The sequence below is a fragment of the Rhizobium sp. WYCCWR 11128 genome, assembly GCF_013416305.1.
GTDB classification, from domain to species: Bacteria; Pseudomonadota; Alphaproteobacteria; order Rhizobiales; family Rhizobiaceae; genus Rhizobium; species Rhizobium indicum.
Window position 1 is genome coordinate 113,107 of the sequence record NZ_JACCEZ010000010.1, and the last position, 56,178, is coordinate 169,284.

Genomic DNA, 56,178 nt, shown 5'->3' on the forward strand with positions numbered 1-56,178 from the left:
CTGTAACCATCTGCACTGCAATGTCTTCCAGTCGTTCGCTCATTTCGTTCTCTCCACAACAATAAACATCGGCACTTCAGGAATATAGAACGCGGATAACAGAAGTTTATAGGAAGGAAAATGGAAGGCTAAGTCATTGAAACGATTGAATTCAATTCAATCGTTTGAAAGTTGGGATTTTTTTCATCCTCTGAGCAAAAGACCGCGGAAGCTGTTTTTCTTCCACGGTCTATCCACATGTAAAATCTGCGAAATTCAGTCTTGCGGATTACCTTGCAGTGTTGAGGACCGCGACGCCGGGAAGCTCTTTGCCTTCCATCCATTCGAGGAAGGCGCCGCCGGCGGTCGAAACATAGGTGAAATCGTCGGCAACGCCGGCATGGTTGAGCGCCGAGACGGTGTCGCCACCGCCGGCAACGGAGGTGAGCTTGCTGGCTGCCGTGCGCCCAGCGGCGTATTTCGCAGCAGCGACCGTTGCGGCATCGAAGGGTTCGATCTCGAAGGCGCCGAGCGGGCCGTTCCAGACCAGGGTTGCGGCGCGTTCGATCCAGGCGTTGATGGCCTCGACGGATTTCGGGCCGACATCGAGCACCATGGCATCGGCGGGAATGGCGTTGATATCGACCGTCTCGTTGGCGGCACCCGCCTTGAACTCGCGGGCAATCACGCCATCCTCCGGCAGGATGATGGCGCAGCCGGCGGTCGCGGCCTCGATCATGATCTGTTTGGCGGTTTCGGCGAGATCATGTTCGCAGAGCGACTTGCCAACATTGGTGCCGCGGGCGGCGATGAAGGTATTGGCCATGCCGCCGCCGATGACGAGCGCATCGACCTTCTTCACTAGGTTCATCAACAGGTCGATCTTGGTGGAGACCTTGGCGCCGCCGACGATCGCGACGACAGGGCGAGCGGGATCACCGAGGCCCTTCTCCAGCGCTTCCAGCTCGGCCTGCATGGTGCGGCCGGCATAGGCTGGCAGGTGGTGGGCAAGACCCTCGGTCGAGGCATGGGCGCGGTGGGCGGCCGAAAAGGCGTCGTTGACATAGATGTCGCCATTGGCGGCAAGCGCCTTGGCGAAGTCTGCGTCGTTCTTTTCCTCGCCCTTGTGGAAGCGGGTGTTTTCCAGAAGCAGGATATCGCCGTCATTCATCGCGGCAACGGCGGAGGCGGCGGCTTCGCCGATGCAGTCGGGGGCCGTCAGCACGGCATGATCAAGCACTTCCTCGACGGAAGGGGCAATCAGCGACAGCGACAGATCCGGCGAAGGGCCATCCTTCGGCCGGCCAAAATGGGCCAGCAGGATCACCTTGGCACCCTTTTCGGACAATTCGAGGATCGTCGGCGCCACACGCTCGATGCGCGTCACATCGGTGACCTTGCCGTCTTTCACCGGGACGTTGAGGTCGACGCGGACGAGAACGCGCTTGCCGCGGATGTCGGAAAGATCGTCGAGGGTCTTGAAAGAAGGCATGGGGAGGATCCTGTCGTGGTTGGCGAAAGTTGCGCCGAACATAGCAAGGATCATTCGAGACGCAAGGCGTTCAGCGGCCGTTTTCGCGTGTGCCTTCGTCGCGTCCTGCCGGCGGTTTCGGCGTGCTTTCGGAGGCTGCGGTTTCCCGGTTCCGGCGTCCGTTCAGCCGGTCGCGGATGCGCTGGATGATGTCCTTGAGATTGAGGAAGATCGGCAGCGTAATTGCCGGTTCGACGGCTTCGAGCGACATGCCGACGGAGGTGATATGATCGTGCTCGTCTAAATCGCGGACGATGAGGATGATCGAGCCGAGGCGGACGCGGTCGGCATAATCGGCCTTGCCGCCGAGGCGCTGCCGCATCAATTCGGCGATCGTCAGGCCCTTTTCGGATTCGTTGAGCAGGCCGGGGCCATAGGCGGCGTCGAGATCGGCGGCGGGGCGGGCAGGAGAGAGCGCGAAGGCCCCGAAGAATTCGGCATCGTCGTCATCGACAGGCGCCCGGCTGGCGAAGAGCCGGTCGAGCAGGCGGGAATAGCTCGGTACGATGAAGAGGTAGACGAGATCGTGCTCGCGCAGCCGCCCGGCATATTGATAGCGCATCGACTTGCCGTCGCGGATGACGAGCGAGGGGGTCGCCCAGCGCGGAATGCGCTCGCCGCGCAGCACCGGGCTATCCTTGATGACGCGGTAGGAGAGCAGTTCGTGGTTGGCCGCGCCCGGCAGGTCGACCTCGACCTTGTCGACGGCGCCGATGCGCGGCGGAATGATCAGCCCGAGCTTTTTGGCGACGGGTTTGATCGTCCAGCCCTGGAGGAGCAGCGAGACCAGCACGATGATGAAGGCGGTGTTGAAATAGATCTGACCGTTCTCAAGCCCGCCGAGGATCGGCATGATGGCAAGCAGGATGGAGACGGCGCCGCGCAGGCCGACCCAGGCAACGAAGCCGATTTCCTGCTGCGTGTAATCGAAGGGAAGCAGCGACAGCCAGATCGCCAACGGCCGGGCGACGAAGATCAGGAAGAGGGCGAGCAGGATGGCCGGCACGATAATGACAGGGAATTGCGACGGCGTGGCGAGCAGGCCGAGCACCAGGAACATGATGATCTGCGCCAGCCAGGTCATGCCGTCCTGGAAGCGCTTGATGGTGCCGATCGCCTGCATCTTGCGGTTTCCGGCGTAGATGCCGGCGACATAGACGGCGAGGAAGCCGCTGCCGCCAACCGCGCCGGTGAAGGAGAAGACGAGAAGAGCGAGCGCCAGCACGAAAATCGGCGTCAGGCCGCGATCGGTATCGAGCTTACTGACGATCAGCACGATCATCATGCCGCCGAGCAAGCCGAGAATGACGCCGAGGCCCATCTGCTGCACGAACATGGCGAGCATGCCGATATTGATGCCGGCATAACGCTCGCCGCTCGCCAGCACCTCGACGAGGGCGATGGTGAGGAAGATCGCCATCGGGTCGTTGGTGCCGGATTCAACTTCCAGCGTCGAGCGCACCTTGTCGCGGATGTTGATGCCGCCGATGCGCAGCAGGAAGAAGACGGCGGCGGCATCCGTCGACGCGACGATCGAGCCGAGCAGCAGTCCTTCCAGCCAGGTGAAATTCAAAAGCCACATGGCGGCGAAGGCAAAGAGCGAGGCGGTGATCAGCACGCCGACCGAGGCGAGCGCCAGAGAGGGCACGGCCGCCAGCCGGAAGGCCTGCATCGGCGTGCCGAAGCCGGAGTCGAAGAGGATGACGGCCAGCGCGATGGAGCCGAGAATATAGGCGAGATAATTGTTGCTGAACTCGATGCCGAGGCCATCGACGCCGGCGGCAAGGCCGATCATCAGGAAGAGCAGCAGCAGGGGAGCGCCGAAGCGGAAGGCGAGCAGGCTCGAAAAAGCGGCAAGAAGCACGAGCGCCGTCGAAACCAGCACCACGATATAGAACGCTTCCATGCCCACTCCTTTCCATCGACTGCTTCGCGAACACAGCCGCCCCGGCCGATCCGCCTTTATTCAACCCCTCCGTCACGCGCGGCGATCCGTCAGTAAACGGCAAAACGTCAGAGAAGGGTAGGCCTTGCGGCTTAACCTCGTCGCGATGCTGCTTCATGCTGCTGAACGGCTGCCGGACGGCCAACCGACACGGAATGCTACGGGAGAAATTCTCTATAAGGAATGTATAGGAAAATCAGGCGAGAGCAGGGCAAAAAAGACAGGCATGGATTTTTCCTGCCGGTATCTGCGAATGGCAACAGAATAAGACCCGCTCCTCGTTTCACCCGGCCCGTTTGCCTTGTCCAATGACGGGAAGCCTGGATTGCACGCGCGGATGCGGAGAGGGGAAAATGAGCGCTGAGAGATTTCGATATCGGGTGGACATGCCGGCCGCCCAGCGAGAGCAGCCGGCTGCAGTCTTGTGCCAGAAGCGGCCGGCTCTTGCGCTGCTATCCTAACACTGCCTGAAGTATGACGATGGCGAGAAACGAGAGGCCAATGAACGCGGCGACCCAGATGACCAGACGATTAGCCTTTGCCAACACGGCAGGTCTGACGTCCCGCTTGGGGTGAAACCGTTGCCGCCGTTTGAGGGTGGTGTGGGACAAGCGTTTTTGTGTCTCTGCCATTTATCAACTCCACTTGGCTCACTTTAGCCATTGTGCAGTGCTGCGCATTTGCTCAATCTAACACGCTTGGCCAGCGGATTGCCAACCCATGATCCATCCTTGCGGGCCGGAATTCGTCGACGAGGTTTTTCGCGCAGGGACGCCTATCGAATTCGAACCCGAAAAAGATGCGGATCGTCGGTCAGTCTTCTGTGTCCTCGCCCTCGTCGGTCAGATCCGCGACCGGGACCAGGAACACGACGAACTCGTCCTCGATGGTCCGTTCGGGATCATCGTCGAATTCATAGGCGTGCTCGACTTCGCTTGCTTCCTCGGTGGTCGCCTTGCGCAGGCTCAGGGCCGCTTTGCGGTCCCAAAGAGGCTTGCCTTCGGATTCCAGGACGGTCAGATCGTCGCGAAAGTCTTCCGCCTCGAAGAAATGCGTCGCTTCCTCGTGATTTTCCGAGCGAAAACTGGCAACGGCGCGGCCGGCGATTTCAACGGTAAAATAATCCATCCATCTCTCTCATTTTCATGCGGGCGACAGTGCTACCGCACGGTATTGGCGTTCCGCACCTGGCCGGTGGCCGATGCGACGTGAGGAACCTGGGCATTTTGGAATGTCCAGGGTGACGTATTCTAACAGATCTCATCCGGGCAATGGGCGAAAAGATGCCAGTGCGGGAAGGCCGGTTTCGTTTGGAGGCGCGGCAACAAAAAGCGGCCCGGTTTCCCGGGCCGCTTACATCTCGATGCCTCAAGTGCGCTCAGATGAGCTTGGCGAAAGCGACTGCGGTGTCGGACATGCGGCTGGAGAAGCCCCACTCGTTGTCGTACCAGGACAGGACGCGCACGAAGTTGCCTTCCATGACCTTGGTCTGATCGGTTGCGAGGATCGACGAGTGGCTGTCGTGGTTGAAGTCACGGGAGACAAGCGGCTCGTCGGTGTAGCCGAGGATGCCCTTCAGCTTGCCGTTGGCAGCAGCCATGATGGCTTCATTGATTTCGCCAACGGTGGTCGCCTTCTTGGAGACGAACTTGAAGTCGACGACCGAAACGTTCGGGGTCGGAACTCGGATCGAGGTGCCGTCGAGCTTGCCTTTCAGATGCGGCAGAACGAGGCCGACTGCCTTGGCTGCACCCGTCGAGGTCGGGATCATCGAGAGGGCGGCCGCGCGGGCGCGATACAGGTCCTTGTGCATCGTGTCGAGCGTCGGCTGGTCGCCGGTATAGGAGTGGATGGTCGTCATGAAGCCGTGGTCGATGCCGACGGCGTCGTCGAGAACCTTCACGACCGGCACCAGGCAGTTGGTGGTGCAGGACGCGTTGGAGATGACCAAGTGCTCCTTGGTGAGCTGGTCATGGTTGACGCCGAAGACGACCGTCAGGTCGGCACCATCGGCAGGCGCCGAGACGATGACGCGCTTGGCGCCGGCCGTCAGGTGGGCGGCAGCCTTGTCGCGGGCGGTGAAGATGCCGGTGCATTCCATCGCGATGTCGACGCCGAGTTCGCGGTGCGGGAGCGTTGCCGGATCCTTGATCGCCGTGACCTTGATCGGCTTGCCGTTGCCGACGATGATCGAGTCACCCTCGACCTTCACCGTTGCCGGGAAGCGGCCGTGGATCGAGTCGTAGCGCAGCAGGTGGGCGTTGGTTTCAACCGGACCAAGATCGTTGATGGCGACGACTTCGATGTCGGTGCGGCCGGATTCGACGATGGCGCGAAGGACGTTGCGGCCGATGCGGCCGAAACCGTTGATGGCAACCTTGACTGTCATGTTCATTCACTCCCGATAGAGTAAGGCCCGATAGCGAGGGCCTGGAATTGAGGAGATGGAGAGCGCCTCAAGGCGCCCTCATTAAAGCTTTGCTTCCGCGGCCGCAACGACGGCGTCGGCGGTGATGCCGAAATGCTTGTAAACTTCCTTGACCGGGCCGGAAGCGCCGAAGCTCTTCATGCCGATGAAGGTGCCTTCCGGTCCGATGAACGCATCCCAGCCTTCGCGAACGGCGGCTTCGACGGCGATCTTGACCGGCGAGTTGCCGAGGATTTCCTTGCGATAGGCTTCCGGCTGCTCGAAGAACAGTTCCGTGCAGGGAACCGATACGACGCGGACGGTGACGCCCTTGGCTTCGAGTGCCGTACGGGCAGCAACGGCGATTTCGACTTCGGAGCCGGAGGCGAAGATCGTCACTTTGGCGTCGGCATTGCCGGCCAGCGTGTAAGCACCCTGTTCGCAGAGGTTCTTTTCGCTGTATTCGGTGCGGGCTGCGAGCAGGTTCTGACGCGTCAGAGCAAGGCCCGAAGGACGGTTGTGCGTCTTGATGGCGATCTGCCAGCATTCCGCTGTTTCCGTGGCGTCGGCCGGACGGAAGACCATCAGGTTCGGGATGGCGCGCAGACCGGCGAGCTGTTCGACGGGCTGGTGCGTCGGGCCGTCTTCGCCGACGCCGATCGAGTCATGCGTCAGGACGTGAATGACGCGGATGCCCATCAGCGAAGCAAGGCGGATCGGCGGGCGGCAATAATCCGAGAAGATCAGGAAGCCGCCGCTATAGGGGATGAGGCCGCCATGCAGCGCAATGCCGTTCATGGCAGACGCCATGCCATGCTCGCGGATGCCCCAATGCATGTAACGACCGGCGAAATCCGTCGGCGTGATCGAATGCATCTGGCTGGTCTTGGTGTTGTTCGACGGCGTCAGGTCGGCGGAGCCGCCGAGCGTTTCCGGCAGGAAGCCGTTGATGACCTCGAGCGCATCTTCCGAAGCCTTGCGGGTCGCAACCGTCGGCTTGGTCTCGGCGAGCTTCTTCTTATATGCGCTGATCGCGGCGTCGAAACCTTCCGGCAGATCGCCTGCCATGCGGCGGGTGAACTCTGCCCTGGCCGGAGCCTTGGCGAGACCGTCTTCCCAGGACTTGACGAGGTCAAGGGAGCGGGCGCCGGCTGCACGCCAGCTGTCGAGAACATCAGACGGGATGACGAAGGCTTCGGCTTCCCAGTTCAGCGCCTTGCGGGTGGCCGCAATTTCTTCGGCGCCGAGCGGGTTGCCGTGGACCTTGTGGGTGCCCTGCTTGTTCGGAGCGCCGAAGCCGATGATCGTCTTGCAGGCGATGAAGGTCGGGCGGTCGGACTTATGGGCAGCTTCGATCGCGCCGGAGATAGCGGCCTGATCGTGACCGTCGATCTCGATCGTGTTCCAATGTACCGCCTTGAAGCGGGCGATCTGGTCGGTGGAATCCGACAGCGAAACGGCGCCGTCGATGGTGATCGAGTTGTTATCCCAGAACAGAACGAGCTTGTTGAGCTTCAGGTGGCCGGCGAGCGCGATGGCTTCGTGGCTGATGCCCTCCATCAGGCAGCCGTCGCCGCAGATCGCATAGGTATAGTGATCCTGGAGATCGGAGCCGAACTCCTCGCGCAGCTTGCGTTCGGCAATCGCCATGCCGACGGAATTGGCAATGCCCTGGCCGAGCGGACCGGTCGTCGTTTCGATGCCGGTGGCGTGACCGTATTCCGGATGGCCGGCGGTCTTCGAGCCGAGCTGACGGAACTGCTTCAGATCCTCGATCGTCATGTCAGGATAGCCGGTCAGATACAGCACCGAATAGAGCAGCATCGAGCCATGGCCGGCCGACAGCACGAAGCGGTCGCGGTTTGGCCAGTGCGGCTTCTTCGGATCGAACTTCAGATATTTGGTGAACAGGACCGTTGCCACGTCGGCCATGCCCATCGGCATGCCCGGGTGGCCGGAGTTCGCCTTTTCGACGGCGTCCATGGCGAGAAAACGGATCGCATTCGCCATCCGGTCGTGTTGTTCGGGAGAGGTCATGGCTTTTCCGCAAGTTCCGGGTGTCGGGGGATGGCCTCGAGCCTCCAAGACCATCGAGTGAAAGCGGCAGAGACATAGCAGTTGGGACGGGCAAGTCAATAAATGGCAGGCCAAATCCGGGCGCGCAGCAGCGATTTTTGACATTTGATCGCACGATTGTACAAATGACGAATCTGATGTGGCGAGCCTATGTAAAACGCTCATCCACAGGATAGGCCGGTGGGCAAGTGACAGGATTTATTGACGGGCCGTCGGCGAGCTGCATATCCTTTTGAAATCGCAGGATCGGCGCGGCGTGCCGATTCGCGGATCCTGCGCGGGAATCGGAAAGACATGATGCCCACAGGCAAAACCATGGAAGCAGCGCTCAACGAATTGAGACAGGCGATATCGAGCCTCGAAAACGCCGTCGACATGCGCGTCGAGCGGCAGCGCGAGCAGGGCGAGATCGAGGGCGAGGTACGGCGTGTGCACGCCGACCGTTCGCGACTGGCGCAGGAGCTCGACCAGGCCGAATTCCGCGCCAACCGGCTGGAAGAGGTCAATCGCGAGGTATCGCGGCGGCTGGTGACGGCCATGGAAACGATCCGCGCAGTTCTGGATCGCTAGAACAGGATGATTTTAGGCCAGGCCCAAAATCTGAATCCTGTTCTAATTTAAAGAGTTAGAGCATGATGTCGTCCGAAAACCGCTCACACTTTTCGGCATCATGCTCTTATAGAAAGAGTTTGGCATGGCGCAGGTGACGGTAACGATCGACGGCAAAGCCTATCGCATGGCCTGCGAGGAAGGGCAGGAGGATCACCTGACCGATCTCGCCACCCGCTTCGACCGCTATGTCGGCCATCTCAAGGATCAGTTCGGGGAAATCGGCGATCTCAGGATCACCGTCATGGCCGGCATCATGATCACGGACGAGATTGCCGAGCTGACGCGCCGCGTTGCCGGATTGGAATCCGAGCTCGAGACGCTGCGCGGCAATCGCGATACGGTGCTTGCAGCCACCGCCCGGACCGAGGAAAATCTTGCCGCAGCGCTCAGTGAAGTGTCGAGCCGCATCCGCGGCATCACCGACAAGCTGAACGGCCGGTCGGCCCCCGAACTCAATTGATCTCAATTAAATAGGGGCCGCCTTCCGTCGCCACTGGCGCGCCAGCACAAACGACCTTATATATCGGCATGCGGTCTGCGCCTCTCGACAGGAACCACAATCCCTGGGGCCATACTCGATCCAAAGGGAGCTGTCCCTGGCCAGGCCCGTGGGCCTGGACACACGGCGCCCACCTACGTTTGTAGGCACCCAGGATCGTAAACATCCATCGGTGGTCGTGGATCGCACCCTTTCCTTCCATTTTCAGCGAAGACGCCGGATATGGCGGGCGAACGTGGTTTGCGCGTCCGCCCTTCTTCAGTGCGTCCGTTACTTCTTCAGGCCTGGAAGGGTGACCTGGAAGACCTGGAACATGGTGTCGACGTCGGCACCGCCGTCTGACTTGTAGGCGGCACCCACCTGGAAACCATCCTGCGTCAAGAAGTCGTTGTCATTGGCGACGAACAGGAAGTAGTCGTCCGGCAGGTTCGGGTCGAGAACGCTCGCAAGACCCATGGCTTCCCACTTTTCCGACAGATTGTTCTTGTCGTTCGGCGCGCCGTTGTGCAAGCCGAAGCGGGCGAGATCGGCCTTGTCGTTGAGGTCGATGAAGGGTGTCAGCGTCGCCTGTGTCAGCGAGGGATCGACGACGCCCTTCGGCGCGATCGGCTTGCCGTCATCGAAATCGCTGCCGGCGATGTCGGTCGCGGCGGAAACGTCGACGATGTCGACCTTGCGGTAGAGCGAGGTGTCGCCCTTCAGGCCCTGGCCGTTGCCGCTGTCACGGGCGAGCATCAGGAAGGTCTTGTCGGAAAGAGCAATGATTTCGCTCTCGGCGGCGATCGTCGTCTTGTCCTTGGCATCCTTGAAGACCGGCAGCGGCACGACATATTCGTGCACCAGTTTCAGGTGATCGGGATCGGCGGCGTCATAGATCAGCGCGCGGGTATTCTGGCGGGTCGAGCCGGAATCGCCGCCGTCCTGGCGGGCAGCCGATTGCAGCACAGCGATGATGAACTTACCATCAGGCGTTATCGCCATGCCTTCGAGACCCTGGTTGTTCTGGCGGCCGGTCTCCGGATCTTTCGGGTCCGGAGCGGAGGCGCCGGGACCGGGATTGTTGGAGGCAAAGCTCAGCGCGCCCTTGCGCATCGGCAAAAGCGCCTTCGGCGGCTGGGTGGCGGAGAGCAGGTGGCCGTCGGCCGAGAAGCGGTAAATATAAGGCCCGTATTCGTCGCTGACGAACATGCTGCCGTCGGCCATGCGGATGATGGCTTCATTGTCGAGCGCGATCTTGCCGTTCGTCGCCTGCGGTAGCGCGGGAAAATTGCCGGCAGCGGGGCGGACGCCGGATTCCGGGTCGAGGCCGGTCATGTCGCCGCCCTTGTCGTCGACGAAGAGTGTGGAATCGACGAGCTTTGCGTCGACGCCCGACTGTTCCTTGCCGGCCTCGGGTGCTGCACGCGGAGCGGTCGGCGTCAGCCCGATCGAGATGGTGTTCAGGCGAGGACGATAGTCGACGGTGCCGACGGCGTTGTAACCGCGGTCGGGCAACAGGTAGAGCGTGCCCTTGTACCCGGCGCCGTCGCGGCTCCAGGCGGCGGGATCGACCGCCATGCCCGAGCCGGAACCGAAGGTCTCGCCGAATTTGTCACGCTGGTTGGCCGGAATGCGGCCGATGCCCACCAGGCCCTTGTTGACGAAGGTGAGGCCGCCGACGGTGGCGGAATTCTCGGCCACTGCGACGACTGGCACGGCGGCGGATGCCGCGAGAACCGCGGCGAACAGCCGCGCTGTGTAAGGTCTGACATTCTTCATGCAAATACCCTCTCGGTCAAAAGCGCTCTCGAAACGGCTTCCGCCCGCAGGCTGGACACCGCTTCAAATGACACCCCCGGCCTGGATTCGATTTCCCGATGGCACAACACGCCCTGGATTTCGTCGCCCCATATCCCCGGCAGACGGTCTATGACGGGATCATGATATCTGGATGACGCTTTTCAGTGAAAAGCCCATGCCAAAAGGTGTGAGGCTTTTGCATATTCGCATTTCAGCTCGCTGCTCTATCCGACCGGGTAAGGCCCCTCGGCAAAGACCTCGTCGTGGTAGCCTTTGGAGCCGACATCCAACGCCAAGGGGCTTCGCCACTCCCTGTTGTCGCGCAGGCAATCGAGCACGAAACGGAAATCATATCGCGGCTGCCAGCCGAGTTCCCGCCTTGCGCGTTCGTTGACATAGACACGGTCGAGCGAAGGAAACATTTTCCAACCCCGTGATGCGTAGAGAGAAGCTGCACCCGGGAGCAGTCGTTCGACGACGGGAGGCGCGTCGCGCCTGATCTCGGCAAGATCCCTTGCCGAAAACGGCGTCGTGGCGGAGATGATGTAGCGGCCAAAGCCGATTGCCGGCGCCTTTTCGAGCGCCTGCAGATGAGCGCCGACCACGTCGGTGATATCGACGCGGCGGTGAAGAAGCTCGTTGGCCTGGGCGTTTTCAGCCGAATAGCCGTTGCGAATGTCAGGATCGTCGTCGTTTTCGGGAAAGAAACGCGAAGTCCTGAGAATGACCACCGGCAGACCGGATTTGCGGGCGAAGAGTTCGCATAGACCTTCGGCAGCGAGTTTCGTCACGCCGTAGATGTTTTTCGCGACGGGAAGCACGTCCTCGGTCACCCATGCCGCCGGTTCGCCGGCAGCAGGAGTCAATGCTGCGCCGAAGGTACTGGTGGTGCTGGTGAAGACGAAGCTTGCAACGCCTGCGGCGGCCACTGCTTCTTCGAGCAGGTTAAGGGTGCCGGCGATATTGGTGTCGAGGAAATCGCGATTGTCGTGGGTTGCCACATGCGGTTTGTGCAGCGTCGCGGCATGGATGACGTGGCTGATGCCAGACATCGCCTGGCGGACGAAGGCGCGATCACTGATCGAGCCGACCATGTCGGTAAAAGCCGAGGGCTTGATATCGATGCCGCGCACCCACCGGCTTTCCGCCCTCAAGGTTCGCATCAGCGCCTCGCCGAGATGGCCGGCACTTCCCGTTACCAGTATCGTCATCACATCGTCTCCTGACCGCTCGGCCGCGGACGCTATAAAGACTGGCGTTTCCGGACAACGCATAAATTATGCAGGGGAATGCAGGAAAGCTTGAGGCTCAGCCGATGGTCGTGACGAGGCGGCCGGCGCTACCGTCGGAAAGCATGATCCGTTCCCAGGTCACACGGCCGGCGGCGATTGGCAGCAGCGCATTGCCGTTGGCGCCGGTATCGAGGGTCAACGACGAGAGCCTGCCCTCATGCCAGCCGCGCTCCTCCAGCGACTGCTCGGCGGCGGCGATTTCGGCGGATGCATAAGAGAATATGGAGCGGCCGAGAAAGGCGCCGAGCGGCACCCGCCACTCCGCCTGCCGCGGGCGAGAGGCGGAGAGCAGCCGGTGGGTGCGGTCGCAGATCAGATGCACCGGCCGGACGGAATCCTCGACCAGCCGCTTCAGCGCCGCATCGACTGCTGCATGTTGCGGTGAGCTGAAAATCCGTTCCAGCTTGGCCGCCTGTTCGGCCGACAGGGCGAGCTGATCGCGCTCCCAGCGTGAGACCGTCGCCTGGTTGACGCGGAGGAGTTCGGCAAGATGTTCCTGCTTCATGCTGCGCAGCAGCCGCATGCGGCGTATGCCGGCGCCCGATATCGTCATCTGCCTGATCCCGTGCCGTTTTGGCCAGCATAAGGCTTCGGCTGGCCGGCAAGCAAGCTGTTGGGCGACTGGATCATTATTCGGGCTGGCCCTCGAGGTCGCCTTTCAGCCGGTCGAGAATCGACAGGGAATGGCCGGCATAGGTGCTGATCCAGCGGTCATAGATGTGTTTGATCGGCAGGCTGTTCAGGTGGTTCCAGCGCTCGCGGCCTTCCTTCCTGGCGATGACCAGGTCAGCCTCTTCCAGCACCTTCAGATGCTGCATCACCGTGCAGCGATCCATCTGCGGAAACATCTCGCAAAGGGTCCCTGTGGTTTGGGGGCCATCCTTGAGCAGATCGAGAATTTCGCGGCGGCGATGATGCGCCAGCGCCTTGAAAACGGGATCGTCGGTTGATTCGCTTGACATGTTATATTTTTATAACATAATGGCGCCGAGGACAATGGAACAGACACACTGGAGAAGAGGAGAAGTGTCATGTCTCTCGCAATCCGCATTTCCGGCCGTGTCGGCCGCCCCGTTGCAGAGGTGTTCGATGCCGTCGTCAACCCGAAGAAGCTCAGCAGCTATTTCACCACGATCGGCGGAGCGAGCGCACCGCTCGTGAAGGGCACGACGGTGACCTGGTGGAAGGATGCGCCGGTCGAGGTCGTCGAACTGGTGCCGGAAAGCCGCATCGTGCTGCGCTGGGATGGCGGCACCGGCGAAGACAAGACGACCTACAAGACGCTGGTAGAGATGAACTTCAAGCCGCTGGAAGACGGCGGCACGCTGGTGACTATCGCCGAGACCGGCTGGCGTGAAGACGATGCCGGCCGGCGCGGCACCTATCTCAACTGCGAAGGCTGGACGCAGATGCTCTGCTGCATGAAGGCCTTCGTCGAATACGGCATCAATCTGCGCGAGGGCATGTTCCTCAGCGAGATGAAGGGTGAGCCGGCCAGCGCGCCTGATGTTTGAACGAGTGAGTCGGCATCAAGACGATCGGCGGCGCAATCGTCGCATTCGCCGATATCACCGAGACTTTGCTTGCCTGTCACACTGCGGGTGCTAATTTCCGGATTCGATACTTCATTTCGGTTTCCAGGAGATTCATTATGCAGCTTGGCATGGTTGGTTTGGGCCGCATGGGCAATTATATGGTCCAGCGCTTGATGCGAGGCGGTCACGAATGCGTCGTCTACGACGCCAGGCCGGAAAGCGTTGCCGAGCTCGCGGGCCTCGGTGCGACCGGCAGTGCCTCGCTCGCGGAGTTCGTCTCGAAGCTCGCCCATCCGCGCGCGATCTGGCTGATGCTGCCGGCGGCGATCGTCGACAAGGTGCTGGCGAGCCTGGTGCCGCTGCTTGAGAATGGCGATATCGTCATTGATGGCGGAAACTCTTATTACCATGACGACATTCGTCGCGGCGCCGACCTCATTACCAAGGGCATCCATTATGTCGATGTCGGCACCAGCGGCGGCGTCTTCGGCCTCGAGCGCGGTTATTGCCTGATGATCGGCGGCGAGAAGGGCATCGTCGAACACCTTTCCCCGATCTTCGCGACGCTGGCGCCCGGCGTCGGCAAGACCGAAGCTTCGCCGAACCGGAGCGCCGAAGCGGCTGCGGCCAGCACCGCCGAGCAGGGTTACCTGCATTGCGGCCCGCATGGCGCCGGTCATTTCGTCAAGATGGTGCATAACGGCATCGAATATGGCCTGATGGCCGCCTATGCCGAAGGTATCAATATTCTGAAACATGCCAATATCGGCGCCGCCTCGCACGAGGCCGATGCGGAAACCGCGCCGCTCGCCCATCCGGAACATTTCCAGTATGATTTCAACCTGCAGGATGTCGCCGAAGTCTGGCGCCGCGGCAGCGTCATCACCTCCTGGCTGCTCGATCTCACGGCCGATGCGCTGCATGCCGATCCCGCACTTTCGAAATATGCCGGCCGCGTCTCGGACAGCGGCGAAGGCCGCTGGACGATCATGGCGGCAATCGACGAAAGCGTGCCGACGCCGGTGCTGAGCGCTGCGCTCTACGGTCGCTTCTCCTCGCGCGACAATGACGAATTCGCCAACAAGGTGCTGTCGGCGATGCGCGCGGGCTTCGGCGGTCACGTGGAAAAGCCGGTCCCGAAATCCTGAAGGCAAGCGACTTCACTCACCGTTCCGACAAAGCCGTCATCCTGAAATAGCGAGCGCAGTGCTTCGTTTCGAGGAGGCGGCGAGGTTTGCCTTTGCTAGCCATCGGTATGGTTTCCCTACTGCTTGCTGGCGGCAGCGGTCGCGAGTATCCATTGCAAAATGTCAGCGCTGCCTTCTACAAGCGACCGACATTTCATTGGAGGCGGTCATGGAGCGTGGCATGGCAGGAAGCTTGAAGGCCGTCATATTCGGCATGCTGGTATTGCTTGCGCTTTTTTCGGCGGTTTCGCCTGGCTTTTCCCAGACGCCGCCAGCGCAAGTGCCGACCGCGGCCGCCCCGCCCGCCGAAGTGCGTCAGATGATGGAGCTGATGCAGACGCCTCAGGTCAAGCAATGGATGTCGACGCAGATGGCGCCCGCGAGCGATGCGGCGGCTGGCGACCAGATGTCGGTGCTCTCAGGTCTGCTCCAGCATGCCCGCCGGCACGTCTCGATGGTCTCCGATGCGGCGATGACGCTGCCCTCGCAGGTCGGCCATGCTTCTTCGCTGTTCTTCGGCGAGATCGCCGCCGCCGGCTGGCCGCGCATGGTGGCGCAGTTTCTGGCGATTTTCCTGCTCGGCACAATCGTCGAGCGCATTGCCCGCTATGCCTTTCGCCGCCGCCGCCAGGCGGCGCAGATGGCGGGCATGCATCTCGCCCCGCGCGTCATCCCGGCGCTGATCTTCGCGATGGCGACGGCGCTTGCTCTTCTCAGCGTCAGCTGGCCGCCGGTCAGCCAGAGCATCGCGATCGTTTGCGTTGTCGCGCTCGTAGTCCAGCGCTTCACGATTTGCCTCGGAGGCGTGCTGGTCGATCTCATCGGGCTGGCGCGAGCCGAGGAAGAACGGGAGGAGATCACCGCGGCAATCATGCCGGCGCGCGCGGTTGCATTCTTCTGGTATCGGCGCTGTGCGACCTTCGTCATCTATTTCATTTTTGGATGGGCGGTGATCCAGTCGATGGAGCCGCTCGGCTATTCTGCGAGCGTGCGGATCCTCGTTGGCTATATCCTGGGCATCGGCCTGCTGCTGATCGCGATCGAGGCGGTCTGGTCGCGGCCGCACAAGGACGAGAAGCGTGGTCACGGGACCTCCTGGGCGCTCACCGTCTATTTCCTCTTGCTCTGGAGCCTCTGGGTCGCAGGCTTCAACTGGCTGCTCTGGCTCGGCATTTACGTGCTGTTGCTGCCGCGCGTGCTTGCCGTCTCGACGATTGCGGTAAAATCGCTGCAGCAGACCGAAGCGAGCTTCCTTGCCACACGCCGTATTGCAGCCGTGCTGCTCGACCGCGGCGTGCGGGCGCTGATCATTGCTGTTGCCGCCATCTGGCTCGGGCATATGCTCGGCGTCGGCGCCGACACGATGGCCGCCGGCGAAACGATGGTCGACAAGATCGCGCGCGGCGTGATCGGCGGCATCGTCATCTTGCTTGCCGCCGATCTGCTCTGGCACGTCATCAAGGCCTATATCGACGGCAAGCTGCTCGATTCATCCGTGGATGGCGGGACAACGGATGAGGAAAAGGCCAAACGCGCGCGGATACAGACGCTGCTGCCGATCTTCCGCAATATTCTCGCCGTGGTGATCGCCGTCATTGCCGTTCTGATGGTGCTCTCCGGCCTCGGTATCGAGATCGGGCCGCTGATCGCCGGCGCCGGTGTTGTCGGCGTCGCGGTCGGTTTCGGCGCGCAGACGATCGTCAAAGACGTCATCAGCGGTATGTTCTATCTCTGGGACGATGCCTTCCGCATCGGCGAATATATCGAAAGCGGCAGCCACAAGGGCGTGGTCGAGGCCTTCAGCCTGCGCTCGGTGAAGCTGCGTCATCATCGCGGACCGCTGACGACGGTACCGTTCGGTGAACTCGGCGCGGTGAAGAACCTCAATCGCGACTGGACGATCGACAAGATCAGCCTCAACGTCAAATACGATACCGATCTCGTCAAGGCGAAGAAGGTGATCAAGCAGATCGGCCAGACGCTGCTCGAAAATCCGGAATTCGGCCCTCATATCATCGAGACGCTGAAGATGAAGGGTGTCGAGCAGTTCGGCGAATTCGCGATCGAAATCCGGCTGTCGATGATGACGAAGCCCGGCGAGCAATTCGTCATCCGCCGCAATGCGCTGGCGATGATCCGCAATGCCTTCCAGGAAAACGGTATCGAATTCGCCGTGCCGACGGTGCAGGTGGCGGGCGACCGCGACGCGGAGGTGGATGCTGCCGTCGCGCGCTACGCCGCGCATGCGCGGGCAAGCGTCGAGCCGGCAGCATGAATGTGGTCACACTGCGCCGGCGGCTGCGATCAGCAGGCCGCCGATGATCGCCATGTTGGTTTTCCAGGTATTGATCGCGCTGTCGCGCGCCGTTCCCTGCATGTCCCAGAAATTCAGCAGCATGACGGTGGCCGCCAACGTGAAGACTATGAGACCGAATGCCGCTGCCGCGACAAACAGGCCGAGCATCAGCAGGATGCCGGCGACGATCTGGAACGTGCTGCCCAAGACCAGCACCCATTTCGCAAAAGGGACGCCGCGGGTTTCGATCGCCTCGGTCAGCGGCACGATGACGAAAAAATGTTGAATGCCGCCAGCGACATAGAGGCCGCCGAGCAGCAGGCGGCCGAGGGCAAGCATCACGAAGGCCGAACCATCCTGCATATCGAACCTTTCTCTCGCGTCTCAACTCTCCATCGAGGGCAAGGCTCTGCTGAAGCTTACGAAAATGCAATGCGCCGCGACGCCCGCCTGCGCAAATTCGCCCCAATTGAGGATGATTGAGGCGCAGGCGGCGGGGCTGGGGTAGCGGCGGCATGGCTTCATAGAGTTTATATGCCTCTCATGTTACGTCATCTGAAATGATTCCCGCCAAGCTGGCAGTTGCAGCAGGGTACGAGAATGTCGGGGCACGGCAATTTGGAAGAGATGGAAGAAACGGGCGGGTTTTCTTTTGGCGGGCTATTCAGACGGTACAGAACGCCGCTGCTGGCAGCCGCGTCACTGGTGGTCTTCTGCCTCGTCGGTTACGCGATCATGCAGCTCACCAACGAGGTGCGCTATGACGACGTCGTCGGTGCGCTGGCCGCCACCAGGCCGAGCGCGATCCTGCTTGCGTTGTTCTTCACGGCGCTCAGTTTCCTCGCACTGATCTTCTACGATCTCAACGCCATCGAATATATCGGCAAGAAGCTGCCCTTTCCGCATGTGGCGCTGACGGCGTTCAGTGCCTATGCCGTCGGCAATACAGCCGGTTTCGGCGCGCTTTCGGGAGGCGCGATCCGCTATCGCGCCTATACCCGCCTCGGGCTCTCGCCGGAGGATATCGGCCGCATCATCGCCTTCGTCACGCTGTCCTTCGGTCTCGGGCTTGCGGGTGTCGCAGCAATCGCCCTCATCGTCATCGCCGACGAGATCGGCCCGCTGATCGGGGTCAGCCCCTTCCTTCTGCGGCTGATCGCCGGTTCGATCGTCGCCATTCTGGGCGCGGTGATGATTATCGGCCGTGACGGGCGCGTGCTCGATCTTGGGCCTGTGGCAATCCGCCTGCCGGATTCGCGTACCTGGTCGCGGCAGTTCCTCGTCACCGCCTTCGATATCGCCGCCTCGGCGTCGGTACTCTATGTGCTGCTGCCGCAGACGGCCATCGGCTGGCCGGTCTTCCTCGCCGTCTATGCGATCGCCGTCGGTCTCGGCGTGCTCAGTCACGTTCCGGCCGGGCTCGGCGTGTTCGAGACCGTGATCATCGCGTCGCTCGGCAGCGCGGTAAACATCGATGCCGTGCTCGGATCACTGGTGCTCTACCGGCTGGTCTACCATGTACTGCCGCTGCTGATCGCCGTGCTCGCGGTGTCGGCGGCGGAGCTGCGTCGTTTCGTCGATCATCCTGCCGCCTCCAGCATGCGGCGCATCGGCGGACGGCTGATGCCGCAGCTGCTGTCGGCTCTCGCACTGCTGCTCGGCGTCATGCTGGTGTTTTCGAGCGTCACGCCGACGCCGGACCAGAACCTCGAATTCCTCTCCAACTATCTGCCGCTGCCGATGGTCGAAGGAGCGCATTTCCTCTCCAGCCTGCTGGGGTTGGCACTCGTCGTCGCTGCGCGCGGCCTCGGCCAGCGGCTCGACGGCGCCTGGTGGGTGGCCGTATTCTCGGCGCTTGCCGCGCTGACTCTATCGCTGCTGAAGGCGATCGCGCTCGTCGAAGCCGCTTTTCTCGCCTTCCTCATCTTCGGGCTCTTCGTCAGTCGCCGGCTCTTTACCCGCCAGGCCTCGCTGCTCAACCAGGCGCTGACGGCGTCCTGGCTGATGGCGATCGCCGTGATCGTCGTCGGCGCCGTCGTCATCCTGCTCTTCGTCTATCGCGACGTTGAATATAGCAACCAGCTCTGGTGGCAGTTCGAATTCACGGCCGAGGCGCCGCGGGGCTTACGAGCCGTTCTCGGCATCACCATCATCTCCTCGGCGATCGCCGTCTTCAGCCTGCTCCGGCCGGCAAGCTTCCGGCCTGAGCAGGCGACGGACGAGGCGCTGGCGCGTGCCGTCGAGATCGTCATGAAGCAGGGCAATGCCGACGCCAATCTGGTGCGCATGGGCGACAAGAGCATCATGTTCTCGGAAAACGGCGACGCTTTCATCATGTATGGCCGGCAGGGCCGCTCCTGGATCGCGCTGTTTGATCCGGTCGGCGACCATCGCGCCGTGCAGGAACTCGTCTGGCGTTTCGTCGAAGCGGCGCGCGCCGCCGGCTGCCGGGCCGTGTTCTACCAGATATCGCCGGCGCTGCTGTCGCATTGCGCCGATGCTGGCCTGCGCGCCTTCAAGCTCGGCGAACTGGCGGTGGCCGATCTCAGGACCTTCGAAATGAAGGGCGGCAAATGGGCGAACCTTCGCCAGACGGCAAGCCGCGCCCAGCGCGACGGGTTGGAATTTGCCGTCGTCGAACCGCAGGACGTGTCTTCGGTCATTGATGACCTTGCCGCCGTTTCGACGGCTTGGCTCGAGCATCACAATGCCAAGGAAAAGGGCTTCTCGCTCGGCGCCTTCGATTCCGATTATGTCTCCTCGCAGCCTGTCGGCATCCTGAAAAAGGACGGCAGGATCGTCGCCTTCGCCAATATCCTCGTGACCGAATCCAGACAGGAGGGCACGATCGATCTCATGCGCTTCTCGCCGGATGCGCCGAAAGGCTCGATGGACTTTCTCTTCGTGCAGATCATGGAATATCTGCGCGGCCAGGGTTTCACCCACTTCAATCTCGGCATGGCGCCCCTCTCCGGCATGTCGAAACGCGAGGCGGCGCCCGTCTGGGACCGCATCGGCAGCACCGTCTTCGAACACGGCGAGCGCTTCTATAACTTCAAAGGCCTTCGGGCATTCAAATCCAAGTTTCATCCGCACTGGCAACCGCGCTATCTTGCGGTCTCCGGAGGGGGCAATCCGATGATCGCGTTGATGGACGCGACATTTCTGATCGGGGGCGGGTTGAAAGGGGTAGTGAGAAAATGATCAGGACAATCCTTCTTGCCACGGCATGCGCCTGCATGCTCGCGGCCGCACCGGCTGATGCCGCCGAAGAGACCACGCAGAGCTTCGAAGCCGGGCTCATCCCGTCGCCGCACATCTTCCTGCCGGAAGGGGAGGTGAAGGGTACGGTGATGCTGATATCCGATGCCGCCGGCTGGGGCGACTATGAGAAGGCCGAAGCCGACAGGCTGGTTGCCGAAGGCGCCGTCGTCATCGGCGTCGACTTCCCCTCCTATATCCAGGCGCTCAGCCAATACGACGTCAGCCTCAACGACGGTTGCGTCTACATGGTCTCGGACATCGAGTCGCTGAGCCAGCAGGTGCAGCGCGCGACCGGCAACAGCGCCTATCATCTGCCGATCGTCGCCGGCATCGGCGAGGGCGGGGCCTTAGCGCTGGCGATCGCCGCGCAGACGCCGGATGCGACAATTGGCCAGACGCTTGCTGTCGATCCGAAGGCCGGCATTCCGCTCGCCCAGGAACTTTGCACGCCGGCTTCCAAGCAAGTCGTCGGTCAACGCACCATGTATGGCCTCAGCGACGGCGCTCTGCCGGATCCGATCGTCACCGTCTTCACGCCCAATGCCGACAAGGATGGCAGGGCGCATGCCGAAGCGCTGAAGAAGATCCATGCTGCGGTCGAGATCCGCGATTCCACCGACGATGCGCAGACGGTGTTTGCCGATACGCTCGACGATCTCGTCACCGCCTCCGGCGCCTTCGGCAATCCGCTTGGCCTGCCGCTGGCGATCCTCGAGGCGACCCCCGCCCTCGATACGATGGCGGTGATCTATTCCGGCGACGGCGGCTGGCGCGACATCGACAAGGAGGTCGGCGCCACGCTGCAGAAGGAAGGCATTCCGGTCGTCGGCGTCGATTCGCTTCATTATTTCTGGTCGGAGCGCAAGCCGGAGGAGACCGCCGCCGATCTTTCGAAGATCATCGATTTCTACCGCAAACAGTGGAAGGTGAAGCACGTGCTGCTCGTCGGTTATTCCTTCGGCGCCGATGTCGTGCCCGCCACCTACCAGCTCCTCAAGCCAGCCGAAAAGTCGGCGGTGGCGCAATTGTCGCTGCTGTCGCTTTCGCACCAAGTCGACTACGTCATCTCCGTTCTCGGCTGGCTCGGCCAGAAGACGGAAGGGGCGGGAGGCGATCCCGTCGGCGATCTGAAGAACATCGATCCGAAGCTCGTGCAATGCATCTACGGCAAGGACGACGATGACGATGTCGCCTGTCCGGCGCTGAAGGATAGCGGCGCCGAGGTGATCGAACTGCCGGGCGATCATCACTTCGACGAGAATTACGACCTTCTCACGAAGACGATCATCGACGGCCTGAAGAGACGGCTGCAGGACTAAAGCGCAGCGCGTCCGATAGGACGCGCTAAGGACGCTTTACCACTTTGAAATCAGCGCATCAGCGTTTCTTCGTTCCAGCCGAGCGCGGTGAGTTCTGTGCCGCGAAACCGCGCATCGTCGGCAACGATGAATTCGTCGAGTTGCGGCGGAGCGACGCTGGTGCCGGAGAGCATCGCATGCACCTGTCCGCGATGATGGGTCTGATGCTGGAAGAGATGGCCGAGCACGTCCTCCATCCGCTCTTCTTGGATGCGGGCGCCGCGATGGAGGCTGATGGTCGAGGTGAGCTTCTCCGGCGTCAGGGCCTCGCAAAGTGCCACCAGGCGCTGATCGACCTTCGCCTGCGCTTCTGCCAGCGAGGAAACGTCATCGAATGGTTCGTCGACCTCGAAGGCCTTGAGCCCGAGCGTGCCGCCTTCCAGGCCGTCGACATAGAACCAGTCGACCGTGATGATGTGGTTCAAGGTTTCCCTGATCGAGGGGAAGAAGCTGGTGCGTGGCGCTTCGAATTCGCCGGGCTTCAATGTCGCGCAGGCCTGAAGCAGGCGGCGGTTGGCAAGGGCGTTGTTATAGGCAAGTTTGCGGAATGGCCTGACAGGATCGAAGGTCGGCATCGGCGCATCTCCTCTTTAAGCGCTTTTGGCTACGGCGCCGCGCGCCTTTTAAGGCGCGCAAAGGACGCTGTAACACTTTGAAACGCTTGCGTCAGTCTTTGCCGTCGAGATTGCCGTCCCGCCAGACGAGATGACGTGGCGCAACGGGCAGGCTCTCGATTTCATCGGCGATGAAATAGGGTGGGATATCGAGTGCGGTTAGGGCGTTACGCGTTGCCGGCACCCATTTGAATTCGAGATGGTTGTCGCCGTCCTCGACCCGATGGATGATCTCGCCCGGCCGGAAGGGGAATTCCGGCGGGATGTCCATCAGATAATAGAGGCCGAGTTCATGCCAGTCGCGCTGTTCGTAGTGGAAAAAGTTCTCGACGATCCACAGCAGGCGGAAGACAGTGACTTCGACGCCCAGTTCCTCCACCATCTCCCGTTTGAGCGTTTCCTCCGACGTCTCGCCGATTTCCGCCCTGCCGCCTGGAAAGGTCCAGAAGGGCTCATGCACGGCGCGATGGACGAGCACGTGGCCATCGCGAAAGCCGAGGCCGGCGATGCGATAGTTGAAACGCTCCGCGCCCGCATTCAGGCGGATGAGAGTGCGCTTGGCCATGCCATTCTTATCCAAGATCGATCACGACAATTTCCGGCGGCACGCCGAAGCGCACCGGTGCGATGGAGCAGCCGAGGCCGCCGGAAACGATGATATTACGCCCCTGCTCGATTATATGGCCATAGGCGTAGCGGTTACCGTAGCGCGAGGGCACGATCGGCGAACGGCCGAGGAAACGGATCTGTCCGCCATGGGTGTGGCCCGATAGCGTCAGCGACACGCGCTCCGGCACGCGCGGAAAGATATCGGGTTCATGGGCAAGCAGGATGACGGGCGCATCGTCCGTCACCTGAGCCATCGTTCCATCGAGATCGTCGAGGCCGAGCATCTGCGTGCGGCCCCACTTCCGGCCCGGCAGCAGCGCCAGCTGATCTTCGAGGCCTGCCAGCCAAAAGCCGCGGCCATCCTTTTCGCGCCGAACGGCGTGGTTGCCATAGACCGGGATGCCGACGTCGGCGAGGGCTCGGTGTCCGAATGTTTCCATCCCGCCGTTCTTCTGTGCGGTCCTGTCCTCCCACCAATCGTGGTTGCCCATGATCGCATGGACGCCGAGAGGGGCCTGCAAGGTGGCGAGCGCCTTCGACCATTGGCTCGAATGCACGTACTGCGTCACCATGTTCATGCCGGCGGCGTAATCGCCGAGCAGGACGGTGACGTCGCCTTCGAGTTCATTCGCCCTGTGGCAGATCGCGGCAATGCGGTTTGCCGACATCCAGGGTTCGCAGGCATGGAGATCGGCAAGCGCGACGACGCGGAGCTTGAGCCCCGGGGTCCATCCCGGCGGCGTCAGCCGATAGCGGGTGATGGCGAGCCGCGCGAGCGGTTCATAGGCGAAGGCGTAACCACCGAGCGACATGACGCCTGCGACACTGCCGCCGAGAACCTTGAAAAATCCGCGGCGGGTGATCACTCAGTTGTCCTCCTGGAACAGCCGGAACTGCGCAGCCTCCATATCCTTGGGCGGTTGCATTCCCAGATGTTTCCACGCGATTGCGGTCAGAACACGGCCGCGTGGCGTGCGCTGAATGAAACCCTGCTGGATCATATAGGGCTCGATGATGTCCTCGATGGCGTCGCGCGGCTCGGAAAGTCCGGCGGCGATGGTTTCGATCCCGACCGGGCCGCCGCCGAAATTGACCGCGATCATGTTGAGGTAACGTTTGTCGAGCTGGTCGAAGCCGACATTATCGACCAGCAGGCGGGTCAGCGCCTCGTCGGCGATCTCGCGAGTGACGGATTCCGCCCTTGCCACCTCGGCAAAGTCGCGCACGCGCCGCAACAGCCGGCCGGCGATGCGCGGGGTGCCACGGGCGCGTCTTGCGATCTCCCGGGCGCCCTCCTCGGTGATCGGCAGGTTCATCAGCCGCGCGCCCCGGCGCACGATCAGTTCCAGCTCCTCGACGGTGTAGAAGCTCAGGCGCACCGGAATGCCAAAGCGGTCGCGCAGCGGCGTCGTCAACAGGCCAAGGCGGGTGGTGGCTGCCACCAGCGTGAATTTCGACAGGTCGATCTTCACCGAGCGAGCCGCAGGGCCTTCCCCGATAATGAGGTCGAGCTGGAAATCTTCCATGGCCGGATAGAGGATTTCCTCGACGGCGGGGTTAAGGCGATGGATCTCGTCGATGAAGAGTACATCACGCTCCTCGAGATTGGTGAGCAGGGCAGCGAGATCGCCGGCCTTGGCGATCACCGGGCCCGACGTCGAGCGGAAGTTGACGCCGAGCTCTTTGGCCATGATCTGCGCCAGCGTCGTCTTGCCGAGGCCGGGCGGCCCGACGAAGAGCACATGGTCCAGCGCTTCGCCGCGGTTTTTCGCCGCCTCGATAAAGACCTTGAGATTGGCGCGCGCCTCCGCCTGGCCGGTGAACTCGTCCAGCGATTGCGGGCGCAACGTGATATCCAGGTCTTCGCCCCGCTTTTCCGGCGATATCAGGCGGGCGGAGTCGCTCATGTCAAAAGTTCCATTCCAGGTATGGTTTTTGCGGCTTGGTCATCGAATGTCCTGGTTGTCACGCAGCCCGCATCACGATTACGAAGGGCGATGAAGACATCTGCAAATTCTGCATTGGTCCGCACCATGATTGCGAGCGTCTCCTCGACTATTCTTTCATCTTCGAGGATCAGGTCAGCCGAGTCCAACAAGTCTGAAATCGCCTCCATGATCTGTTCTCTTTTCAGCTTGATCCGTTGTCTCAAGAACCACACGCATTCCATCAGCGTGATGCAATTTATATAGCCCGGTGCCGTCTCGGAAAGGCTGGCAAAGAGCGCTGTGACCTTCTCTGTCTGGACAGCGTCGTCCTTCAGGAAGAAGCGCAGCAAGATATTGGTGTCGAGACCAATCATCTTGCTCTATTCACATGATCGGCGATGGCTTCGCCAATTGCCTCGTCCATTTCCGTCAAAGTGATCGTCGGTCGATTCGCATCGTGAAACTTGCCTGCGAGGTCGATGGCGCGTTTGTTCTTGGCTTTCATGATGATTTCGCCATCGCGGTTGATGTAGCGGATCCTGTCGCCGGACTTCAGATTCAGCAATTCACGAACTTCCGCCGGAATTGTTGTCTGGCCCTTCGATGTCATCGTACCGTAGTAGATATTCATGCGGATCTCCTTACCAATCAAGTTTAGTAAGGAATTGCGATCTATTCAAGGAGGTCACCGCGCCCCCAGTTCCTTCAATCCCAGCCTGATCAGTTTGGCGCTGTCGGCGCCATCGCCCGCCGTCTTCATTGCCGCGGCGATTGCGTTCGCCGCCTGGTCGCGGGAATAGCCGAGGTTGGTCAGCGCGGATACCGCATCGGCGACGGGTGCTGCCGCAACACCTTCGCCGAGTTCCTGCTTGAGGGCGATATTGATCGCTTCGCCGGCAAAGGCCGGCGCCCGGTTCTTGAGTTCGGTGACGAGGCGCATGGCCACCTTGGGACCGACGCCCGGCGCACGGGAGACGGCGGTGCGATCCTGCAGGGCGATCGCATTGGCAAGTTCGCCTGGGGTCAGCGTCGAGAGCACGGCGAGCGCCACCTTGGCGCCGACGCCCTGAACGCTCTGGAGCAGGTTGAACCATTCCCGCTCCAGAGCGGTCATGAAACCGAAGAGCTTCAGCTGATCCTCGCGCACATAGGTTTCGATAAACAGCACGCAGGCCTCACCAGTCGAGCCAAGCTTCGACAGGGTACGGGCCGAGCAATGGGCGACGTAGCAGACGCCGTGTACATCGACGAGCACATAGTCTTCGCCGATCTCGTCTATGGTGCCTTTCAGCTTGCCGATCATGGGTCGTGGTCTCTCAGCAGATGGAAACAAGTCAAGTATGGATTAACCGGCCAGCGCCTGTCGCATCCGGTTGCTGCCGCGATTATGCGCATGGCAGATGGCGATCGCTAAGGCGTCGGCGGCGTCGTTGCCCTTGAATTCGACCTTCGGCATCAGGATCTTCAACATCATGTGGATCTGCTGCTTTTCGCCATGGCCGACGCCGATGACGGCCTTCTTCACGGCGTTCGGGGCATATTCGGAGACCGGCAGGCCGGCGCGCGCCGGCACCAGCATGGCAATGCCGCGGGCCTGGCCAAGCTTCAGGGTCGCCACCGCATCCTTGTTGACGAAGGTCTGTTCGACGGCGGCTTCATCCGGCTTATAGCTGTGGACGATCTCCGCCAGGCCGTCGTGCAATTGGCAAAGGCGGGAGGCAAGGTCCATGTCGCCATCGGAAGTCACTGTTCCAGATGCGACAAACCGCAAGGAATTGCCTGATGTCTCGATGATTCCCCAGCCGGTGCGGCGAAGTCCGGGATCAATACCGACGATGCGAATCGTATTTTGCATGGTTCAACCTATAGCGATCGCGAAATAAGTGCCATCGATATGTGAACAAAACAAAAACACTCCCGGATTTAGGCCCCGCCATTTACCGCGAATTAAAACAGATGCCTGAATTCTAGTCGTCAATACGAGAGGGGCTTCTTTTCGCGAAGATTAAGCCTCCGATGTTCTGTTTACAGGTCGGTCGATCAGGCATGCGCTGCGTGCCCGGCTGGCAAGCGCGTTCAGAAGGGGTTCGTCGTACATGGCACAGAGATTTCAATCCCTGTCCTTCAAGGTCATCGTCACATTCATTCTGCTGACCGTGCTGTCGATCGCGGTCATCGACGTGCTGGCCTATTTCGCCAGCAGCCGCATCTCCGACGAGCAGGCGCTGAAGGCCAAGGAAAGCGTGCTGATCTTCCGCGGCGACATGCTGCAGGACCAGCTGACGCAGCTTGAAAACCAGGCCAACTCGATTGCGCGCATCGAGGCGCTGCAAATGTCGATCACCAGCCTGAAGAGCGGCTGGAAAACCATCGAGAAAACCTCGGGCGACGCTCGTGCCGAGCTGAAGAAGGTTTTCATATCGAACAATCCCAACCCGGCCGACCAGCGCGAGAAGCTTATGAAGCCGGAAGGGCCGAGCGGCTTTTATTATTCGAACCATGAGAAGACGCAGGGCGAAGTCGCCCGCGACCTCGAGGATACCGCCTTCAGCGACCTGCTGATCGTCGATCTCGAGGGTACCGCGCTCTACTCCTATAAGAAGGAAGATGATTTCGCCGAAAATCTGAAGTCGGACGCCTGGAAGACAACCGGCGCCGGCATCGCTTTCGCCAAGGCGATCGAGAATACCGCCAAGGCGACCGATGACGCCGCGCCGACTGGCTTCTCCGGCCTTCGCGTCGATGCCGGCACCGGCAAATCGGCGATCTTCTATGCCGTGCCGATTATCAAGCTTGGAGCGGCCAAGGGCATCATCCTCTTCAAGGTGCGTGACGACATCGTCACCGGCATCCTCTCCAAGGGCATCGTTCAGGGCAGCACGGCGCGGGCGGCGATCGTCTCCGGCGATGGCTCCGCTGTCGGCCTCGACGGAAGCGGCAAGCTTGCGACGCTCGATGCGACGCCCTTCACCTTTATCCAGAGCGCGCTTGCCAGTTCGGCGATGACGGTTGCCGATTTCGACCGGGCGGACGGTACGGCTCGTGCCTATGTCCGCGGCATCGACTATCGCGGCGACCGCTTCCTCGTTGTCGAGAGTGTGCTCTTGAGCGAGCTCAATGCCGGCTCGATCGAGATCGCCACCTTGCTGACGATGATCGGCATCGGCGTGCTCGTCGTCATGGCGGTCGCGACCGGGCTCGTCACCAATTTGCTGTTTTCGCCGCTTGCGCGGCTTGCCGGCGTCACCCGCGATGTCGCCGATGGCAAGCTCGACAGCGAGATCGGCAGCCTGAACCGCAAGGACGAGATCGGCACGATGGCCAATGCGCTCGACCGCTTCCGCCACTCGCTGATCGAGAGCCGCGAGCTCGAAGCCGCCAGCGAGGAGACGCGCCTGCGGGCCGAGCAGGACCGCCAGCAGAATCTGGCCGAGCGTGAGGCCGAGGCGAAAACGCTGCAGCAGGTGGTCGAGGCGATTGACGAGGGCCTGCATCATCTGGCGAGCGGCGATCTCGCCTATCAGATCGATACCCGTTTCCCGAACGAACTCGAAAGCCTGCGCGTCAATTTCAACGAGGCGCTGGCGACGCTCAGCGAAACCATGACGGCCATCGGCGGCAACTCGATGGCGGTGCGCGCCGGCTCCGAAGAGATGCGCACCGGCGCCGACGAACTTGCCGGGCGCACCGAGCGCCAGGCCGGCTCGATCACCGAGACGGCGAATGCGATCAGCGCCATCACACAGTCGGTCCGCCGGCAGATCGAGCGAGCCGAGCAGGCCGAGCGCATCGCCCGCGACGCCAAGAAGGAGACGACCGGCTCAGGCCAGATCATGCGCGAGACGATCGCGGCGATGGAGGCAATCCAGGTCTCCTCGCGCCAGATCAACACGATCATCTCCGTCATCGACGACATCGCCTTCCAAACCAACCTCCTGGCGCTCAATGCCGGTGTTGAGGCAGCGCGTGCGGGTGAATCCGGCAAGGGCTTTGCCGTCGTCGCCATGGAAGTGCGCGAGCTTGCCCAGCGCTCATCGAGTGCGGCCAAGGAGATTTCCAGCCTGTTGCAGAAATCGACGCATGAGGTGGAAAGCGGCGTTACGCTTGTGGAAAAAGCGGGCGTTGCACTGACGGGCATCGGCGCCCATGTCGAGGCGATCAACGGGCAGATCAACGAGATCATGAGTGCGACCCGCGAGGAGGCCAATACGCTGCGCGAGATCAATAGCGCCGTTGCCGAACTCGACGCGATGACGCAGCAGAACGCCTCGATGGTCGAGGAGACGACGGCGGCTATCCACCGGCTGGCGACGGAAGCCCTGGAAATGGACCGCCAGCTCGGCAATTTCACGCTGCCGCATGGCCATCACCAGCCGAGCGCCGAGGTGCATGTGCTGCGCCGTCAGCGGTAAGCTACACCTTTCCACATTGCATAAGGGCCGCGCTGGCGCGGCCTTTTTTGTTTGCGCGCATGGTTTGGAATGGCGCGGGTGCGAACCTACATAGACGGCATCGTTCAACTGCCCGGCAGGTTTCCCATGGTTCCCTTCTCCATACTCGACCTTTCCCCCGTTGCCGAAGGCAGCACCGTGCGCCAGTCCCTCGAGGCCTCGGCGCGGATGGCTGTGAAGGCCGAGGAATTCGGTTACAAGCGCTTCTGGCTTGCCGAACATCACGGCATGCCGGGGATTGCCAGTGCTGCCACCGCCATCGTCATCGGCCATGTCGGGGCTGCGACAAAGCGCATCCGCATCGGCTCCGGCGGCATCATGCTGCCCAATCATTCGCCGCTCGTCATCGCCGAGCAGTTCGGCACGCTGGAGGCGCTCTTCCCCGGCCGCATCGATCTCGGCCTCGGGCGTGCACCGGGAACGGATATGCGCACGGCACAGGCGCTGCGGCGCAACCTCGAGGCCGGCGCAAACAGCTTCCCCAACGACGTGGTGGAACTGCAGCAACTTCTCGATACGCCGGTCGAGAACCAGGCGATCCTCGCGGTTCCCGGCAATGGTTCACATATCCCGATCTGGCTGCTCGGCTCCAGCCTCTACAGCGCCCAGCTCGCAGGCATGTTGGGCCTTCCCTATGCCTTCGCCTCGCATTTCGCGCCCGACATGCTGCTCGATGCGATCGCGATCTATCGCGACCGCTTCCAGCCCTCGGCGACGCTCGACAAGCCGCATGTGATGGTCGGCGTGATGGGCGCGGTGGCGGCGACGGATGAGGAGGCTCGCTATCATTTCACTTCCGCAGAGCAGCAGTTCGTCAATCTGCGCCGCAATGTCCGCGGCCCGTTCCCGCGTCCGGTGGCCGATATGGCGGACTTCTGGTCGCCGATGGAAAAGATGAATGTCGAACACACGCTGCGTTATGCCGTGGTCGGCTCGCCGAAGACGGCCGAGGCGAAACTGACGGAGTTTCTACAGGAAACGCAGGCCGACGAGGTGATCATCTCGATGCCGATCCACGACATCGAGGCGCGGCTGACATCGGTGGAACTTTTCGCGGGGCTGGGAAATTTCATGCGAGCCGCCGCGTAGGGCAGGGCGCGCGCGAGGCGGCACTCTGACGGCGCCCCCTTTTCGGCAAGAAAAAACCCGGCGTTGCAGCCGGGTTTTTATATTTGACATCTGCCGGAGGAGATCAGGCCGAGAGCTTCGCCAGCACTTCTTCCGAGACTTCGAAATTGGAATAGACGTTCTGAACGTCGTCATCGTCTTCCAGGCTGTCGATGAGCTTCAGCAGCGACTGGGCTTTTTCCTCGTCCACCGGCACGTTGTTCTGGGCGCGCCAGACGGCCTTGACGGTTTCGGCTTCGCCGAGGCTCGATTCCAGCGCTTTTGCCACTTCGCCGAGGGCTTCGAAGGCGCAGGTGATGTAGTGGCCGTCTTCGTCGGACTCGACGTCGTCGGCGCCGGCTTCGATCGCGGCTTCCATCACCTTGTCGCCATCGCCGACGGAAAGCTTGTAGGTGATTTCGCCGACATGGTCGAAGGAGAAGGAAACGGAACCGGTTTCGCCGAGAGCGCCGCCGGCCTTGGTGAAGCTCGAGCGAACGTTGGAGGCGGTGCGGTTTCGGTTGTCGGTCAGCGCCTCGACGATGATCGCCGTGCCGCCGGGGCCATAACCTTCATAGCGGACTTCGTCATAATTTTCGCCGTCGGCACCGGCTGCCTTCTTGATGGCGCGGTCGATATTGTCCTTCGGCATGGACTGAGCCTTGGCGTTCTGGATCGCCAGGCGAAGACGGGCGTTCATCGTCGGGTCGGGCAGGCCGGCCTTGGCGGCAACGGTGATTTCGCGCGCAAGCTTGGAGAACATTTTCGACCGCACGGCATCCTGACGGCCTTTGCGGTGCATGATGTTTTTAAACTGTGAATGGCCAGCCATGGCACCCCTGTTCACGTCTCATTGTTCGGAATGGGCCGCCTTATAAGAGCGAAACGGCACCCGTTCAAGGAAAAAGCAGTTCGGAACAAAGGCGAGGTGATGACGTTTCAACCGAACTCCATCCAACGGAAAGGAACGGTTATGGCAAGTCTCAGTGAGGCGCAGGAACATCCAGCACGTCAGCTCTGGGATCAGGTCAACGGCGTTCATGCCGGCATGCTCGGAATTTCCGGACTGGACATGCACATGCAGCCGATGGCGCCGCATGCCGATCCCACCACCAACACCATCTGGTTCTACACCAAGACCGACGCCGACATCGTGCGCGCCATCAAGCCCGGCAGCCGCGCGCATTTCTGCGTCATCGGCAAGGATCACGACTATCACGCCTGCCTTGCCGGTGTGATCGAGGTGCATCCTGACCCTTCCAAGATCGAGGAATATTGGAGCTCGATCGTCGCGGCCTGGTATGACGGCGGCAAGAAGGACCCCAAGCTCACCATGCTGTCCCTCCATGTCGACGATGCTGAGATCTGGGTTTCCACGGGCAACAAGCTGAAATTCGGCTGGGAGATCGCCAAGGCCAATCTCGACGACGACAAGATGCCGGATGTCGGCATCAAGCGCCATCTGCAGTTCGCTTGACGGGCAGTGCTCCTGCATAATTCCTTAAATCGGAATCGATTTAAGGATAAAATTATGCAGCAATTCAAAGTGCTACAGCGTCCTTTGCGCGTCTGAAAAGACGCGCGGTGCTGTAGAAGGAAAACCGCCGAGCCTTTTTACTGCACGCCCTTCAGCACATAGATCAGCGGCTTTTTCGGGAGCGTGCGCATAGAGACGGTGATGCTGTCATCGGGCGCATTGGCGACGTCGAAATCCTTGCCGAACATCGAGACGAAGGCTTCGACCGGCGGGCCGCGCCGGTGCATCGGCAGGATCAACGACGAGCGTAGCCGCTTGATGACGCGGCTCATGCTGTCGGCGCCCATGGTCAGGCCGCCATCGACGGGGACCATGACGATGTCGAGCCGGCCGATCTCGGTATAATGGGCATCCGTCAGCTCGTAATGCAGGTGGCCGAGATGGCCGATGCAGAGGCCGGCGATCTCGAAGATGAAGATGGAATTGCCGTTCTCATGCGCGCCGCCGAGGCCGTAGCTGAAGCGGATATCCGTGGGGACGTTGCGGATATAAGCATCGCCGACGACGAGATTGACGTTGGCCTTCTCGCCCGGAATGTCGCTCCACCCATGCAGCACATGTTTGATGCCGGGATCGGGGGTCAGGGTATAGTGGGTCGTGTGCGCCTTGTTCATGGTCACGACATCGGGCGGCGTTGCCGGCCTGTACCAGCCATTATAGTCGGTTGCGATAACGATACCGCCGGGCGTATCGATCTCGAAGGTCGAATGGCCGAGGAAGGTCAGTTTGACGTCCTCGCCCTCGGAGACGGCAGGCACCAGCGGCGGGGCGCCGGAAAAGCTTGCGAAGGTCACCTTGGGGATGGTTTGCGCGATCGCCTGGCACTGGCTGACCGGCGGCCGCTGCTCTTGTGCCCCGGCAAGATTCGGCACGGCGAAGGCCGTAAGGCATGCGATAGCGAGGACAAGATATCGCGGCTTCATGCCACCCCTCCGGCGCTCTATCACCCTTCGATCGGCGCGTAATCCGTTCCGAAAATCGATTCCGATTTTCGGGGTTATGCGCGAATGGCGGGGAGGATGCGGCATGAGGCCGCAGGGGTCCAGACGGCGGGTTCTCACAATTGCGTGTTGAACGGCGCCTGTCGCCTGTTACCGCCAGAACTCCGGCACCGTCTCGGCCAGCCGCGGCCCGAGCCGGAGTGGCGCGATCTTTTCGGCAAGTCCTGTCGTATCCGAGATTTCCACGCCGACGCCGCAGATCGTCGCGGGGCCGTTCGCGGCTTCCATGCGGCCCTTTGGCATCTTGGAGATGAAGCGGTTGAGCGGCTCCTCCTTGTCCATGCCGAGGGAGGAGTCGTAGTCGCCGCACATGCCGGCATCCGACATATAGGCGGTGCCGCCGTTCAGGATCTGTGCGTCGGCGGTCGGTACATGCGTGTGGGTGCCGACGACGAAGCTGGCGCGGCCGTCGACGAAATGGCCGAAGCACTGCTTCTCGCTGGTCGCCTCGGCATGGAAATCGAAGATGATCGCGTCGGCCTGTTCCTTCAGCGGGCAGGCGTCGAGGATGACCTCCGCCGATTTGAAGGGGTCGTCGAGTTCGGGGTGCATGAAGACCCGTCCCATGACGTTGGCAACAAGCACACGCGCGCCGTTCCTGGCATAGAAAAGGCCGGAGCCGCGGCCAGGCGTGCCTTGCGGATAGTTGGCCGGCCGCAGGAACTGATCGTGGCGGCCGGCAAAAGCGACGGCTTCCTTCTGGTCCCAGACGTGATTGCCCGTCGTCACCACATCGGCGCCGGCATTGATCGTTTCCAGAAAGATGTCCTCGGTGATGCCGAAGCCGCCAGCGGCGTTCTCGCCGTTGACGACGACGAAATCGAGCTTGAGGTCGGAGACCAGACCCGGAAGGCGGTCCCAGACCGCCGTGCGTCCCGTCTTGCCGACCATGTCACCCAGAAAAAGCAGCCGCATTCCCTATCCAATCCAAGAGGCAAAAAAGCGAAGGCCGCTTTCTGTCAGGATGGCATCCAGGCTTATGTCGTGCGGCTCGTCGGGCACATGTGCCACTTCCTGGCAGTCGAATGCAATGCCGATCAGCTTCGGATGCAGGCCTTTTTGTCTGAGCCGGCTGATGGCGCGGTCGTAGTGGCCGGCACCGTAGCCGATGCGGTGGCCGCGGGCATCGAAGGCCGAAAGCGGCACCAGCATGATCTCGGGATCGAGAATGGCGGCATCCGTGCCGGGGCCGACCGTGCCGAAACCGGTATCGAGGAGGGGCGCACCTTCCGCCAACTCGCGAAAGACGATCGTCTGCCGATCGAGGATCGCCGGCACGCAGAGCCGCGCCCCGCGCACGGCAAAGCGCGCCATCAGCGGCCTGAGATCGGCTTCCGAACGGATCGGCAGGAAGCCGGAGACGATCGTATCCAGCGCAAAACCGACGGCCTCGCCGGCATGGTCGGCCATTGCGAGGCTTTTGGAGGCGCGTTTCTCGGCGGGGATAGCGTCGCGGGCCGACAGCCGTTCGTTGCGCAGCTGCGCTTTCAATTCTTTCGCGGTCATTGGATCTGCCGGTTCTGAGAGATTTACCCGAGCATAGACGGCTGGATGTCCGATGCAAATGCAGGATGCGACAGCATCACGCTCGTTTCACGCCTCGCCCGCCGGCGGCAGCGGTCGTCAGACGACGATGCTTGTCGGTATTGTCGCCGTGGCGATGGAGAAGCCTGCCATATTGGCCCCAGCCTGCCGGTCCTGCTGCCGCAACTCGCGCATCGCCTTTTCGAGCACTTGCTTGAGTTCGCGCACAACCGCCTTGAACTCTTCCATCGTTTCACGATCATCGGCCGAAATGCCTGAAAATTTCGGGGCATCCTCGGCGACGCTCGCATAGGCCTTGCGGGCGTTGGCGGTAGCGTCCGGTTCCTGCGAGCCGGTCTCGCCGGCCGCAGTTTCTCCTGAAGTATCCGTCAGTGCAGCAGCGGCCCCGCTGGTTGCGACTGCTGTTGCATCCGTAGTTGCGTCCATCGGAACAGCCGTTGCGGGACTGCCGGTCGCGACTGATGATGCGAATTCGGAGGCGGCAGTGCCGACCTTGCGCGCCAGTTCGGCGGCCAACCGGGCGACCACCTCAGGTGCCATGTTGGAGCTGCGCAGCATCTCCAACTCCTGTTTTGCCTCTTCGAGCTTGCGTTGCGCCTTCGCCTTGGCCTCGTCTCCCGAGTTTGCCAGGGTCTGGCGCATCTGCTGCAGCGCCTGGGTGGCGCGCTGCAGCTTCAGCACGCCCTGATCGGTCTCGCTTCCCGCGGCTGAAATGGCTGCCGTCGAAGACGCACCGCGCAAGATGATAGAGGCAGACGTGGTTGCAACCTGCATGAACAATTCCCCGATTTTTAATTCGGGCCCCGATTGCGATTCGGGCGCATTCTGCAACGTCAGACTTGCGTGGACCTGTGTCTTTGGGATTCGGGAAGCGCAGCGGCCAGTCGCTGCATCGTCTCGTTGAATAGAGGCGCTCCGCCGGGCGCCCAGCCGAGCGCTCGGATTTTCGCAGTGCTCATGGGATTGAGCGCGGCGCTATCGGCAGGGGCCGGCAGCGCGTGCCGACAGCCCGTCTCGTGGCGGATGGGTGAAAGGATATCGCGCGTGTCGACTGACATGTCCGAGACGTTGAAGACTTCGCCGGAGATGCGGGTGCTTTCCGTTTCCAGCATCAGTCTCACCGCCCGACCGAGGTCGCGGCCGTGAACTTCCGTTCCCAGACGGGCGGCAACCGGCTGGCCGGCGAGGTAATCGGCGATAATGCCGTCCCATTTGTTCGGCGAGAGATCGCCATAGACGCCGGTCGCCCTCAGGCTTACGCCGGCAAAACCCGGCGTGGAGAGATGGGCAAGCGCGCGTTCGGCATCGAGCTTGACCTGGCCGTAGAGTGTTTCGGGCTTGGCCAGCATCGTCTCCGCCAGTTCGGTTGCCTCGGGATGTTCGCCGTAGGCGGCGCGGCTGGACAGGAAGACGCAGCGGCGCGTGCCGGCGCGTTTGGCGGCTTCGAAAAGCCGGACGGTGCCGTCGAGGTTCAACCTGTGGAAGGTCTTCGGATCGTCGCCTTCGCCGCCGCGATATTTGCCCGGAACATGACTGAAAGCGGCGTGGACGAAGAAATAGGCGTCATCGAAGACATCGATCTGATCCTTGTCGGGATCGAGCGAAAGCGCTGCGAACTCGACCGGGCGGGAGAAGAGGCGGGGCAGCGGCGCGCGGCGCCCGCCGACGATCACCTGATATCCGGCGGCCAGCAGTTCCTCGACGACATACCGGCCGACGAGACCCGTTCCACCCGATACAAGTACCTTCATGCTGCCCCTTCCGGATTGTCCAGCGCCGTGATCTCAGGCACGTCGCCGCCATCATGGAAACGGTGCCACAGATCGATCAAAGGTTGTAGTCGCGCTGCCTTGGGATGATCCTTTTCCCACGGTTTTTCATACTGGTAATGCAGGATCGAAATGCTCTTCCAGTCCCAAAGGTCCGGCATGGTGAACCATACATATTGCAGCATGTTGAAATAAACCGGCAGGCCGTGCCAATCCGGGAAGAATGTCTCGAGAAAGGTCTGATCGGTGCGCCGCCAGAAGGCTTCCGGCCTGTCGAGCCTTTCGAGCATGTGCCGGAACGTGTCATGCGAGGGCGTCGCGACGAAGACGCCGGAATTCATGCGGCGGAAGTCGGCGAGGTTTTCGTAGACATTCGGGGCGGCGGAAAATTCCGGATAGAGGAAGAGCCTGTCGACGTTTTTCAGCACGAGGGCGTCGGCGTCGATGAAGACGCAGCGCTGGTATTCGACGAGCTGCCAGAGCCTGAGCTTGCAGAAATTGTCGAGCGGCGAATGGAAATCCGGCTTGCGGCCCTTGGTGAAAGGGGCTGTCGAATGGAGCTCCCCACGCGCATGGCGTTCGTTGAAGGCCGCAGACAGCGGCAGGTGCTCGACCTCGATCAGGCGGCAGTCGAGCGCTTCGAGTGGTGAGAGGGCGGCTTTGTCGACGCCACCGGTGTGGAGGACGACGATGTCGGCGTCGGTTCCGGTTCGGCGCAGGGAATGGGCGAGAGCGGTCGCTCCCATGGCGTAGTCGGCATTGGTGACGAGGGTGACATAAGCGAAGCGATGAGATGGTCGCGTGGTCACGTGCGCCATTGCCGCATTTCCTCGTTCCTGTCCTTGGTCAGGCCCAAGAACAGGGTGTGCCGTGGCCACCCCCCTCTGCCCTGCCGGGCATCTCCCCCACAAGTGGGGAGATTAGCTAGGCGCGACGGCTTCCCCAGGCAACCGGCGTCCAGCACAGCAAAACGGTAAATGGGTAGGAAGCGCGAGCCGCTTGTGATCTCCCCACCTGTGGGGGAGATGCCCGGCAGGGCAGAGGGGGGCTCACACGGTATGCCCTCTCCTTCCCACATAAACTGACTTGGTAAGGGAGTCTCCATGGGGCCTTCCAATATGAACACGCCCTCGCTCACGACACCGACTTCAGCCGCTTGCCTTCCGGATCGTGATTGATCGTCGCGGCGATATCCTTGGTCCAGGCGGAGACGGCCGGCACGCGCGAGCGGTCGACGCGATAGGCGAACTTCTTCGCGACATCGACGATCTCGCCGAGCAGGCCCGCTTCCAGCGTGATCGGTTCGAGGCCGAGATCGCGGAATTTTTCGTTCCGGACGATCAGCTCGTTCTCGGCGGCTTCCTTGCGCGGGTTGGGCAGCCAGGCAATCTTGGCGCCGCTCATCCTGGCGATCATCTCGGCAAGGTCGCGCACCCGGTGGGTTTCTGTCATCTGGTTGAAGATCTCGACGCGGGCGCCGCGAGCCGGCGGGTTTTTCAGCGCCAGCTCGATGCAGCGGACCGAATCCTGGATATGGATGAAGGCGCGGGTCTGGCCGCCGGTGCCGTGCACCGTCAGCGGATAGCCGATCGCCGCCTGGATGAGGAAGCGGTTCAGCACCGTGCCATAATCGCCGTCATAGTCGAAACGGTTGATAAGCTGCGCGTGGCGGCGCGTCTGCTCGGTATGCGTGCCCCAGACGATGCCCTGGTGCAGATCGGTGATCCTCAGACCATCATTCCTGGCGTAGAACTGGAAGAGAAGCTGATCCAGGCACTTGGTCATGTGATAGATCGAGCCGGGATTGGAGGGATAGAGGATCTCCTGGCTGACCGTCTCGCCGCCTGCGGTTTCGATGCCGACCGGCAGGTAACCCTCGGGGATCGCCGCCCCGACCGTCGAATAGCCGTAGACCCCCATGGTGCCGAGATGGATGAGATGGGCATCGAGATTGAGTTCCGTCAGCCCGTTCAGCAGATTGTGCGTGGCGCTGACATTGTTGTTGACGGTGTAGTTCTTGTGGCGGTCGCTCTTCATCGAATAGGGCGCGGCCCGCTGCTCGGCGAAATGGATGACGGCATCCGGGCGGTGTTCGGAAAGCCAGTTCTTCAGGAGTTCGTAATCCTTGGCGAGATCGATCAGATTGAAGTGGATGCGCCGTCCGGTTTCGGCATGCCAGATGCGGGTGCGCTCCTGGATCGAATCCATCGGGGTCAGCGACTGAACGCCAAGTTCGGTGTCGATCCAGCGGCGCGAGAGATTGTCGAGAATATGGATGTCGTGCCCGGCATCGGAGAGATGCAGCGACGTTGGCCAACCAATGAAACCGTCTCCGCCCATAACCGCAATCTTCATCGCATCGTCTCCTGATTGGTCGTTCATTATCGGGAATAGTTAGGAATTGTGACAATCATTCAATGCCTGCCGGCCGGGCATTCAATGCTTGCCTGCCGGGAAGCGTTGCGCCAAACAGGGCACCTGAGTTTGGAGAAAATTATGACGGAACGCCCTTTTTCCATTTCGGGAGAGTTGACGGAGGCCGGACACCGCCTCGTCCAGCGGGTCTATTATGAAGATACGGACTTCTCCGGCCTGGTCTATCACGCCCGCTACCTGCATTTCCTGGAGCGCGGCCGCACCGATTATCTGCGCTGCCTCGGCGTCGAGCAACGCGAACTCGTCAGTGCCGACGAGGAGGGGTTGGTTTTCGTCGTCCATCGCATGGAGATCGACTTCAAGAGCCCGGCGCGCATGGACGATGTGCTGACGATCCTGACGCATACGGAAAAAGCCGGCGGCGCCAAGATGGTGCTCAATCAGCAGATCCGTTCGGGCGAGACGCTGCTGATCGCCGCCAAGGTGATCATCGCCGTCATCAACGCCCGGGGGCGGCCGAGGCGGCTGCCGGAAACACTGGCGATGAAATTCCTGGAGGGCAGCACGCCATTGTAGTCAGAATCGCTTGAAATTCAGCTCTTGTCAGAACTTGAGTTTTATGTGAAGGAATTCCCGCGCCGCAGGATGAGCGCTCTTTCGGCAGCCGGACCTTGCCCCGGTCAAGTAATCCATGGAACGAAATCTTCCAAACACAGGCTTACTGTCACAGTCCGGCACTAACGATCTATTAACCATAATAGTGTCTTACTGGGAAAGTCGGAGTTTGTGCGGTGCACGCCTTCCTTTGACCAAATTTGACGGCAAGAAGGCGGAAGATGAGCTTGGAAGTTTGACCAGGGCTTTGGGCGGCGGCCGCCGGACACTTCTTGCGAGATCAGTTTGTGCCGCCCGGTCTAGCGCCGGGCGTTTGGATTCGGGGATTTTGGACCAATGGAACAAGTAGGATTGGCAGCAGCAACGACGGACGTCAGCCTCTGGTCGCTTTTCATGCAGGCCGGCATCGTCGTCAAGCTCGTCATGCTCGGGCTCATCGCAGCCTCGGTGTGGACGTGGGCGATCGTCATCGACAAATATCTGGCCTATGGCCGCGCACGGCGCCAGTTCGACAAGTTCGAGCAGGTGTTCTGGTCGGGCCAGTCGCTGGAAGAACTCTACCGCTCGCTGTCGGAACGCAGCAATACGGGGCTGGCGGCGATCTTCGTGGCCGCCATGCGCGAGTGGAAGAAATCTTTCGAACGCGGCGCCCGTTCGCCGATCGGCCTGCAGATGCGTATCGACCGCGCGATGGACGTGACGCTCGCCCGTGAGACTGAATTTCTCGGCGCTCGCCTTGGATCGCTCGCGACCATCGGCTCGGCCGGCCCGTTCATCGGTCTGTTCGGCACGGTCGTCGGCATCATGACCTCGTTCCAGGCAATCGCCGGTTCGAAGTCGACCAACCTTGCGGTCGTCGCGCCCGGTATCGCCGAAGCGCTGCTTGCCACCGCGATCGGCCTCGTCGCCGCTATCCCGGCGGTTATCGCCTACAACAAGTTCTCTGCCGATGCCGGCAAGCTTTCGGGCCGCATGGAAGGTTTCGCGGATGAATTCTCCGCCATACTTTCGCGCCAGATCGACGAGAAACTGCAGCCGCGCGCTGCCGCTCAGTAACCAACGGAGTATTCTCACATGGGTATGGCTGTTGGAGGTAATGGCGGTGGGGGCGGCGGACGCCGCCGTCGCGGCGGTCGGAACAGGGCCGTGATTTCCGAAATCAACGTGACGCCGCTCGTCGACGTCATGCTGGTGCTTTTGATCATCTTCATGGTCGCGGCACCAATGATGACTGTCGGCGTGCCGATCGATCTGCCGGAAACGCAGGCCAAGGCGCTGAATTCCGAGACGCAGCCGATTACCATCTCAGTCAAGAATGACGGCGAGGTGTTCCTGCAGGAAACGCCGATCCCGGCGGCGGAGATCGCCGCCAAGCTCGAGGCGATCGCCACCACCGGCTATAACGAACGTATCTTCGTGCGCGGCGATGCGACCGCGCCTTATGGCGTCATCGCCGATGTCATGGCCCGTATTCAGGGCGCAGGCTTCAAGAATATCGGCCTCGTGACGCAGCAGAAGAAGGACCAATAGCGCGCAAAATGAAGGCCAGTGTCATCACATCTGCTGTTTTGCACGGCCTGGTGCTCACCTGGGCGATGGTGTCGCTCGGCGCCCCGGAATCCTTCAAGGTGGAGGATTTCGAGGCGATGCCGGTCGATCTCGTGCCGGTGGAATCCATTACCCAGATGCAGCAAGGCGACAAGAAGGCTCCGAAGAAGGAGACTTCTGCGCCCGTGCCGACGACGCGGCCACCGATTGCGCAACCGGCCGAGAATGCCGGTGACAACAATGTCGACATGAAGACGCCGCCGGTGCCGAACGCCAAACCCAGCAATACGGAGGCTGCCGCGGCGAATTCGAGCGACAAGCCGATGCCGAAGATCGACCCTAAGCCGAATGACGTCAAGGAGATCGTCAAGGAGGAAACGGAAGTCGAACAGCCGAAGGAGGTCGCTTCCATTCCGCCGCCGAAGCCGGTCGAAGTAACGCCGCCGAAGCCAGAGGAAAAGCCGCCGGAAGAGCAGGCCAAGCCGGAGGAACCGCCGAAGCCGGACGCCGAGGCGCTGCCGGACAATGTACCGACGCCTGTCGCCAAGCCGCAGGTGAAACCGCCGGAACCACAGAAGCCCGTCGAAAAGCCGCCGGAAAAGACTGCGGATCAAGCGAAGACCGCCGACACACCGACCGACAAGAAGAAGGCGGACAAGAAGCAGGAAACGGCGAAATCCGCCTCATCGATGAAGAGCGACTTCAATGCCGACGAGGTTGCTGCGCTGCTGAATAAGACCGATCCTTCCGCTGGGGGTGCGAAGCGCTCGACGCAGGAAGCATCGCTTGGTGCGAAGAAGAGCAATGGTGGCGCTTCCCTTAGCCAGAGCGAGATTGATGCCGTACGCGGCCAGATCTCTGGCAACTGGACGGTTGTTTCCGGATTGGCCGGCGCCAACGAGGTTCATCTTAAGGTTCGTGTTCAACTTGATCAGGCCGGTAATGTCGTTGGCGATCCCGAGGTCATTGCTTCAGGCGGGCCGGATTCAACACGCCAAGCGCTCAAGAGCAGTGTCTACCGCGCTGTTATGAAATCATCTCCTCTCAAAAATCTGCCTGCAGACAAATATGAGGGAGAAAACGGCTGGAACGAGATGGATCTCAACTTCGATGCCAGCGATCTGGGAATCTAAATGTTGAGTAGCTTATCCCATTTCGCGAAGTCCATCGGGGCGCTGACGATGTTAATGGCTGCTTTCTCACTGCCGCCTGATGGACATGCGGAGGCGATGGGTCGGGAAAAAACTGACTCAAAAGCAGAGATTTTAAGTATGCCCGTTATCGATGCGATGCGAAATGCCATCGCAAATCGTTTTGTCCTTCCTGCGGACCTGAAGGATGCCGCCAGCGTTCATTTAAGGTTCCGTGTGCGCCTCGATAGGGACGGTCGCATTATCGGAACTCCCGACGCGGAGGTTAGTGGTGGCAGCGAACGGACACGTAAAATCATTGCCGACGCAGCTCTTCGCGCAATTGTCCGTGCAGCTCCTTACGCGATGCTTCCAAAAGACAAATACGATGCCTGGAAGGAAGTCGTTTTGTACTTCGACGCCAGCCAACTGAACCTATAAAGTGCTGAAAGGCTTGTTTTGATATGGTCAAGTGTTCCCTCATCCGCGCCCTCATGGTCGTCGCCGGTCTAGTCGGGGCCGCAGTCTTTACGACCCCGGCGAACGCGCTTGTCGAGATCAATATCAACAAGGGTAATATCCAGCCGCTTCCGATCGCGGTGACTGATTTCCAGGGCGACATGGGCGCGCAGGTCTCGCAAGTCATCGCCGCCGACTTGCAGCGGTCCGGTCTCTTCGCACCCATCAACAAAACCGCCTTCATCGAGAAGATTTCTAATCCCGACGCTTCGCCGCGCTTCGAGGACTGGAAGGTCATCAATGCCCAGGCGTTGGTCACCGGCCGGGTTACCAAGGAAGCGGATGGCCGCCTTCGCGCCGAATTCCGCCTGTGGGATACTTTTGCCGGACAGCAGATGGCCGGTCAGCAGTTCTACACGCAGCCGGAGAACTGGCGCCGTGTGGCTCACATCATCGCTGATGCGATCTACAAGCAGATCACCGGCGAAGAGGGTTATTTCGACACCCGCGTCGTCTTCGTCTCCGAATCCGGCACCAAGCAGCAGCGCAAGCGCCAGCTGGCGATCATGGATCAGGATGGCTTCAACGTGCGGATGCTGACGGATGGCAGCGATCTCGTGCTGACGCCGCGCTTCTCGCCGAGCCGGCAGGAAGTGACCTACATGTCCTTTGCCAACCAGCAGCCGCGGGTCTATCTGCTGCAGCTGGAAACCGGGCAGCGCGAGGTCGTCGGTAACTTCCCCGGCATGACCTTCTCGCCGCGCTTCTCGCCGGATGGGCAGAAGGTGATCATGAGCCTGCAGCAGGATGCCAATTCCAACATCTATACGATGGACCTGCGCTCGCGCACGACGACGCGGTTGACCTCGACGGCGGCGATCGACACGTCGCCCTCCTATTCGCCTGACGGCGCACGCGTCAGCTTCGAAAGCGACCGCGGCGGAAAGCCGCAGATCTACGTGATGAACGCCGATGGTTCCGGCCAGACCCGTATTTCCTTCGGCGACGGCTCCTATTCGACGCCGGTCTGGTCGCCGCGCGGCGATCTCATCGCCTTCACCAAACAGGCCGGCGGCAAGTTCTCGATCGGCGTGATGAAGCCGGATGGTTCCGGCGAGCGCATCCTGACGACCGGCTTCCACAATGAGGGCCCGACCTGGGCGCCGAACGGCCGTGTGCTGATGTTCTTCCGCCAGGCGGCGGGGTCGGGCGGTCCGCAGCTCTATTCGATCGATCTGACCGGTTACAACGAGCAGCTCGTGAAGACGCCGACCTACGGCTCCGACCCCGCCTGGTCGCCGCTTATGGAGTAGGCGATGCGCTGCTGCCTTCTTGTCGCCCCAAAGTCATGGAACCGAACGGCCAAGGGACAAAGTAGCAAATTGTTAACCATAAACTTTGAGGGGCGGTTAACCGAGTGCGGTTACTGTCCGGAAACCCTGATGAAATCGCAAGGAGACCGGCCATGAGCCGAATTCATACCCCGGCAATGAGCCGCATGCAGAATTTCGCCCGCAACCCCGTCATGATCGCGCTTATCGCCGGCCTTGCGCTCTCAAGCTGCGCCAAGAAGCCGCCGAACAGCGCCGGCGACCTCGGCCTCGGCACCGGTGCTGGCGGCGCTGCAACGCCGGGCTCGGCCCAGGACTTCACGGTCAATGTCGGCGACCGCATCTTCTTCGATACCGACTCCTCGTCGATCCGCGCCGATGCTTCGCAGACGCTCGACCGTCAGGCGCAGTGGCTCGGCCGCTACCCGAACTACCAGATCACCGTCGAAGGCCATGCCGACGAACGCGGCACGCGCGAATATAACCTCGCGCTCGGCGCCCGCCGTGCGGCTGCCGCCAAGGACTATCTCGCTTCGCGCGGCGTACCGGCGCAGCGCCTGAAGACGATCTCCTACGGCAAGGAACGTCCGGTCGCCGTCTGCGACGATATTTCCTGCTGGTCGCAGAATCGTCGCGCGGTTACCGTGCTTGGCGGCGCCGGCATGTAATTGCCGAGCAACAATTCGCTTTTTCGACAGGCGGTCCCATCAGGGACCGCCTTTTCTTTTTGACCACACTTTGGCCAGACTCCGTTGCTTTTTGAAAGCAATTGGAAAAGTCTCCTGTTCGTGCCATCGAGGTGCGAAGAATCACTGGGACAGGACGATACATATGAAGAAACTTGTCGTGGCAGGCATGCTGTGCCTCGCGGCTGTGACCGGAAGCGAACGGGCGGCCTATTCCGCCTCGTTCTTCGGGCTACATCTCGGCGGCCGATCCGCGGAAAACCAGGCGGCGCCGCCCGTCGTCAAGGTGCAGAGCGGCGACGCGGAGGTCCGCGTGCAGCAGCTCGAAGAGCAGCTGCGGCAGCTGAACGGCCGGATCGAGGAGATGAGCTTTCAGCTTCTGCAGATGCAGGAGACCATCCGCAAGCAGCAGGAAGACAATGAATTCCGCTTCCAGCAGCTCGAAAAGACCGGCGCAGGCGGTGCCGTCAAGGCCCCTGTCAAGAAGAGCGAGACCGATGCCGCTCCGGCAGCCTCCGGCGGGGACGACATTGCCAAGGTGATCCAAGCACCGCAGGGAGCCGAAACGGCTCCCTCCACCAGCGTGCCGGAGAATAGCGGCCTCGGCCAACCGCCGAAGGAGCTCGGCTCAATCGATTTCGATCAGAACGGCAATCCGATCGGCGGAAGCGTCGACGAAAATGCCACGATCGGTTCCGGGCCGATTCCCGATGCCAATACCAAAACGCCGCAGCAGACCGCCTCGCTTGGGAGCGAGGCCGACCAGTACAAGGCCGCCTATGGCCACGTGCTATCCGGCGATTACAGCACGGCCGAACAGGAATTCACGCAGTATATCACCCGCTACCCGAGCAGCGCGCGGGCGGCGGACGCCAATTTCTGGCTCGGCGAAGCGCTCTATTCGCAGGGCAAGTACAATGAGGCGGCCAAGACCTTCCTCAATGCGCATCAGAAATACGGCACATCGGAAAAGGCGCCGGAAATGCTGCTGAAGCTCGGCATGTCGCTTGCGGCCCTCGACAATAACGAGACGGCCTGTGCGACGCTGCGCGAAGTGTCGAAGCGTTATCCAAAGGCTTCGCGTGCCGTCATAAGCAAGGTTGCGAGCGAACAGAAGCGCCTCTCCTGCTAAGGTCTTCCGGAATGTCTCCGGAAGCCGCATTGCCTCAACTGGCGATCCTCCAGTTTCTCACGTCGCTTCAAAGCCCCGCACGCATTCTCGTCGCGATATCAGGCGGCAGCGATTCCACCGGCCTGCTTCTTCTGCTCGATGAAGCCGTGAAGGCCGCGCCCCATCTCAAGATTTCCCTTTGCGCTGCAACCGTTGATCATGCGTTGCGCGCCGGCTCCGCAGACGAGGCGCGTCAAGTCGCAGTCCTTTGCGCATCGCTCGGCATTCCCCACATCATCATGATCTGGCAGGGCGACAAGCCGAAAACCGGCATCATGGCTGCGGCCCGAGAGGCACGCTACGGCCTGCTTGCGACCGCCGCCAATGACTTCAAAGCCGATCTCATTGTTACGGGGCATACGTTCGACGACCAGCGCGAAACGCTTGCCATGCGTGGGATGCGAACGGAGCAGGTTTCGACCGGTATTGCAGATGCGGTGCTCTTCGACCGGCGGTTCTGGATTTTACGGCCGCTTCTTTTTTCCACGCGGGCAGATATTCGCGCGTTCCTGAAGGAGCGGGGCGTGCCGTGGATCGACGATCCCAGCAACGAGGATATGAAGTACGAGCGCGTGCGGACGCGCCGGCAGCTTTCGGCCGATGCCGGTGCTGAGAGGAATATCCGCGCAGCCTGGGAAGAGCGACTGGCTCTTTCAACCAAGGGGGCAGAGTGGCTGGATCGTCACCTCACGCTTCACGGCGGTCTGCTCGGGCAGGTGATGCCTGATGGGTTGCGGCAGGACCGCGCAGTCCTCGACTATGTGCTCGCCCGTCTGGCAGCCATTTTCGGTGGGCGGCCATTCGTGCCGGGGAGGGGGCAGATGGAGCGGGTTCTCACATTTGCCACCGGCAGCGGGCTTGGACGAATGACCGCCGGCAGGGTGGTGTTCGATCTCAGGCGCGACGGGCTTTATCTGGCGCGCGAGAGCCGGGGGATATCGCCGCTGGTATTGCGGCGCGGCGAGGCCGGGGTTTGGGATGGCAGGTTCGGGGCCGTAAATAGGTCTGGAACGACTATAGGGGTGGAAGCCCAGGCCGGACACTCCCTCATTCCTGTGTTCGTCACAGGAATCCAGCCACCGCGCGTCGGCGCGGTGAATGACTCAACAATGCGTGAAGAGTCTCCCGCGCCCAAGGACTTGGGCGCGCTGGATTCCTGTGACGAACACAGGAATGAGGGAGGGTTGGGCAGGGCCCTTCCCAAGGGGGCATGGAGGCGCGCCATCGCTTCGGCGCCAGTTATATTTGCCAAAGGGGATCTTTTATCTCCAGAATCCGCCGGAGCAATCGAACTGACACCCTATTTCGCACCCTTCGACCGCTTTTTGACACGATTTGACTTCATCTTTGCGAATAGGCTTTCGGCGGTTTTCGCGACGGCGCCCTATGCGAGGCTGCCTTTAAGAAGTATTGACGGAAAAACCATCTGACTTAGGGGATCGCCTTGGCAATCGCACGGCGCAACCCTATGTTAGAAACGAATAAGACGGTCGCCATGAGGCGGCTGTTCCATGCTGGGGAGTTCAATGAACCCTAACTTACGTAATTTCGCCTTGTGGGCGATCATAGCGCTTCTGCTGATCGCCCTTTTCAGTATGTTTCAGACGGCGCCGGCGCAAACGGGCTCCCGTGAAATCCCTTATTCGCAGTTTCTGCGTGAGGTCGATGCGGGCCGTGTGAAGGACGTCGTGGTCACGGGCAACCGTCTCTCCGGAAGCTATGTTGAAAATGGCACCACCTTCCAGACCTATTCGCCTGTGATTGACGACAGTCTGCTCGATCGCCTGCAGTCGAAGAATGTCTTGGTTTCCGCCCGTCCTGAAACGGACGGCTCTTCGGGTTTCCTCAGCTATCTCGGCACGCTTTTGCCGATGCTTCTGATTCTCGGCGTCTGGCTGTTCTTCATGCGGCAGATGCAGGGCGGCTCGCGCGGCGCGATGGGCTTCGGCAAATCCAAGGCCAAGCTGCTCACCGAAGCGCATGGCCGCGTGACTTTCGAAGACGTTGCCGGTGTCGACGAGGCCAAGCAGGATCTCGAAGAAATCGTCGAATTCCTGCGTGATCCGCAGAAGTTCCAGCGTCTCGGCGGCAAGATCCCGCGCGGCGTGCTGCTCGTCGGCCCTCCGGGTACCGGCAAGACGCTGCTTGCCCGCTCGGTCGCCGGCGAAGCCAATGTGCCCTTCTTCACAATTTCGGGCTCCGACTTCGTCGAAATGTTCGTCGGCGTCGGTGCAAGCCGTGTGCGCGATATGTTCGAGCAGGCGAAGAAGAATGCGCCCTGCATCATCTTCATCGACGAAATCGATGCCGTCGGCCGTCATCGCGGCGCCGGTCTCGGCGGCGGTAATGACGAACGCGAGCAGACGCTGAACCAGTTGCTGGTCGAAATGGACGGCTTCGAGGCGAATGAAGGCGTGATCCTGATTGCCGCTACCAACCGTCCCGACGTTCTTGACCCGGCGCTGCTGCGTCCCGGCCGTTTCGACCGTCAGGTCGTGGTGCCGAATCCCGACATCGTCGGCCGCGAGCGCATCCTCAAGGTGCATGCCCGCAACGTTCCGCTGGCGCCGAATGTCGATCTCAAGATCCTCGCCCGCGGTACGCCCGGTTTTTCCGGCGCCGACCTGATGAACCTCGTCAACGAAGCCGCCCTCATGGCCGCCCGCCGCAACAAGCGCGTCGTCACCATGCAGGAATTCGAGGACGCCAAGGACAAGATCATGATGGGCGCCGAGCGCCGTTCCTCGGCGATGACCGAGGCGGAAAAGAAGCTCACCGCTTACCATGAGGCCGGACACGCCATGACCGCGCTCAATGTCGCCGTCGCCGATCCGCTGCACAAGGCGACGATCATTCCGCGCGGCCGTGCGCTCGGCATGGTCATGCAGCTTCCCGAGGGCGACCGCTACTCGATGAGCTACAAGTGGATGGTCTCACGCCTCTGCATCATGATGGGCGGCCGCGTTGCCGAAGAGCTCACCTTCGGCAAGGAGAACATCACTTCGGGTGCCTCCTCCGACATCGAGCAGGCCACGAAGCTTGCCCGCGCCATGGTCACGCAGTGGGGCTTTTCCGATCAGCTCGGTCAGGTCGCCTATGGCGAGAACCAGCAGGAAGTCTTCCTCGGCCACTCGGTTTCGCAGTCGAAGAATGTTTCGGAAGCAACCGCGCAGAAGATCGACAATGAAGTGCGCCGCCTGATCGATGAAGCCTATACGCAGGCCCGCAAGATCCTGACGGAAAAGCACGACGAATTCGTCGTGCTTGCCGAAGGTCTGCTCGAATACGAGACACTGACCGGCGAAGAGATCAAGGCGCTGATCCGCGGCGAAAAGCCTTCCCGCGATCTCGGCGATGATTCGCCGCCAAGCCGCGGCTCGGCTGTTCCGAAGGCCGGCGCACGGCCTGCCACCAAGGGTGACGAGCCCGAAGGCGGCCTCGAACCGCAGCCGCATTGAACAGCGGCACTACCTTGAACAAGGCCGGATTTCCGAAGTGGGAGATCCGGCCTTTTCTATTGGTAACGGGATATAATCATTTTTCTTGCTAATTTACGTGCTGATCGCCGCATTTTGTGGCATTCCGCTGAATTGAGGCGAGCATGAATCACGCTCCTGGATTGACGACATTCCACTGAAGCCGGATTCGCTTGGAACGATGCGCTGCCTTGAATGGCGCGCGGAAAGCACAGGAGTGCAGATGAAAAGACGCTATTTCGGTACGGACGGCATTCGCGGCCAATCCAACGTCTTCCCGATGACGCCGGATCTCGCCATGCGGGTCGGCATTGCCGCCGGCACGATCTTCCGCCGCGGCAACCACCGCCACCGCGTCGTCATCGGCAAGGATACGCGCCTTTCCGGCTATATGCTGGAGAACGCCATGGTCGCGGGCTTCACGGCCGCAGGCCTCGATGCCTTTATTCTCGGCCCCATCCCGACACCAGCTGTGGCCATGCTGACACGCTCGCTGCGCGCTGATCTCGGCGTGATGATCTCGGCTTCGCACAATCCTTACGAGGATAACGGCATCAAGCTCTTCGGCCCTGACGGCTACAAGCTTTCCGACGATATCGAGGCCGAGATCGAGGATCTGCTCGAAAAGGACCTGAACGCGCAGCTTGCCAAATCCGACGATATCGGCCGCGCCAAGCGCGTCGACGGGGTGCATGACCGCTATATCGAACATGCCAAGCGCACCCTGCCGCGCGACGTGACGCTGCAGGGCCTGCGGATCGCCATCGATTGCGCCAATGGGGCTGCCTATAAGGTGGCGCCGGCCGTGCTCTGGGAGCTCGGCGCCGAGGTGGTCACCATCGGTAACGAGCCGAACGGCACCAACATCAATCTCAATTGCGGCTCCACCAGCCCCGTCGCGTTGCAGAAGAAGGTCGACGAGGTGCGCGCCGATATCGGCATCGCCCTCGATGGCGATGCGGACCGCGTCATCATCGTCGACGAGAACGGCTCGATCGTCGACGGCGACCAGCTGATGGCCGTCATCGCCGAGAGCTGGGCCGAGAGCCAGCAGCTGCGCGGCAATGGTATCGTTGCGACCGTCATGTCCAATCTCGGCCTCGAGCGTTTCCTCGAGGACAAGGGCCTGGGCCTTGCCCGGACGAAGGTCGGTGACCGTTACGTCGTCGAGCATATGCGCCAGCACAATTACAATGTCGGCGGCGAGCAGTCCGGCCACATCGTGCTTTCGGACTACGGCACGACCGGCGACGGTCTCGTCGCCGCCTTGCAGATCCTGGCCGCGGTCAAGCGCACCGGCAGGACCGTCAGCGAGGTCTGCCGCCGCTTCGAGCCGGTGCCGCAGCTCCTGCGCAATGTCCGCATCAGCGGCGGCAAGCCGCTGGAGGATATCCAGGTGCAGAAGGCGATCGCCGATGCCGAAGCCGAGCTTGCCAGGAACGGCCGCCTCGTCATCCGCCCTTCGGGCACCGAGCCGCTGATCCGCGTCATGGCCGAGGGTGACGACCGCGCCCAGATCGAACGCATCGTCAACGAGCTGATCGGCACGATCTCGAACGTCCGGACCGCTGCCTGATTTTTCGGGACGAAATGTCAAAAGCCGGTGCGCAAGTGCCGGCTTTTTCGTTATTGGCGCCTTCGGTTCGAAGATCCACTCCGGATCGACTTCCCGCCGGAACCGATTCCGCTCTTCCGAAGACAATATGTCAGTGACTTGCCAGCTTGGCTTCCGGTAGGGAGCAAGCCTCGGCAGCCGCATCCTCGGAAATTTGCCGATGCCTTGGTGACAGCGCTGTCAACCTCCACACGCGGATGCTACACGGCGGCGTTTGCATTCAAAGGAAATATCATGAAAAAATTGGTGCGCCTGCTGCTGACGATCGCTCTCGCATTCGTCGTCTTTACCGGTTTCCGCTGGTACCGCTACATCACCAACACCGACAGCCCTTACGATGAAATCGGCATCACGCTCAACAATGCCATGCCAGGCCCGATCAATGTCTGGGGCTGTGCCAAGCTCAAAACGACCTTTGGCAGCTCCTTGCCCCCGTATGGCTGCGCCGCGGAAAACGCGACGCAATGGAAGTAACAGCAGGATTTGTCGATTGGAGCCGACCGACTTGATGGCGAAGGAACCCGACTTGGCGATTTGACGGGGCGGGGTTCTTGGCGTTGCGGCTGGCGGTCTTCGGCGAGTCCGGCGGCTGCCAGCCTCAGCCTAGCTCCACGATATCGAGGAATTTGCCGCCAATCTCTCTCTTAACGTTTCTTCCCATTTATAGTTAAGCAGCTTTTAACGTTTCCAATTCATTATCCATACGAAGCGTACCAGATTGGCGGCGATTGAGCCTGCCGACGCAACGAGATTTTGGAGTGGGATCCATGAAAAGAAGCTTGTCCGGCATCCTCGCCGCATTGTTGATCGCGACAAACGCCTATTCCGCGGACTTCGCCCCTGCCGAGCCTATCCCTGAGCAGCCGCCTGAGGTGACGGTCACCGAAGCGACCGGCTGGTACCTGCGCGGCGATGTCGGCTATGCCTTCACCGATCTGCGCGGCGCCCGCTATTTCCAGGGCAGCAACGCCACGGAGGTCGATTTCGACGACGCCGACCTGGACGACGCATGGACGGTCGGCGGCGGTGTCGGTTATCAGATCAACAGCTATCTGCGCACCGATCTGACCTTCGACTATCTCACCCAGGCAGATTTCAAGGGCTCGACGGTTGGGCAGTGCGGCTTTCCGCTGGTGGACTGCACCTCGAGCGACCGCTCTTCGCTGACAGCCTATACGCTGCTCGCCAATGCCTATGTCGATCTCGGCACCTACGGCTACGTCACGCCTTATGTCGGCGCCGGTATCGGTGGTTCTTACGTGAAGTGGAAGAACCTGCGCAACGTCGCCTGCGCCGATGACGGCAGCTTCTGCGACGACCAGGTCACCCATGGCGGCAAGGGCAACTGGCGCTTTACCTACGCCCTCATGGCCGGCGCTTCGATCGACGTGACCTGCAACGTCAAGGCCGATGTCGGCTATCGCTACCTGCATATCGACGGCGGCAACATGTTCGGCTATGCCGACAATGGCGGCCCGGGCCGCGACAAGGGTCTCAGCGTTCACGAAGCCCGCGTCGGTGCCCGCTATCTCTTCGGCGGCTGCGCCCAGGCGAGCTACGAACCGCCGCCGGAAATCCCGCTGCAGCAGCCTGTCTACAAGTAAGTCCAATTCCCAGACATTTGAAAGCCGCCCCCAACCGGGCGGCTTTTCGTATTGCGGCCCTACCGCCCTGCGTCAAAATATGTTCCGCCCGCGACACTTCGATCTTGACTATGACGCGCCGGATCCATACACACGGCGGCGGGACACCCTTCCCCAACGAAGGGCTTTCTATCTGAGAGGATAGCATCATGGCGAAGACCGCAAAGCCGGACATCCGTCCGCACAATACCCATTTTTCTTCTGGCCCCTGCTCGAAGCGCCCCGGTTGGTCGCTCGAAGCCCTTTCCGACGCGGCCCTTGGCCGTTCGCACCGCGCGAAGGTCGGCAAGGCCAAGCTCAAGCAGGCCATCGACCTTACCCGTGAAATTCTCGAAGTGCCGGCGGATTACCGCATCGGCATCGTTCCGGCGTCCGACACCGGCGCCGTCGAAATGGCGCTCTGGTCGCTGCTTGGCGAACGTGGCGTCGATATGCTCGCCTGGGAAAGCTTCGGCGCCGGCTGGGTCACCGATGTCGTCAAGCAGCTGAAGCTCAAGGATGTGCGCAAGCTCGAAGCCGGCTACGGCGAGCTTCCCGATCTCTCCGCCGTCGATTTCGACCGTGATGTCGTCTTCACCTGGAACGGCACCACCTCGGGCGTGCGCGTGCCGAACGCCGCTTTCATCCCGGCCGACCGCAAGGGCCTGACGATCTGCGACGCCACCTCGGCCGCTTTCGCACAGGAACTCGATTTCGCCAAGCTCGACGTCGTTACCTTCTCCTGGCAGAAGGTTCTGGGCGGGGAGGGCGCACACGGCGTCATCATTCTTTCGCCGCGCGCCGTCGAGCGTCTGGTCACCTACACGCCGGCCTGGCCGCTGCCGAAGATCTTCCGCATGACCTCGGGCGGCAAGCTGACGGAAGGCATCTTCCAGGGTGAGACGATCAACACGCCGTCGATGCTCTGCGTTGAGGACTATATCGATGCGCTTGTCTGGGCCAAGGGGCTCGGCGGCCTCAAGGGGCTGATCGCGCGTGCCGACGCCAATGCCAAGGTCATCCACGATTTCGTCGCGGCGAACGACTGGATCGCCAATCTCGCCGTCAAGGCGGAAACGGCCTCCAACACCTCCGTCTGCCTGAAGATCGTCGACAAGGACATCGCAACCCTTGACGACGACGGCCAGGCGAATTTCGCCAAGGGCCTGGTCGGCCTCCTGGAAAAAGAAGGTGTCGCTTATGACGTCGGCCACTACCGCGACGCGCCGTCCGGCCTGCGCATCTGGGCCGGCGCCACGATCGAGGCATCCGACATGCAGAAGCTAATGCCCTGGCTTTCCTGGGCCTTCGAAACGCAGAAGGCGCAGCTTAATCAGGCCGCCGCCTGAGGTGATCGCATTCGGCTCCGCCATAGGGCGGAGCCTAGCATTCTTGATTCATTCATCGCTGAACACTTTTGAAGGAGGCCCTCATGGCACCTCGCGTTCTCGTATCCGACGAATTGTCGGAAACCGCCGTCCAGATCTTCCGCGACCGCGGCGTCGAAGTCGATTTCGAACCGCAGCTCGGCAAGGACAAAGACCGTCTGCTCGAAGTCATCGGCAAGTATGATGGCCTGGCCATCCGCTCCGCCACCAAGGTGACGGAAAAGATTATCGAGGGGGCGACGAACCTCAAGGTCGTCGGCCGTGCCGGCATCGGCGTCGACAATGTCGATATCCCGGCCGCCTCGCGCCGCGGCATCATCGTGATGAACACGCCCTTCGGTAACTCGATCACGACGGCCGAACACGCGATCGCACTGATGTTCGCCGTCGCCCGCCAGCTTCCGGCAGCCGATACCTCGACGCAGGCCGGCAAGTGGGAGAAGTCGAAATTCATGGGCGTCGAGATCACCGGCAAGACGCTCGGCGTCATCGGCGCCGGCAATATCGGTTCGATCGTCTGCGCCCGGGCCATCGGCCTGAAGATGCACGTCGTCGCCTACGATCCGTTCCTCTCCAAGGAGCGCGCCGAAGAGATGGGCGTCACCAAGGTCGAGCTGGAAGAGCTTTTCGCCCGCGCCGACTTCATCACGCTGCATGTGCCGATGACCGACAAGACGCGCGGCATCCTCAACAAGGAAGCGCTGGCAAAGACTAAGCCCGGCGTGCGCATTATCAACTGCGCCCGCGGCGGCCTGGTCGATGAGGCAGCGCTTGCCGAGGCCATCAAGTCGGGCCATGTCGCGGGTGCAGCCTTCGACGTGTTCGAGGTCGAGCCCGCCAAGGAAAGCCCGCTCTTCGGCCTGCCGAACGTCGTCTGCACGCCGCATCTCGGCGCCTCGACGACCGAGGCTCAGGAGAACGTCGCTTTGCAGGTGGCCGAACAGATGGCGGATTACCTCGTCAATGGTGCGGTCTCCAACGCCATCAACATGCCGTCGATCACGGCTGAGGAAGCGCCGATCCTGAAGCCCTTCATCCGTCTTGCCGACGTTCTCGGCGCCTTCGTCGGCCAGGTCACCGAAGAGCCGATCAAGGAAATCGAAATCCTCTATGACGGCATCACCGCCAACATGAATACGCGGGCGCTGACGAGCGCTGTGCTCGCCGGCCTCATCCGTCCGCAGGTCGCCGACGTCAACATGGTTTCGGCGCCGATCATGGTCAAGGAAAAGGGTGTCGTGCTTTCCGAGGTCAAGCGCGACAAAACCGGTGTCTTCGACGGCTATATCAAGCTGACGGTGACGACGGAAAGCATGACGCGCTCGGTTGCCGGCACGGTGTTTTCGGATGGCAAGCCGCGCTTCATCCAGATCAAGGGCATCAACCTCGATGCCGATGTCGGCTCGCACATGATCTATATCACCAATACCGACGTCCCCGGCATGATCGGCTTTATCGGCACGACGCTTGGTGCTGCCGGCGTCAACATCGCCAACTTCCAGCTCGGCCGTGACAAGCAGGGCGGCGACGCCATCGCGCTGCTCTATGTCGACGGCAAGGTTGATGACGCCGTACTTGCTGAGTTGACCGCCCACCAGGCGGTTCGCCAGGCAAAGCCGCTGACCTTCAATATCGACTGAGTTTCCTTCTCTGGAATCTCGATCAAGGAAGAACGAAAAACCCGGCGCGGGAAACGGCGCCGGGTTTTTTCCGTGTCAGGAACCAGTGAATTTAGTGGTGCCGGCGTTTCCGACGAAGGATTTTGCCGAAACGGGCGACATCGTCTTCAGCCTTGGTGCGGTGGAGGAAGGCGAGCCTGCTGCCGTCGAGACCCTGGAAGAATTCGTCCCAGGAAATCTCTTCCTGCGTTTCAGAGGAAAAATCGACGCGGACGGTTTCGCTGTCCGGTGCGTTCTTGATCCGGGCGGGATGGCCGCCGCGCTCCTCGATCCAGTGTCTGATCCTGCTGTAATCCGTCGTCGTGCCGAACCTGCCCATGAAACCCTCCTCAGCAATTCGATTGCGACTTCGATGCCCAAGAACGCACGATCGAGGGAATTGTTCCACGGTGCCTCAAATATTTTATCGAGGACCGAGATCGCGATGGCAAACCGCCGTTTTTGCACATTCTGAAGGCGAAAGCCTAAAGTTTAACCCTGAGTATGATTCTGATTTTATTTAACTTTTCCCAGTATATCCGTGTCATCGGCATCAACCGCACGCGAATTTCGATGGCCCCCTTGCAGAAGCCCGAGCAGACCGAAGCACCGAACGACGACTTCCGGTCATTGTTTGCAACGCATCCGTCGCCGATGTGGGTCTATGATCCGATATCGCTGCGCTTTCTCATCGTCAACGAGGCGGCAGCAGCACTTTACGGCTATGGGGCGGACGAGTACCGGCGCATGACGGTTCTGGATATCCGTCCCGAGCATGAGCG

55 protein-coding genes and 1 other RNA gene (2 of these 56 cut by a window edge) are annotated in these 56,178 nt (G+C 61.3%); 27 read left to right on the plus strand and 29 right to left on the minus strand.

The annotated features are described in order from the left end of the window. From HX898_RS25855 to tkt, 7 genes are all read right to left on the minus strand, one after another. On the minus strand, positions 1 to 43 hold the beginning of the coding sequence (locus HX898_RS25855) for a class I fructose-bisphosphate aldolase (protein WP_072640618.1). It extends 983 nt beyond the left edge of the window; 43 of the gene's 1,026 nt are visible here — the first part of the coding sequence; its start codon is at positions 41 to 43; its stop codon lies beyond the left edge, outside the window. A gap of 225 nt (positions 44 to 268) precedes the next feature. Further along, a complete protein-coding gene (locus HX898_RS25860; protein ID WP_180196176.1) occupies positions 269 to 1,471 on the minus strand; it encodes a phosphoglycerate kinase in 1,203 nt (400 codons plus the stop codon). Positions 1,472 to 1,541: 70 nt separating this feature from the next. Next, positions 1,542 to 3,416: a potassium/proton antiporter gene (locus HX898_RS25865; RefSeq protein ID WP_138390940.1), complete on the minus strand. Its 1,875-nt coding sequence runs from the start codon at positions 3,414 to 3,416 to the stop codon at positions 1,542 to 1,544. A gap of 491 nt (positions 3,417 to 3,907) precedes the next feature. Further along, on the minus strand, positions 3,908 to 4,087 hold the full coding sequence (locus tag HX898_RS25870) for a hypothetical protein (RefSeq protein ID WP_138333424.1): 180 nt from the start codon (positions 4,085 to 4,087) through the stop codon (positions 3,908 to 3,910). A gap of 181 nt (positions 4,088 to 4,268) precedes the next feature. Beyond that, positions 4,269 to 4,583: a hypothetical protein gene (locus HX898_RS25875; protein ID WP_003552580.1), complete on the minus strand. Its 315-nt coding sequence runs from the start codon at positions 4,581 to 4,583 to the stop codon at positions 4,269 to 4,271. 250 nt (positions 4,584 to 4,833) lie between these two features. Beyond that, positions 4,834 to 5,844, minus strand: coding sequence for a type I glyceraldehyde-3-phosphate dehydrogenase (gap, locus tag HX898_RS25880; RefSeq protein ID WP_171600624.1), 1,011 nt, complete (start codon positions 5,842 to 5,844; stop codon positions 4,834 to 4,836). 81 nt (positions 5,845 to 5,925) lie between these two features. Further along, positions 5,926 to 7,899: a transketolase gene (gene tkt / locus HX898_RS25885; RefSeq protein WP_180196177.1), complete on the minus strand. Its 1,974-nt coding sequence runs from the start codon at positions 7,897 to 7,899 to the stop codon at positions 5,926 to 5,928. A 333-nt stretch (positions 7,900 to 8,232) separates the two neighbouring features. On the opposite strand from tkt, the gene HX898_RS25890 reads away from it, so the two are divergent. From HX898_RS25890 to ssrS, 3 genes are all read left to right on the plus strand, one after another. Next, positions 8,233 to 8,508, plus strand: coding sequence for a DUF4164 domain-containing protein (locus HX898_RS25890; RefSeq protein ID WP_012758879.1), 276 nt, complete (start codon positions 8,233 to 8,235; stop codon positions 8,506 to 8,508). Between the two features lie 124 nt (positions 8,509 to 8,632). After that, positions 8,633 to 9,010, plus strand: coding sequence for a cell division protein ZapA (locus tag HX898_RS25895; protein ID WP_003542783.1), 378 nt, complete (start codon positions 8,633 to 8,635; stop codon positions 9,008 to 9,010). Positions 9,011 to 9,079: 69 nt separating this feature from the next. Beyond that, positions 9,080 to 9,238: non-coding RNA, 6S RNA (gene ssrS, locus HX898_RS25900), on the plus strand. 81 nt (positions 9,239 to 9,319) lie between these two features. Here the strand turns inward: ssrS and HX898_RS25905 are convergent. The 4 genes from HX898_RS25905 to HX898_RS25920 all read right to left on the minus strand — a co-directional run bounded on the left by HX898_RS25905 (position 9,320) and on the right by HX898_RS25920 (position 13,082). Then, on the minus strand, positions 9,320 to 10,807 hold the full coding sequence (locus HX898_RS25905; protein ID WP_138333430.1) for an esterase-like activity of phytase family protein: 1,488 nt from the start codon (positions 10,805 to 10,807) through the stop codon (positions 9,320 to 9,322). Positions 10,808 to 11,052: 245 nt separating this feature from the next. Then, the gene (locus HX898_RS25910) at positions 11,053 to 12,039 is read right to left on the minus strand and encodes an NAD(P)-dependent oxidoreductase (RefSeq protein ID WP_138333432.1); all 987 of its coding nucleotides are present in this window, start codon (positions 12,037 to 12,039) and stop codon (positions 11,053 to 11,055) included. A 97-nt stretch (positions 12,040 to 12,136) separates the two neighbouring features. Then, positions 12,137 to 12,673 carry a helix-turn-helix transcriptional regulator gene (locus HX898_RS25915; RefSeq protein WP_138333433.1) on the minus strand — a complete coding sequence of 179 codons (537 nt, stop codon included), beginning with the start codon at positions 12,671 to 12,673 and terminating at the stop codon, positions 12,137 to 12,139. A gap of 76 nt (positions 12,674 to 12,749) precedes the next feature. Further along, a complete protein-coding gene (locus tag HX898_RS25920) occupies positions 12,750 to 13,082 on the minus strand; it encodes a metalloregulator ArsR/SmtB family transcription factor (protein ID WP_138333434.1) in 333 nt (110 codons plus the stop codon). Positions 13,083 to 13,151: 69 nt separating this feature from the next. Between HX898_RS25920 and HX898_RS25925 the strand changes: the two genes are divergently transcribed. From HX898_RS25925 to HX898_RS25935, 3 genes are all read left to right on the plus strand, one after another. Beyond that, entirely contained in the window at positions 13,152 to 13,634 is a 483-nt protein-coding gene (locus HX898_RS25925; protein WP_138333436.1) for an SRPBCC domain-containing protein, read from the plus strand. Positions 13,635 to 13,771: 137 nt separating this feature from the next. Continuing rightward, complete coding sequence (gene gnd / locus HX898_RS25930) at positions 13,772 to 14,803, plus strand: phosphogluconate dehydrogenase (NAD(+)-dependent, decarboxylating) (RefSeq protein ID WP_138333438.1); 1,032 nt, start codon at positions 13,772 to 13,774, stop codon at positions 14,801 to 14,803. A gap of 208 nt (positions 14,804 to 15,011) precedes the next feature. Next, positions 15,012 to 17,117: a mechanosensitive ion channel family protein gene (locus HX898_RS25935; RefSeq protein WP_138333440.1), complete on the plus strand. Its 2,106-nt coding sequence runs from the start codon at positions 15,012 to 15,014 to the stop codon at positions 17,115 to 17,117. A gap of 6 nt (positions 17,118 to 17,123) precedes the next feature. Here HX898_RS25935 and HX898_RS25940 read toward each other — a convergent pair whose 3' ends face one another. After that, on the minus strand, positions 17,124 to 17,501 hold the full coding sequence (locus HX898_RS25940; protein ID WP_138333442.1) for a DoxX family protein: 378 nt from the start codon (positions 17,499 to 17,501) through the stop codon (positions 17,124 to 17,126). Between the two features lie 237 nt (positions 17,502 to 17,738). Here HX898_RS25940 and mprF point away from each other — a divergent pair, with 237 nt between their 5' ends. Further along, positions 17,739 to 20,342: a bifunctional lysylphosphatidylglycerol flippase/synthetase MprF gene (gene mprF / locus HX898_RS25945; protein ID WP_138333443.1), complete on the plus strand. Its 2,604-nt coding sequence runs from the start codon at positions 17,739 to 17,741 to the stop codon at positions 20,340 to 20,342. Next, positions 20,339 to 21,721 carry an AcvB/VirJ family lysyl-phosphatidylglycerol hydrolase gene (locus tag HX898_RS25950; RefSeq protein ID WP_138333445.1) on the plus strand — a complete coding sequence of 461 codons (1,383 nt, stop codon included), beginning with the start codon at positions 20,339 to 20,341 and terminating at the stop codon, positions 21,719 to 21,721. Before mprF ends, HX898_RS25950 begins: the two co-directional genes overlap by 4 nt. Before the next feature lie 50 nt (positions 21,722 to 21,771). Here the strand turns inward: HX898_RS25950 and HX898_RS25955 are convergent, their stop codons facing one another. From HX898_RS25955 to ruvC, 8 genes are all read right to left on the minus strand, one after another. Further along, a complete protein-coding gene (locus HX898_RS25955) occupies positions 21,772 to 22,335 on the minus strand; it encodes a DinB family protein (protein ID WP_138333447.1) in 564 nt (187 codons plus the stop codon). 91 nt (positions 22,336 to 22,426) lie between these two features. Next, positions 22,427 to 22,939: an NUDIX hydrolase gene (locus HX898_RS25960; RefSeq protein WP_138333449.1), complete on the minus strand. Its 513-nt coding sequence runs from the start codon at positions 22,937 to 22,939 to the stop codon at positions 22,427 to 22,429. 7 nt (positions 22,940 to 22,946) lie between these two features. Continuing rightward, positions 22,947 to 23,849 carry a metallophosphoesterase gene (locus tag HX898_RS25965; RefSeq protein ID WP_180196178.1) on the minus strand — a complete coding sequence of 301 codons (903 nt, stop codon included), beginning with the start codon at positions 23,847 to 23,849 and terminating at the stop codon, positions 22,947 to 22,949. Next, positions 23,850 to 24,890 (minus strand): Holliday junction branch migration DNA helicase RuvB, encoded by a 1,041-nt coding sequence (gene ruvB, locus HX898_RS25970; protein ID WP_138333452.1) that lies wholly within the window; start codon positions 24,888 to 24,890, stop codon positions 23,850 to 23,852. Then, the gene (locus tag HX898_RS25975; RefSeq protein ID WP_168315343.1) at positions 24,887 to 25,285 is read right to left on the minus strand and encodes a type II toxin-antitoxin system VapC family toxin; all 399 of its coding nucleotides are present in this window, start codon (positions 25,283 to 25,285) and stop codon (positions 24,887 to 24,889) included. Before HX898_RS25975 ends, ruvB begins: the two co-directional genes overlap by 4 nt. Further along, positions 25,282 to 25,542, minus strand: a complete 261-nt coding sequence (locus tag HX898_RS25980) for a type II toxin-antitoxin system PrlF family antitoxin (protein ID WP_138333455.1) — start codon at positions 25,540 to 25,542, stop codon at positions 25,282 to 25,284. The genes HX898_RS25975 and HX898_RS25980 overlap by 4 nt, the downstream gene beginning before the upstream one ends. A gap of 54 nt (positions 25,543 to 25,596) precedes the next feature. Then, positions 25,597 to 26,214: a Holliday junction branch migration protein RuvA gene (gene ruvA / locus HX898_RS25985; RefSeq protein ID WP_138333457.1), complete on the minus strand. Its 618-nt coding sequence runs from the start codon at positions 26,212 to 26,214 to the stop codon at positions 25,597 to 25,599. 42 nt (positions 26,215 to 26,256) lie between these two features. Then, a complete protein-coding gene (gene ruvC / locus HX898_RS25990) occupies positions 26,257 to 26,766 on the minus strand; it encodes a crossover junction endodeoxyribonuclease RuvC (protein WP_003542749.1) in 510 nt (169 codons plus the stop codon). A gap of 241 nt (positions 26,767 to 27,007) precedes the next feature. Between ruvC and HX898_RS25995 the strand changes: the two genes are divergently transcribed. Together HX898_RS25995 and HX898_RS26000 are read left to right on the plus strand one after the other, a co-directional pair. Further along, complete coding sequence (locus HX898_RS25995) at positions 27,008 to 29,323, plus strand: methyl-accepting chemotaxis protein (protein ID WP_138333459.1); 2,316 nt, start codon at positions 27,008 to 27,010, stop codon at positions 29,321 to 29,323. Positions 29,324 to 29,449: 126 nt separating this feature from the next. Beyond that, positions 29,450 to 30,451, plus strand: coding sequence for an LLM class flavin-dependent oxidoreductase (locus HX898_RS26000; protein ID WP_138333548.1), 1,002 nt, complete (start codon positions 29,450 to 29,452; stop codon positions 30,449 to 30,451). Between the two features lie 103 nt (positions 30,452 to 30,554). On the opposite strand, the gene HX898_RS26005 is transcribed toward HX898_RS26000, so the two are convergent. After that, the gene (locus HX898_RS26005; protein ID WP_011653412.1) at positions 30,555 to 31,301 is read right to left on the minus strand and encodes a YebC/PmpR family DNA-binding transcriptional regulator; all 747 of its coding nucleotides are present in this window, start codon (positions 31,299 to 31,301) and stop codon (positions 30,555 to 30,557) included. A gap of 141 nt (positions 31,302 to 31,442) precedes the next feature. Between HX898_RS26005 and HX898_RS26010 the strand changes: the two genes are divergently transcribed. Then, positions 31,443 to 31,946 (plus strand): pyridoxamine 5'-phosphate oxidase family protein, encoded by a 504-nt coding sequence (locus HX898_RS26010; protein WP_029871965.1) that lies wholly within the window; start codon positions 31,443 to 31,445, stop codon positions 31,944 to 31,946. Positions 31,947 to 32,083: 137 nt separating this feature from the next. On the opposite strand, the gene HX898_RS26015 is transcribed toward HX898_RS26010, so the two are convergent. From HX898_RS26015 to HX898_RS26045, 7 genes are all read right to left on the minus strand, one after another. Then, positions 32,084 to 32,929, minus strand: coding sequence for an MBL fold metallo-hydrolase (locus HX898_RS26015; protein ID WP_138333460.1), 846 nt, complete (start codon positions 32,927 to 32,929; stop codon positions 32,084 to 32,086). A 168-nt stretch (positions 32,930 to 33,097) separates the two neighbouring features. Beyond that, positions 33,098 to 33,922 (minus strand): TIGR00282 family metallophosphoesterase, encoded by an 825-nt coding sequence (locus HX898_RS26020; RefSeq protein ID WP_025395924.1) that lies wholly within the window; start codon positions 33,920 to 33,922, stop codon positions 33,098 to 33,100. Between the two features lie 3 nt (positions 33,923 to 33,925). Further along, positions 33,926 to 34,513 (minus strand): 5-formyltetrahydrofolate cyclo-ligase, encoded by a 588-nt coding sequence (locus tag HX898_RS26025; RefSeq protein ID WP_180196179.1) that lies wholly within the window; start codon positions 34,511 to 34,513, stop codon positions 33,926 to 33,928. Between the two features lie 117 nt (positions 34,514 to 34,630). Beyond that, positions 34,631 to 35,326 (minus strand): hypothetical protein, encoded by a 696-nt coding sequence (locus HX898_RS26030; RefSeq protein WP_171600616.1) that lies wholly within the window; start codon positions 35,324 to 35,326, stop codon positions 34,631 to 34,633. A 59-nt stretch (positions 35,327 to 35,385) separates the two neighbouring features. Then, positions 35,386 to 36,303, minus strand: a complete 918-nt coding sequence (locus HX898_RS26035) for an NAD(P)-dependent oxidoreductase (RefSeq protein WP_180196180.1) — start codon at positions 36,301 to 36,303, stop codon at positions 35,386 to 35,388. Further along, positions 36,300 to 37,139, minus strand: a complete 840-nt coding sequence (locus HX898_RS26040) for a glycosyltransferase (protein ID WP_180196181.1) — start codon at positions 37,137 to 37,139, stop codon at positions 36,300 to 36,302. The genes HX898_RS26035 and HX898_RS26040 overlap by 4 nt, the downstream gene beginning before the upstream one ends. A gap of 316 nt (positions 37,140 to 37,455) precedes the next feature. After that, entirely contained in the window at positions 37,456 to 38,676 is a 1,221-nt protein-coding gene (locus HX898_RS26045) for an NAD-dependent epimerase/dehydratase family protein (protein ID WP_138390914.1), read from the minus strand. Between the two features lie 141 nt (positions 38,677 to 38,817). Between HX898_RS26045 and ybgC the strand changes: the two genes are divergently transcribed. The 15 genes from ybgC (at position 38,818) to serA (ending at position 55,378) form a co-directional block, all read left to right on the plus strand. After that, a complete protein-coding gene (gene ybgC / locus HX898_RS26050) occupies positions 38,818 to 39,273 on the plus strand; it encodes a tol-pal system-associated acyl-CoA thioesterase (RefSeq protein ID WP_064651280.1) in 456 nt (151 codons plus the stop codon). Between the two features lie 375 nt (positions 39,274 to 39,648). Beyond that, entirely contained in the window at positions 39,649 to 40,368 is a 720-nt protein-coding gene (gene tolQ, locus HX898_RS26055; RefSeq protein ID WP_003552507.1) for a protein TolQ, read from the plus strand. Positions 40,369 to 40,386: 18 nt separating this feature from the next. Beyond that, on the plus strand, positions 40,387 to 40,842 hold the full coding sequence (gene tolR, locus HX898_RS26060; RefSeq protein ID WP_003542730.1) for a protein TolR: 456 nt from the start codon (positions 40,387 to 40,389) through the stop codon (positions 40,840 to 40,842). A gap of 8 nt (positions 40,843 to 40,850) precedes the next feature. Next, positions 40,851 to 41,993: a hypothetical protein gene (locus HX898_RS26065; RefSeq protein ID WP_138390913.1), complete on the plus strand. Its 1,143-nt coding sequence runs from the start codon at positions 40,851 to 40,853 to the stop codon at positions 41,991 to 41,993. Beyond that, positions 41,994 to 42,431, plus strand: a complete 438-nt coding sequence (locus HX898_RS26070) for a cell envelope integrity protein TolA (RefSeq protein WP_138390912.1) — start codon at positions 41,994 to 41,996, stop codon at positions 42,429 to 42,431. Positions 42,432 to 42,454: 23 nt separating this feature from the next. Beyond that, positions 42,455 to 43,762, plus strand: coding sequence for a Tol-Pal system beta propeller repeat protein TolB (tolB, locus tag HX898_RS26075; RefSeq protein WP_138390911.1), 1,308 nt, complete (start codon positions 42,455 to 42,457; stop codon positions 43,760 to 43,762). A gap of 152 nt (positions 43,763 to 43,914) precedes the next feature. Beyond that, positions 43,915 to 44,448 (plus strand): peptidoglycan-associated lipoprotein Pal, encoded by a 534-nt coding sequence (gene pal / locus HX898_RS26080; RefSeq protein ID WP_138390910.1) that lies wholly within the window; start codon positions 43,915 to 43,917, stop codon positions 44,446 to 44,448. Between the two features lie 163 nt (positions 44,449 to 44,611). Next, positions 44,612 to 45,598: a tol-pal system protein YbgF gene (gene ybgF / locus HX898_RS26085; protein WP_138390909.1), complete on the plus strand. Its 987-nt coding sequence runs from the start codon at positions 44,612 to 44,614 to the stop codon at positions 45,596 to 45,598. Positions 45,599 to 45,609: 11 nt separating this feature from the next. After that, a complete protein-coding gene (gene tilS / locus HX898_RS26090; RefSeq protein ID WP_180196182.1) occupies positions 45,610 to 47,067 on the plus strand; it encodes a tRNA lysidine(34) synthetase TilS in 1,458 nt (485 codons plus the stop codon). Positions 47,068 to 47,163: 96 nt separating this feature from the next. Then, complete coding sequence (ftsH, locus tag HX898_RS26095) at positions 47,164 to 49,095, plus strand: ATP-dependent zinc metalloprotease FtsH (RefSeq protein WP_011653398.1); 1,932 nt, start codon at positions 47,164 to 47,166, stop codon at positions 49,093 to 49,095. A gap of 241 nt (positions 49,096 to 49,336) precedes the next feature. After that, positions 49,337 to 50,689 carry a phosphoglucosamine mutase gene (glmM, locus tag HX898_RS26100; protein WP_029871976.1) on the plus strand — a complete coding sequence of 451 codons (1,353 nt, stop codon included), beginning with the start codon at positions 49,337 to 49,339 and terminating at the stop codon, positions 50,687 to 50,689. Between the two features lie 273 nt (positions 50,690 to 50,962). After that, a complete protein-coding gene (locus HX898_RS26105) occupies positions 50,963 to 51,202 on the plus strand; it encodes a hypothetical protein (RefSeq protein ID WP_180196183.1) in 240 nt (79 codons plus the stop codon). A 293-nt stretch (positions 51,203 to 51,495) separates the two neighbouring features. Continuing rightward, positions 51,496 to 52,332, plus strand: a complete 837-nt coding sequence (locus HX898_RS26110; RefSeq protein WP_180196184.1) for an outer membrane protein — start codon at positions 51,496 to 51,498, stop codon at positions 52,330 to 52,332. Positions 52,333 to 52,520: 188 nt separating this feature from the next. After that, positions 52,521 to 53,699 (plus strand): phosphoserine transaminase, encoded by a 1,179-nt coding sequence (locus HX898_RS26115; RefSeq protein WP_180196185.1) that lies wholly within the window; start codon positions 52,521 to 52,523, stop codon positions 53,697 to 53,699. 83 nt (positions 53,700 to 53,782) lie between these two features. Continuing rightward, positions 53,783 to 55,378, plus strand: a complete 1,596-nt coding sequence (serA, locus tag HX898_RS26120) for a phosphoglycerate dehydrogenase (RefSeq protein ID WP_180196186.1) — start codon at positions 53,783 to 53,785, stop codon at positions 55,376 to 55,378. A gap of 91 nt (positions 55,379 to 55,469) precedes the next feature. On the opposite strand, the gene HX898_RS26125 is transcribed toward serA, so the two are convergent. Further along, on the minus strand, positions 55,470 to 55,736 hold the full coding sequence (locus tag HX898_RS26125) for a hypothetical protein (RefSeq protein WP_011653392.1): 267 nt from the start codon (positions 55,734 to 55,736) through the stop codon (positions 55,470 to 55,472). A 164-nt stretch (positions 55,737 to 55,900) separates the two neighbouring features. On the opposite strand from HX898_RS26125, the gene HX898_RS26130 reads away from it, so the two are divergent. After that, a protein-coding gene (locus tag HX898_RS26130) for a bifunctional diguanylate cyclase/phosphodiesterase (RefSeq protein ID WP_180196187.1) crosses the window boundary here: on the plus strand, positions 55,901 to 56,178 show its start. Its footprint extends 1,876 nt past the window's final position; the window shows 278 of its 2,154 coding nt (coding positions 1-278); the start codon lies at positions 55,901 to 55,903; its stop codon lies beyond the right edge, outside the window.

Bases quoted from the DNA above. Each gene is read 5' to 3' on its own strand.
- HX898_RS25865 (WP_138390940.1), bottom strand. From the start codon at position 3,416: ATGGAAGCGTTCTATATCGTGGTGCTGGTTTCGACGGCGCTCGTGCTT.
- HX898_RS25935 (WP_138333440.1), top strand. From the start codon at position 15,012: ATGGAGCGTGGCATGGCAGGAAGCTTGAAGGCCGTCATATTCGGCATG.
- HX898_RS26105 (WP_180196183.1), top strand. From the start codon at position 50,963: ATGAAAAAATTGGTGCGCCTGCTGCTGACGATCGCTCTCGCATTCGTC.
- HX898_RS25910 (WP_138333432.1), bottom strand. From the start codon at position 12,039: ATGACGATACTGGTAACGGGAAGTGCCGGCCATCTCGGCGAGGCGCTG.
- HX898_RS25995 (WP_138333459.1), top strand. From the start codon at position 27,008: ATGGCACAGAGATTTCAATCCCTGTCCTTCAAGGTCATCGTCACATTC.
- HX898_RS25870 (WP_138333424.1), bottom strand. From the start codon at position 4,087: ATGGCAGAGACACAAAAACGCTTGTCCCACACCACCCTCAAACGGCGG.
- serA (WP_180196186.1), top strand. From the start codon at position 53,783: ATGGCACCTCGCGTTCTCGTATCCGACGAATTGTCGGAAACCGCCGTC.
- glmM (WP_029871976.1), top strand. From the start codon at position 49,337: ATGAAAAGACGCTATTTCGGTACGGACGGCATTCGCGGCCAATCCAAC.
- tilS (WP_180196182.1), top strand. From the start codon at position 45,610: ATGTCTCCGGAAGCCGCATTGCCTCAACTGGCGATCCTCCAGTTTCTC.
- HX898_RS26035 (WP_180196180.1), bottom strand. From the start codon at position 36,303: ATGAAGGTACTTGTATCGGGTGGAACGGGTCTCGTCGGCCGGTATGTC.
- gap (WP_171600624.1), bottom strand. From the start codon at position 5,844: ATGACAGTCAAGGTTGCCATCAACGGTTTCGGCCGCATCGGCCGCAAC.
- HX898_RS26020 (WP_025395924.1), bottom strand. From the start codon at position 33,922: ATGCGGCTGCTTTTTCTGGGTGACATGGTCGGCAAGACGGGACGCACG.
- HX898_RS25920 (WP_138333434.1), bottom strand. From the start codon at position 13,082: ATGTCAAGCGAATCAACCGACGATCCCGTTTTCAAGGCGCTGGCGCAT.
- HX898_RS26070 (WP_138390912.1), top strand. From the start codon at position 41,994: ATGTTGAGTAGCTTATCCCATTTCGCGAAGTCCATCGGGGCGCTGACG.
- ruvC (WP_003542749.1), bottom strand. From the start codon at position 26,766: ATGCAAAATACGATTCGCATCGTCGGTATTGATCCCGGACTTCGCCGC.
- HX898_RS26065 (WP_138390913.1), top strand. From the start codon at position 40,851: ATGAAGGCCAGTGTCATCACATCTGCTGTTTTGCACGGCCTGGTGCTC.
- HX898_RS26010 (WP_029871965.1), top strand. From the start codon at position 31,443: ATGGCAAGTCTCAGTGAGGCGCAGGAACATCCAGCACGTCAGCTCTGG.
- HX898_RS25950 (WP_138333445.1), top strand. From the start codon at position 20,339: ATGATCAGGACAATCCTTCTTGCCACGGCATGCGCCTGCATGCTCGCG.
- HX898_RS25860 (WP_180196176.1), bottom strand. From the start codon at position 1,471: ATGCCTTCTTTCAAGACCCTCGACGATCTTTCCGACATCCGCGGCAAG.
- ybgF (WP_138390909.1), top strand. From the start codon at position 44,612: ATGAAGAAACTTGTCGTGGCAGGCATGCTGTGCCTCGCGGCTGTGACC.
- HX898_RS26115 (WP_180196185.1), top strand. From the start codon at position 52,521: ATGGCGAAGACCGCAAAGCCGGACATCCGTCCGCACAATACCCATTTT.
- pal (WP_138390910.1), top strand. From the start codon at position 43,915: ATGAGCCGAATTCATACCCCGGCAATGAGCCGCATGCAGAATTTCGCC.
- HX898_RS26110 (WP_180196184.1), top strand. From the start codon at position 51,496: ATGAAAAGAAGCTTGTCCGGCATCCTCGCCGCATTGTTGATCGCGACA.
- HX898_RS25875 (WP_003552580.1), bottom strand. From the start codon at position 4,583: ATGGATTATTTTACCGTTGAAATCGCCGGCCGCGCCGTTGCCAGTTTT.
- ruvA (WP_138333457.1), bottom strand. From the start codon at position 26,214: ATGATCGGCAAGCTGAAAGGCACCATAGACGAGATCGGCGAAGACTAT.
- HX898_RS25955 (WP_138333447.1), bottom strand. From the start codon at position 22,335: ATGCCGACCTTCGATCCTGTCAGGCCATTCCGCAAACTTGCCTATAAC.
- tolR (WP_003542730.1), top strand. From the start codon at position 40,387: ATGGGTATGGCTGTTGGAGGTAATGGCGGTGGGGGCGGCGGACGCCGC.
- HX898_RS25960 (WP_138333449.1), bottom strand. From the start codon at position 22,939: ATGGCCAAGCGCACTCTCATCCGCCTGAATGCGGGCGCGGAGCGTTTC.
- HX898_RS25980 (WP_138333455.1), bottom strand. From the start codon at position 25,542: ATGAATATCTACTACGGTACGATGACATCGAAGGGCCAGACAACAATT.
- HX898_RS26125 (WP_011653392.1), bottom strand. From the start codon at position 55,736: ATGGGCAGGTTCGGCACGACGACGGATTACAGCAGGATCAGACACTGG.
- HX898_RS25915 (WP_138333433.1), bottom strand. From the start codon at position 12,673: ATGACGATATCGGGCGCCGGCATACGCCGCATGCGGCTGCTGCGCAGC.
- tolB (WP_138390911.1), top strand. From the start codon at position 42,455: ATGGTCAAGTGTTCCCTCATCCGCGCCCTCATGGTCGTCGCCGGTCTA.
- ftsH (WP_011653398.1), top strand. From the start codon at position 47,164: ATGAACCCTAACTTACGTAATTTCGCCTTGTGGGCGATCATAGCGCTT.
- gnd (WP_138333438.1), top strand. From the start codon at position 13,772: ATGCAGCTTGGCATGGTTGGTTTGGGCCGCATGGGCAATTATATGGTC.
- HX898_RS25940 (WP_138333442.1), bottom strand. From the start codon at position 17,501: ATGCAGGATGGTTCGGCCTTCGTGATGCTTGCCCTCGGCCGCCTGCTG.
- HX898_RS25905 (WP_138333430.1), bottom strand. From the start codon at position 10,807: ATGAAGAATGTCAGACCTTACACAGCGCGGCTGTTCGCCGCGGTTCTC.
- HX898_RS26045 (WP_138390914.1), bottom strand. From the start codon at position 38,676: ATGAAGATTGCGGTTATGGGCGGAGACGGTTTCATTGGTTGGCCAACG.
- mprF (WP_138333443.1), top strand. From the start codon at position 17,739: ATGTCGGGGCACGGCAATTTGGAAGAGATGGAAGAAACGGGCGGGTTT.
- HX898_RS25975 (WP_168315343.1), bottom strand. From the start codon at position 25,285: ATGATTGGTCTCGACACCAATATCTTGCTGCGCTTCTTCCTGAAGGAC.
- ruvB (WP_138333452.1), bottom strand. From the start codon at position 24,890: ATGAGCGACTCCGCCCGCCTGATATCGCCGGAAAAGCGGGGCGAAGAC.
- HX898_RS26030 (WP_171600616.1), bottom strand. From the start codon at position 35,326: ATGCAGGTTGCAACCACGTCTGCCTCTATCATCTTGCGCGGTGCGTCT.
- HX898_RS26005 (WP_011653412.1), bottom strand. From the start codon at position 31,301: ATGGCTGGCCATTCACAGTTTAAAAACATCATGCACCGCAAAGGCCGT.
- HX898_RS26015 (WP_138333460.1), bottom strand. From the start codon at position 32,929: ATGAAGCCGCGATATCTTGTCCTCGCTATCGCATGCCTTACGGCCTTC.
- tkt (WP_180196177.1), bottom strand. From the start codon at position 7,899: ATGACCTCTCCCGAACAACACGACCGGATGGCGAATGCGATCCGTTTT.
- HX898_RS26040 (WP_180196181.1), bottom strand. From the start codon at position 37,139: ATGGCGCACGTGACCACGCGACCATCTCATCGCTTCGCTTATGTCACC.
- ybgC (WP_064651280.1), top strand. From the start codon at position 38,818: ATGACGGAACGCCCTTTTTCCATTTCGGGAGAGTTGACGGAGGCCGGA.
- tolQ (WP_003552507.1), top strand. From the start codon at position 39,649: ATGGAACAAGTAGGATTGGCAGCAGCAACGACGGACGTCAGCCTCTGG.
- HX898_RS25890 (WP_012758879.1), top strand. From the start codon at position 8,233: ATGATGCCCACAGGCAAAACCATGGAAGCAGCGCTCAACGAATTGAGA.
- HX898_RS25925 (WP_138333436.1), top strand. From the start codon at position 13,152: ATGTCTCTCGCAATCCGCATTTCCGGCCGTGTCGGCCGCCCCGTTGCA.
- HX898_RS25895 (WP_003542783.1), top strand. From the start codon at position 8,633: ATGGCGCAGGTGACGGTAACGATCGACGGCAAAGCCTATCGCATGGCC.
- HX898_RS26025 (WP_180196179.1), bottom strand. From the start codon at position 34,513: ATGACCGCGAAAGAATTGAAAGCGCAGCTGCGCAACGAACGGCTGTCG.
- HX898_RS26000 (WP_138333548.1), top strand. From the start codon at position 29,450: ATGGTTCCCTTCTCCATACTCGACCTTTCCCCCGTTGCCGAAGGCAGC.